Genomic DNA, 54037 nt, shown 5'->3' with positions numbered 1-54037 from the left:
TGGTTTTCAAAGAACTGTTTATCCCGTCGCGTTCAAGCAGCGACAAGAAATATCTTATCAAATTTCGCTTGCTAAGTCAACAACTTTTTTCACTCGTTTTTTCGAAGGAAATGATGTATCAAAAGCAGCAACGTTTATTACTATACCAACGATTCATAAAGTGGTCAACCTTTTTTTGAATAAAAAAGCCAACTTATTTAAAATGGCAGCGCACCTCCAGACCCATTACAGAATCAGTCACATGCCAGTCGACGCGGGCATGCGGGCCGGAATACGTAATCAGGCCTTAATACATCAGGCTCCAACTGCACTTTCATCCTAAAAAAGAACCGGCGGACATATGCTGCCGGCCGGGTTCATCACTCTATTTCTTTGCTGCTTGCTTCAGCAGTTCCATTTTCGTCTTCCACACTTTCTCGCTTAAATCAACAAAATAGGTTTGCGGATTCAGTTTTCGCATGTGCTCCGGCCAGAACATTTTTATCTGGTCTTTATAGAAGGATTTGATCTCCTCGACAGCTGGAAGCCCGTAGATCAGTTCTCCCTCTTTAAAGATGGGCTCCAGAAGTTCCTGAGCTTGAAAACGGTGGATGGTTTTATCTTTGTAGGTCTCCACAGGGTCAAACAGGTAGAGATCTTTTTCAGGAAGTGTCTCACCTTCCATTGCAATGTAGTCCGCTTCCGCTTTTCCTGTTTCTTCATTTATGATCCGGTAAACTTTCTTAAAACCTGGTGTTGTTACTTTTTCCACATTGCCGGATACTTTGATGGACGGCACGTACTCCCCATCCCTTTCACGGGCAACGAGTTTGTATACCCCGCCTAATGCCGGTTGATCAGCCGATGTAATGAGCTGAGTGCCGACACCCCACGATGTAATTTTAGCCCCCTGGCCTTTTAGTTCCGAGATGACGTCTTCATCAAGGTCATTGGAGGCCACGATCACCGTATCGTTTAAGCCGGCCTCGTCCAGCATTTCTCTCGCCTGTATGGAAAGGTAGGCAAGATCTCCGCTATCGAGCCTTATGCCTTTTAACGTTTTACCTTGGGCTTTTAATTCAAGACCGATTTCTATGGCGTTGGGAATCCCGCTTTTCAACGAATCATAGGTATCGACAAGAAGTATGCTCTGATCTGGAAGCACCTCGGCAAACTTTCGGAAGGCATCCTCTTCACTATCAAAGCTTTGGACCCAGGCGTGGGCATGCGTGCCTTTTGTTGGAATGCCAAAATATTTGCCGGCGAGAAGATTGGATGTTGCATCAAATCCCGCGATATACGCCGCTCTAGCTCCCCAGATCGCCGCGTCCGCTTCCTGCGCTCTGCGTGTTCCGAATTCCATGAAGTAATCTTCAGGCGCCACTTGCTTGATACGGGCAGCTTTTGTTGCGATTAACGTCTGGTAGTTCATGAAGTTCAGAAGTGCCGTTTCGATCAAGTGGGCTTCAAAAATTCTGGCTTCCACCCGAATTAACGGTTCTTTCGGAAAAACAATCGTACCTTCTTTTACCGATGCCAGATTTCCTGTGAATTTGAAGTTTCTTAGTTCCTCGAGGAAACTTTCTTCATATTGTTCTTCCTGATCTCTGAGATAATCGATGTCTGCTTCGGTAAACTTAAGATTTTGCAGATAATATGCGATTCGTTCAAGCCCGGCAAATACAGCATAGCCATTGCCAAACGGGTTTTTGCGATAAAATGCTTCACACACGCATTTTTTGTTCTGTGTTCCGTTTTTCCAATGAGCATACATCATATTGATCTGGTACTTGTCCGTATGTAATGTTAGATCTTCATGCCGCATCATCGTTCTTCACACCTTTCTCGCCTTATTTTCCCTAAACTCTCAATTCCTACTCTACTTCTTCTGCACAAATAAAGAAAGCCCGGAGAATCGCTCTCCAGACTTTTGTTCAATATTCAATTCCTGATTTCGTATGCGTCTTCTTAAATTCAGCAGGATCGGGATCAAAGTATTTCATCGTAAAGTTCTGGATGAAACGATTGGCCTGCAGATAGCCTGAACCCCACGTCGGGTCCATGGTCATCCAGCGTCCGTCCACTTTTGCCTCAATCCATGCATGATCCTGGCCGGCATAACCGGTGGCCATCCGAGCTTCCATTCCACCCGCCCGCAAAAGGGCGATTCCGAGATAAGAAAAATCCTGGCAGACACCTTTTTTGTCATGCAGCGTTTTAATCGCACTGTCATCAAAGGCAAAAGACCGCTGATTTAGTTTTTGTACATCATAACGTACATTCTTTGCCACAAATCTATACACGGCTAGCGCTTTCTCTTTGTCATTCGCCTTGCCCTGCATCAATTTTTGGGACAGGCGCCCGATCTCAGGATCATCCGACTGGATGCCTCTGGATGGCAGACGATAGCGCCCATCGTTCGGGTTCGTGTTCTCTAAGCTAAAATGTGCTATGCTCGTAAAATGCTGGACGTTCGTGTTGGCTGATGAAATTTCTGGCGCGAAGACATTCACTTCATAATGCCCTGGTCCAAAACGAAGATAATACTTTCCGTCAAATGTGTAATTTTTCACTGGGATGGCGTACATCGCTTCCAAGCTTCCCTTTTTTGTCTGGACAAAAACGGTATCGGTCTCTTTGGCAAACGGCGCGTTCGGATCAATCTTTCCCTTTACCTCAGCATCCAGGTCTGTTTCCCCCCCGCTTGCTGCGGGAGTTTCCAGTGTATACCCGCGTTCGCTGTATTCCTTGGAGAATTCGACCGGCTGAGAGGTTTGATCTGACGTGTTATCCACCTGCAGTTCGGCGGCCTGGTTATAATAATTGGCCATGTTCTCTGCAGGTGTCATGATCTTTATGGTATGAATTCCTTTTCCAAAATAGAGCGGAAGACTGCTTTGGAACCTGCCGTGATCCAGCGGAACCATCACCTTGGTCACCTGTGTACCTTTTGACATTTCAATCATGAGGTCTTCTGCGTTCTTATTGCCGATCGACCCGCTCAAATCCACCTTGCCGTCCCTTTTCATATAGCCTTCCACCGAGGAATCTAATTTTAGATCCTGCTGATAGGCGTTCTGTGTATAGAGTATGTCCCTCTTCACTTCAGGGTTTACATTCGTAACTTCCATCTCGGTTAGATCGTAATAATAATCCTTGCTCTCTTCACTGGGCAAGCTGATCTTCACCTTGTAGGTTCCTTTTCCGTCGAAAAGCTGGACTTTTTGCTTATATTTGCCTCCCTTGATCGGAGCGAGGTACTTAAAGTCAGGAATGCCCCCTTTTGCACTGTGTACCGTAATCAGGGCATAATTTGATTTTAAACGCTGCGTATTTTTTATGGCACCTGAGACTGTAAAGGCAGAGTTCACACTGAATTTACGATACTTCGGGCTGGTTAGAGTAGCGCCAACCTTTCTGCTGTAACCGCTAAGCTGTACTTGCTCCAAATTGGTTTTCTCATTATTCTTTTCCGCCGCTGCCGTATACCGGCTACCCGCTGGTCCTTCATCCATCTTAGGATCGGCTGTATCTAATAGGCTGCAGGCCGGCAAGGTCACCAGCAAAAACGGAAGAATGAAAATGAGGAGTATTTTCCTCATCGTGGTCACTCCTTAAATATACGCTCTTATTTTGCGATACTTTTATTTTACGCCATTCCACCAGCTATCCAAAGTATTTTTACTCATCAAACCGCACATTCCATTGAAAGGTAATCCTTCCTACTACTTTTATTTCCGTTGTCCATTCAATATGACACGATCAATTGTTTCCAAAATAAAAACGGCAGCAGGAATCAGTAAGATGTGAGTCCCCGCCGTTCGGAACTCTTCAATAGCTGATGAAACTAATCAAAGCCCTATGACGTATACATAAGAAAATATTATAATGGTTATATTCACCACTTATGAATTTGGGAGTGAGTACGATAGAGACACGGGATTATCTTAAAAAAGAACTTACGATGGTTGAGAAATGGGAAAAGGATCAAAAGGATCTCTGGTTTTGGGAAAAACTTGGGCGTATTCCGTTCATGCTCCTGGATAAGATCACACCGAAATTTTTGCAGGATAAGATGCTTCAGATTGTGGACGAGATCGGCAGCTACGTTCATAACGGCGGCAAATATTTGGTCAGTGAGAAATCAATACTGAATAAAATGAATGAATACGAGGAACTGCCAGAAGGCTTTACAGCCGCAGAGATCGCAAAGCTTCCTCTTGCGTCCATGGATAAGACCGCTTCTTATTTTAAAAGCTCCCGAACCAAGATGGCGACCGTACAAGGCGCGACAACTGGCATCGGCGGACTGTTCACTCTTGGGATCGACATTCCTCTGCTGCTGGGATTGTCGCTGAAAACTCTTCAGGAGATCGCAATCTCCTACGGTTATGATCCTAACGAAAAAGAAGAGCGTATCTTTATCATCAAATGCCTTCAGTTCGCCTCTTCAGACTATGTAGGAAAACGTGCGATCTTAGAAGAACTCTCTATGACCGATGCGGAGCGTGACCGCCAGGCAATCTCACAGCTGCAAGGATGGCGTGAGGTCATAGCCGCTTACCGGGATAATTTCGGCTGGAAAAAGCTCTTTCAGATGGTTCCTGTTGCCGGAATTATCTTTGGTGCCTTTATCAACAAGTCCACCATTGATGAGGTTGCGGAAACCGGAATGATGCTTTATAGGAAGCGGAGGATTCTAGAGCGCCTTCACCGGCTGGATGAGGGGCCATCAAATGAGTAAAGGGGATCTTTTATCAATCATCCCCTGCCATCGCAGGCCGGAACGCAGTTTGAAAATAAAAGGCCGGCCATTGGTGCTCTGCGCTAGGTGCACCGCTATCTACGGTTCCTATATTCTGCTGCCTTTCCTGTATTTTGTTCCGCTAGTACATAACCTGTTCCTCGCCCTGTTTCTTCAGCTTCCCATGCTGATCGACGGCTTTACCCAAAAATGGAAATGGCGCGAGAGCAACAACACACTAAGAGTCATCACAGGTTTATTGAGCGGCATCGGCCAGTGCATGATGATATGGTATGCCGCAGATTTGTTGAAGGAGCTACTAAGCTGAAATTGTCTAGGGAGTGTTTTTATGTTTATTGCATTAATCATGTCCATCTTCACTACCAGCATTGCAAGCTTCCAATTACTATTTTCCGGACATGGCATGGCTGGTGTCTCTCTTATCGGTTCCGGGACAGCAGTGAGTGCAGGAACGATGTACCTCTATCAAAAAAAGTCTGCACGAAGGAAAAAGAAAAAGGAAGAAACCACATTTTGTGACGAAGTTTGTAATCAGATTGACTGCTGTTAATCTAATATACATACAACAAAGCAGGCTATTACAGCCTGCTTTGTTGATTAAGTGGGCATATTTGGATTTTTATCGTTATGAACGTCAGATGAAGTTTTTTTCAGCCAAGCTTGTTTGCAGGATTCGCTGACTTTCGGAATTACATATTTATTGATAATGGCTTCTATTTCATCATCATCCAATAAGTTGTAAGTACACAAATAAGCCTTACTCTTTAAAATGGACTTCTGATCAGTATGCAGGATGACATCTTTAAAGACCATTCCTGTAGGACGAGAACTGTGCCAGCCAAAAGACATCCCCTGAATATCTGAAAACGGAATTTCCTTTCCTTTTCTCGTCACAAAACCAGTGGGCTTTATTTGAAAGAGTACCTTATTCCCCCAAGCAATCGTCAACATTCTTAACAGAATCCCGCCGAAAAACAATAAGCCTGCCGTTCCAATTAAAAAATTGAAAAAACCGCGGATTATACCCACGTCCATTACCGAAGACATTAAGTAAAGTGAACCGGCAGTCAGCAGCAACGAACCTCCGACCATCCATTTAAGATTAAAACTGCTGTACGTGACCTGCACCCCGTTTTCTGTTTCATTAACAAACTTCATATTTACCACCCGCTATTTTTTGATTCAACTAGACAGAAAAAGAATTTAGACCCACGATCCTGGATTCCACCAAATCAGAAAGAACGTTTCTTCCCCCGCTTAATACTTCATATGTCTGCTCATTCTTTTTAATTACCCATGAAGAAACAGGATCACAGATAACAAACAATACATCTTCAATATCCGGTTCTCTTTTATCATCGAATCCTAAGACCAGCATGCTGTTCATCTTTCCCTTATTATAAGAAACGGCATTTGCAAAAAGAGAAGCTTCACTATGATTGGATAAAGTACGTAAGTATGCCTCCAGGCTTGAAGGCTGTTGTTCTGCTAATGTTAGCATTTCCTCAAATTCCGCTTGTTTCAGTTCTAGAATTTTATTAGAGTCATTGCCCGAGTCCTTCAAAGAGAAATATTCTTTTAGCTTAAGTAAAATCTCCCCTTGGCTGAGTATATCAAAGACATGAACTTGGCCTTCATGTATAACGGAATGGCAAATTCCTTTTCCTCCTGGTAAGTGAATGGAAATGGAATCCTGGCCTCCATCCGCTTCAAACCTCGACAATTTCAAGGATAAAGGAGAATAATTCAGCGATTTGATCAGGGAGGAACTTTCCTCGGTTAGTTGAAATCGGTGATCGTGTTCATCATAGACCAGCAGATCCTTCGACAATAAAGAACGGCAAGAAGTCTGGAGCACGAGCTCAAACTGGTCATCATTCAACTCTTCAAAAAAGGTTTGCCTTAATCCTATGGCTTGTTCAAATAATCCTTCACTGTAAAAACCATAGATAAGTTCATCTATACTAAGTGTCACTCTATTCATTCATCACACCTCTTATTCATTTTTACTACCAGCCGAACGAAAGCTTACTGGACAAAAATTTCTTGCCTCCATCTATGAGAGAAGATGCCGTATCTTTCACTTTGTCTGCTCCCTTTTCCACTGCATCAATACCCTTGCCAACCGCTTCAACTCCGCCTTTAACGGTCTCTATCGCCGAGTGAATCGGTTCTTTTGCGACCAGTGCAGCATCTTCAAAAAAGCCAGCTGTTTTTGCCGCTACTTTTTCGCCGACCATACTGCCTATGGCTCCTCCGATACTCGCGCCGATTACTGTACCTACAGGACCGCCAATACTTCCTATAGCCCCTCCGATTACACCGCCGGCTGCCGTGAATCCGCCTTCCACAATCAATGTGTTAGCCGCTCTTCCCACAGCTTTTGCATTTTCTCTTTTTAAGACCGCTTCATTTCCGCCATACTTACGGTAGTTGTCGACAACATCCATTCCAAGGCCGACAGATGCCGACCCGGCTGAGATCACCAGGCCGATGGCGGCATTCGTCTTACCGAACTTGGATCCCGCTTTAAGCAGATCCCCTGTATGGTTTTTAAGCGTATTGAGCATTCCTGTGTTTTTGATGTTGGACCTGAAGTCCATCATGCCATTGGTGAATTTCGCTACATCATCCGGGAAGAATTTGGAGTATTTCTTATACAGCAGATTCTCTAAAGGTTCGTTTTTATATTTAAACATCCCTCGTTTATTCGTCCATGTCCTGGCAAACGCTCTAAACTTGGACTCATCGACAGACTTCAAGAGCTGCTGGTAGTAGCTGTTATGCCTTACTTCCCACTTCCCATTGACTTTCACATATTTTGATAAACCAGATAACTGAAAAAACAACCCATGTGTGGCAATGGTGCCGGCGGCCACAAATCCTTGGTAATCGTTATAAATATTAAACAGCTTACTGAACAGGCTGTCTTCCTCTTCAAATTTCTCTGCGGTATTCCTTGAATAGATCTCTGCCTCTGATATTTCGTCTTTTAATTGCCGTACAAGATAGCGAGACTGAGCATGATGCATCAATGCTCCCTGCATGGCACTAAAATACTCGGGTGAATAATGAGGTCCCTGAGACAAGGAATTTACCACATCAGACATCTTCTTATCGAGGTCACTCATGATTTTTTCAAGGTTCGTAATCTCTTTGACCATATCATCTGACATCTTATAGAGTTTGTCCGGATCAATGGATATTTTCGTCATCTTGGGCCTCCTTTCTGAGGTTCAAGCAGTTTAAGCTGCTCTTGGCGCTCTTTTTCCAAAAGATCATGCAGAATCTGTTCACAGCGCTGTGCCGCTTTGTTCAGCTCACTGCTTGTTTCCATAAATTCTGTGACTACCATGCTAAACGCCTTGGTCGCGTCCTGATACTTGCTGTTAAACTTTTCTTTTCGGTTTCCAGTCCAAGTTCCACCATTAAATTCAAGGGTTCCTTTTAGCCTTAATTCGCATTCTCTGACCAATCCCGCCGCTTCGCTATAGGCTTGTGCCATCGCACGAATTTTTCCAGAATCCATGTTACTTCACCGCCATCCTTTTTTTATTTCAAAATCAGCAGGCAACTGTGCTGCCTGCTGATTAGGTTTTACACTTGTTCAGATGTCTCTGCTGTCTCGTTTTGTTTTGTTTCAGTTTGAGGCGCTTCAGGCTGCGGCGTTTCCTCTTCCGTTGTTTCTTCCTTAACCTCATTTTCCTCAGATTGTGGTTTCGTTTCTTCTTTTTGAGGCTCAGTGCGCTTCATCTGTTTTTCTTGTGGAGCACCTTCTCTTATAGAAGATGAATTATTTTTCAGTTCGTTGATGGCATCTCTCGCTTCATCACGTGTGCCTTTGCTGACATGCTTAGTAACGAGCAAAATCTTATAGTATCTGGCAGCTGTTTTAAGATCACCCTCATTGCCGGCAGCTTTTAGGTCATTGGCACGGTTTAGCAGCAGTTGTGCCTGGTATTGAAGCTCGTCGTTGACTTTAGCAGACATCCAATCGCTGTCTGCGGCTTTGTCCAAATAGTACACGGTTTTCTCACGGTCGCCGTCTGCTTTTTCATCCATGCCTTTCTGGAAGTTATCAATGGCTTCCTGTCTTTCAACCGCCATCGCTGCTTCATTTTTCGGCATGCCAGTTGCACTGGCGATCATTCTGTAGACTTTTAGAAGATCGTTAAAGTCGCCAGAAGCGTTTTGGGCAAAAAGACGTCTCGCTGCGTTTCTGAGTGTGTCCTCGTTCTGGCCTTTGTTGTACATCTGATTGGATTCACTCGCATAGAAGATCGCGTCATTGTAGTTTTTGCCTGAAAGAAGGTCCGCTGCTTTTCGTGAATACGCAAAGGAATTCTTTCGGTTGAAGGCAGTCGCTTTATCCGCTTCATTTACTCTAGGCGTCGTGCTCAGCAATTCGTAGACGCTCTCTTCTTTCTTCATATCTGCTAGATTGTATTGTTCTGCAGAAGCGAGAAGCCTGCCTGAAATGCCGTTCACTTCGGTTTGGAAAGCTTCATTGTCCTCCCATGCATCAACAGACTCAGAAGCCAATATCACCGCTTCGCTTAAGTCTTTATCAGACGCTTTGATCGCCTGCAGCATCAGGAAGAACGCATCCAAATGGCTGGCTGCTTCCTGATCCACATCATCCGGAACCCCTGACTCTTCCGTTAAGATTTGATAGTTTCGGATAATGGTTTCTTTATTTGTTGTAAAAGCAGATGGTCCGCTGGCAAGACTGTTGGTTTCTTCAAGCAGCGCCGTGCTGGCTTGTCCGACAATCTTCTTGTATTGTCCAAAAGGAAAATCTGCATCTGAATTCGCTAGGTCACTGCCTTGCTCGATGACCTGGGCGTATTTTTTCTCTTCCAGCAGCTGTTTGAGAGTTTCCAGTTCTTTGCCTTCAGGAAGAGGCTCATACTGTCCCGGTTCTCTTGTACCGGCTTCCGCTCTCTCCTGCTCTACTTTATTTGCTAAAATACTGGCCTTCAAATCTTTAGCGCTTTGGCCAAAAGTAGGAGAATATTGTGCAAGCATCTGATATTTATTCAAAGCAGCCGCGATGTTGGTTGCTTGTTCCTGCTGTGCTGCTTCCATCACTAAACGGTCGGCTTCACTGTATTCATTTGGATTCAAATCCTTCGCAGGATGCTGATCATTGTATTTTCCTATGTAATAAAGCACTTGCTGCGCTTTCTCAGCATCAAGCGGCTGATTTCCGTTTCCGTCATCAGGATTTTCAGGATCCGCAGGCTTAGTCAGGTAAATGGCAATTTCCTGCTCTGCGAATTTCGAATAAAGATCTGCTCTGATTTCATCCTGAAGTTTTTTCAGCTCTTCATTTTCAAATCCAAGAGAAGTGATCCTCTGAAGGTTGGCCATGCTTTCAGGCGTCATCATTTGATCCTGATAGGCTTTGGTCTTTGCATCTGCCGCAGCATCCACAACCATTTTGATTAAGTCCTCATATTTTTCACTGTCAGGCTTGATTTCTTTTTGCCCGTAGTACATGACATTGTAAAAGTCATTGTTGCTGCTGTAGCTGTCTAATCGCTCGTATAAGGATTCCGGAACGACAAGCGCTACATCCGGGAACTGGCTGCCGGGGTCTTCTCCGCCCGGATCACCTGGGTTTCCTGGATCCGTACCTGGATCTGTTCCGGGGTCTGTGCCTGGATCAGTGCCTGGACCTGTGCCGGGGTCTGTGCCTGGACCTGTGCCTGGATCTGTGCTGGGGTCTGTGCCCGGATCTGTGCCTGGATCTGTGCCGGGGTCTGTGCCTGGATCTGTTCCTGGATCAATGACCGGCGGAAACCCATCATCACCTTCAGTCGGCGGCGGGGTAATTACAGGTGTGGTTGGAAATTCCGGTTCCGGAGTTGGGATCACCACTTTATCGGAGTCCACAACCAACTGTGCAATCGGGTTTTTCGGATCTGATGCATCAACCAAATATACGGGATTCTCGGCGTCATCACTGAGTGCAAAGCCATCGCTGTTATTGCTGTTAGGAGTTAGTTCTCCATTTTTACTATCCGGTTTGTTATCCCGGTCATCCTTGACTTGGTTATCATCGGTGTTTAGCCGGATGTCTTTGTTTGACTTGCCTGTTTCTTTTGGCTTACCGGCTACATCAGAACTGATAGCTGGCGAAGCATCCTTGTTTTGCCAATAATAAATTCCTGTACCGGCAAGTGCCACAAGCAAAGCCGCAGAGGATGTCAGCATCACCTTTTTGGCTTTCGGGCTGAAAAAACTGTCAGTTTCCTTTTCTGCCATTGTTGTCCCTCCCTAAATCAAAACCTTCTTCACTTTCATTTCTTTAATTCGTTCTTTTGCCAGATTCACATCGGTAGGGTCTTCATTGATCTGGATGACCTTTTTAAGAAGAGGCAAAGCCTTTTTGTAATTTTTTTCTTTGATCTGGAACATTCCATAGACAAAATAGGCATGTCCGTAGATTGGATTTAGCTTAATCACTTTTTTATACGTCGCTTCAGCTTTTGACTTATCTCCGACTTTTTCATATAAAATCCCGGTATTCAGCATCGTGTTTCTTTCTTGAATTCCTAATTCAGTAACCTGATTGTAGGCATTCAAAGCTTCTTTATATAAATTCTGGCTTTTTGCCTTTTGCTTTTTACCTTCAGCAAACAATCCATATTCATAGTAAAGCTGGCCGGTCAGATTTAAATAATCGATATTCGTATAATCTTCACGCAGCAGTCCGTTCGCTAACGAGATGGCGTTCTCATATGTTTTGGTCTTCATGGAGTCGTCCGTTTGATTGGTTTTATTGTTGTTGATATACGCCTCAACCAATTTCTTTATATATTTTTTATTGGCCGGATCAAGATCGACGGACTCCTCAAACGAATCAACAGCTTCCGTACCTTTCCCTTGTCTGCTGTATAGATCCCCTTTTAAATACGCGATAAAGGCTTTCGATTTGTTATCCTTGCCTTGCAGTTGCTCAACCAGAGTGTTGGCCTTTTTTAACTGGTTGATGGAGGCATAGCTGATGACGAGATCCCTAATGGCATCCTGGTAGTACTTATTCTTTTTGTCCTTATACGCGGCTGCATAATAAGGAATAGCTTCGCCATAGTTTTTATCTATAAAATAGGCCCGTCCCATGAGATAGTTCGCTTCCGCGTTTTTAGGAGATATCTCTTTTTTAAATTTCAAATCACTAAGGTATTGGATGGCCTGCTGATTTTGCCCCTGGCTGATGTAAATCGTCGCCATCTTCGTGTATAGGTCTTCCGTCGGCTTCTTATCAATCGCTTGTTGGATGTACTGTTGGGCCTCACTGTACCTCCGCTGTGAAAAGGCTTCTGTTCCTTGCTTTATGTAATCGTGCCACTTTTTCTCTTGAGAAGCCTGGTACATATAATAAAGGCCGATACCGAGGCAAACGGCGGCCGCCGTTCCGATCATCCATTTCCAATGCCGCAGAAAGAACTGCTGAATGTTGAATTTCGGATGCTCGGCCTTTCTTGCCTCGAGCGGCTCGGTAAGTGCGGCGGCTGTTGCTTTTCCCCGTTCTTCCGCGATCTGCTTGAGTTTTTCTGCTGTGGATTGCTGTTCCGCTTCTGCTCTTACTTGATTTTGGAGCTCCTCAATAATGATGGACAGCTCTTCTTTGGTTGTAAAATCAACCGAAGGAAGCTGTGTACAGCGGGTATAAAAGATAAGTGCGGTATTCCAATCCTGGAGCTTCTCAAAATGCTGGGCAGCTTCGAGATAATGGGCAGGATTCAGCTCGGGACGAGTATTCTCTTCGTCCTCATTCAGCAGCATCTGCAGCTCCTCCACAACGGCTTTCTGTTCCGGAAAATGATTCATGATGAATTGGTACTCACTGTGTGCGGCTTTTTTGTTGCCCAGCCCTTCAAAAGCAGCCGCAATGTGGAGCAGTGTATCAAGACTTACCGCGCCGAGCGGAACAGACGGTTTCTTGGACGCCATATACTTCTCATGGCTAGCGCTGACAAAATTTCTTACATGCTCAGGAAAAAGGGCAAACCATTCGGAAAAAGACGGGCAATCGTCAAGCCGCTTGCTTTTCCACACCTGTTTAAACAGCTGTACTGCTTGTTCACCAAGCGTTTCCTCAAGAGCAACAAGCAATGTCTTGTACCGTTCCGTTTCGTTTTGCATCTCATCAGTATCAAAATAGCTGAAGTCATCCGCCTTAAGCCTGCGGACGTCTTCCTGATGCCAGGAGGCCATCTCTGCCAGGAGCACAGCCCCTGCAAAACGGTCGGCATCTTTTGACCAGACACCGTCCTTGACATAGTTTGCTGCATAGCCAGGTGATCCGCCCGGCAGTGCTTTCGGTTCACTCAGTGCAGGTGCAAAAAGCTCTTCAATATCGATCAGTTCAAGGTCGGCGAAAACAGGCCTCGCCTTCTCTTGCAAAAACGGAAGGATCACATTGCTTGAAGAGAGGTCGCAGTGGGCGATGCCCGCTTCTTCCAGCTCCTTCAGAAGGAAAGCCAGCATGCAGGAGATGCGGAGGCAGGTTTCTTTTGAAAGTGCCTGTTCTTCCATCAGGATGTCGGCCCATGTAGGACCATCGATCCACGGCATGATCAGAGAATACTCCAGATCATCAAACTGCCCGATGAGCCTTGCATGCTCACCTTCCTCAATGACAGAGCGCAGGCAGGCAGAGAGACCATAGAACGAAGAATAGTTCTTCAGCTGTTCAGAAAGCTTGACCTGATTTTTGTTCTTGAACCTTTCCCTGAACACCTTCAGTGCGGCTTTGTTTCTCGTGTTGTCCTCTTTAATCTGGTAGACAGTCCCCTGCCGTCCCTCCTGCCCGTACGGGATATCAATCCCCTGTACAGCAGGGTGCTTAGGAAACGTATATCTCCTTTTAAACAGGCGTATGCTTTCTCCGACTTCTGGCTGAAAACTCATAATGCTAAAACCCCTATCCATGCAACCTTTCGGCTATACAATTGCCAATATCATACATCCTCTTTTTCCGACAATATTAAACCATAAACCTAGTACATTATGTAATATTTTTACAAGGTAGATTTGACAAAAAATGCAATCTATTCTTATCTTAACGTACTAGCACCATCCGCTCAATGCATCCTTTTAAAAAAAAGCGGCACAGCAGAAGCGAGTATAAGCACTAAAAAGGGAACTCCCAAAACAAAAGACCAGCCAAGGAATTTGACTAGTCTTTCTGGTTCGCTTGAATTTAATGGATTCCTTATTGTGCGTCGACAGTGCGGAAACGTGTTGCGATCTGTCTGAGTTCTTTGTCGATGTTCTCTAGCAATTGTACATAGGCTTCCATATGTCTTTTAGACTGCTCGAACTGATCAAAGAAGCGTTTCTTTGTAGCCCCGTCCCATTTTCCTTCAAGAGAACGAAGTGCTTGCTCAAGCTGCTGTGTTTGACTGCGGCTGTCATGCGCCCCCGTATTGAATTTGGATGCAATTCCTTCTAGTTCTTCTGGTGTAACGAGAATTCTTACTGACATTTTTCAATTCATCTCCCTTTTTTCCATTATGAGGCAAATATACAATACATTAACCCAGTTAGGAAGCTACTAAATCCATTTTCATCCTTTCTTCCTAGCGTGATTAGTAACAATGTACCTATTTATTGGCAGTTACGTTTCTAAAACATGGTGCTTTTCACGGACCAAAGTCTCCCATTCGTTACGCTCCTCCAGCGTAATGAAAGGAAGCGCAGCTTTAATCTTCGTATATTTGCCTTTAATGATATAACCATCTCCTGGCAGAAGCTCTTTATCCGTTTCTGAATGAGGCAGGCGCATATTAAAGAAATACAGATCATTGCTCAACGTCGAGCCAAGCAGGAATCCGGCAAACTTCTTCTTGATGTTCATGAACCAGTTATCATGCATGTAGCTGTTCATGCTGGTGATTGAACCTGCCAGCATAAAATGAATGTTCTTCTGGCGGGCTTCTCTTGTGAGCTTTTCGAGCTGGTCTTTGATCTCGAAATCCATATTCATCTGCTGCATAAAGTTTTCCGCATCATCGATCATGATAACAACAGGCGGATAGGAGTTCTCATCCTGCCCGCCTCCCCATCCAAAGGAAAGGCTATCGCTTTTTCTTTCGTCCATCTTGGCAGAAATCTCGTTAAACAGCTCTTTTGCCTGCATAAAGTCGGCTGCGTATCCCTTCACATGCGGAAAACCTGCCATGCTCATAATCCCTTTGGACTGAGGTTCCATCTCAACTATATACAGATCGAGCTGATCAGCCGGATACTGGTACATCAGGGATAAAGCAAAGGTTTGAAGGAGTGACGTTTTGCCGGATTCCACACGTCCGGTAACAAACACATGGTCGGCATCATCCAGATCGAGCGACTGGATGTCCAGGTCTTCCACGTCAATCCCGTATGGCAATAATCCCGTTTCAGCCGGAGGAAACTCGCCCAGCAGCTGATTCAAGGAAATTTCACGCGGAAGCATCTGGATTGGTTTTGCCCGTTCACATTGCGCCGCATCCGCCATTTTTCCAGAAATCTCACGGATAAAGGATACTTTTTCAAGCTCGCTTCCCCCGTTGTAGGGAAGCATGGCCTGAAAAATATGAGGCGGGTTATGCCCCTTCACAAATCCGCGGCCTTCCGGCAAGTTAGTCGCAGTAAAATTTGGCCGCCCGACAGCATAGTAGTAAGCGGTATGGTCAGCCAGTTCAAAAGAGACCATGGAAGCAAAGTTGCTTCTATAGCGCTCGTACATGTCGTTCGTCTGATTTGCCGTGGCGAACGTAAGAATCCCGTATGTCGCACCCTCCCGGAGGATGGTCTCCAGCTTCTCGTTTTCAAATTCAAACGTCGACCGGAACCGGTGATATCCATCAATGACGAGCAGAAGAACAGGCAGCGACTTCTTCGTGATGCTGCGGTAGGATTCGAGCGAGCTCACTCCCTCATTGGAGAAAAGCTCTTTCCTCTTCGCGAGTTCTTTCAGGAAATAACGGAACAAACGCTGCATTTTTTCGGTATCTTCTTCATACACGACACCGCCCACCTGCGGAAAACGGGAAAAGTCTTTCAGCTGGCGGCTAAAGTCCACAATATACGCATACAGGTCACGCGGACCGTGCTGATAGAACAGGGAAAGCAGCGTGGACTGCAGGAACGTGGTCTTACCGGTTCCAGGCATGCCGAACGCCAACAGGTGGCCTTCCTTCAGATCGATCTTCAATGGATATTGATTCTGATTGCCTACATCATCAATGATGCCGACCGTCGGCTCCATCCATGTATCGCCTGGTTCCCACGCAGTGGAATCCCACTGCTCGGTTTCGATCAATTCTGAGATTGGCAGGCTTTCAGGCAGCGGCTGAAGCCAAGGCCCCGGCAAAGGATGAACATCGTTCTTCTCCGCTTCCTCTTTCATATGGCGGATAAGAACTTGAATCTGCTTTTCTGCTGTCTTGCCCTCTGTCTTGATTTTTTTCTGCACCTCATCCGATCCATCGAGCTCCACTTCGGAAATGGTGGCCACATTGGCCTCTTCTTCGTTCTCAGGGTGGTACCCGGCCCCGCTCCAGGCGGACTGGAAATACTCCAGCACCTCGTTGTTGCCGACCTGGAAGTAGGCCCGTCCCGGAATATTGATGCTTGAGGCGTTTGGAATCTTGATCATTTCACGGCTGTCGTTATCGTCCTGAACACGAAGACAGATACGGAAGCGGGAGTTGCTCCAGATCTTTTCATCCACTACTCCTGCCGGCTTTTGAGTGGCGAGCAGAAGATGGACGCCAAGCGTACGCCCGATCGCGGCGATCGAAATCAGTTCATCCATGAATTCCGGCTGATCTTTTTTCAGCTGGGCAAACTCATCGATGATGATGAACAAGTGAGGCAGCGGTTCTTTCGTCTTCCATTCGGACCTGAAGTACTCATCGATATGCTGAATGTTGCCCGCCCGGTTAAACAGCTTCTGACGCCTTTCCAGCTCCGCGCGCAGCGACACCTTCGCCCGGCTGATCAGGTTGGGGTCTTCGAGGTTTGTAATGGTCGCCACGACATGCGGCAGCCCCTGGAACGTATTGGACATTCCGCCGCCCTTATAATCGATCAGCATAAATGCCATGTCATGCGGGTGGTACGTTGCGGCAAGAGAAAGAATCATCGATTGGATGACCTCACTTTTTCCTGAACCGGTCGTACCCGCCATCAGGCCATGCGGGCCATGGCCTTTCTTTTCAATCTTATCGTGGATGTTCAAATAGACTGGCTTGCCGCCTTCCCTGACTCCGATCGCTACAGGAAGCGTAGAAGGATAGCGGTTCTGTTTCCACTTGGCCGCTACATCCAATTCTTCTACCTTTTTCACACCGTACATATCCAGGAACGACAGCACTTTCGGGATGACGCCTGCAGAGGACTGCTTTACCCTTAGCGGTGCAATCATACGCGACACCGTTTTTGCCTCGGTCAGCGTAAAGTGGTCGATCGCAATTTTTTCCGAACCTGTAAAGTACACCACTTCATCCTCATCATTGGAGAACGTCTCATACAATTGAGCGACACCGTCTCTCACTTCAACGATCAGTTCACACTCCATCGGAAGCGCTTCTTTCGTCGGAGCAAGCAGGATGGCAGACGCGCCGATCGTATCCCCTTTTTTCAAAATGAGCGGCAGGAGGGAATCATCCTCCAGCAGAGAAAGGCTTGGCAGAAAGAACACATATTCAGGGATGTGAACAACATCACGGTTTTTCCCGTCATTTTCAATCTTTCTGATGTTAAGGCTGCTGTACAGCCTTTCAAACAGCTTCTGTGTCATCAGCTTCCCTTCAGCAACATACCGTCTTTCCCGGTCCTCATCCCACACGTGAGGTAGCCATTTCATCCAGCTCCATTGTTCGCTCTCGCTTTCAGGAAAGGCGCTGACCAGTTTCACCTCTTCAGGAGATTGGTGGGTGACCAGCTGAAGAGCGAGTACGCGGGCCATCTCCAGGATATCCGCGCGCTCCCCGACCAGTCCCACCACACGCTTTTCCTGCAGCGGAATTGAAACCGGGACATTCTGCAGCTCGCGGTATTCCGTCTGCAGCTTTTGTGCTTCCGCAATAAGCGGATTCACATCATAGCCATCCTGCGCCGGCACCTCGATCTCCATCTGAAACGGACGGGTACCGAGGCCGAGCCTCAAGTCCATAAAGTCCTCAGAATTATAGGCGCGCTCCCATAACGAACTCTTTCTGTCCGCAATTCTCCGTACACAGTCCTGAGGATTCGGATCTTTTTCCCGGAGAAAACGAGCCTGTCTGTTCTTCAGATCCTCGATTTCACCATGATGCTTCTTGATCAGTGCGTAATACTCGTTGTGCAACTGCTCCACTTCAAGCTTGTAGGTTTTCTTCTTTTTGAAAAAAATAATGATCGTTGCAATATAGGAGCCGAGCATCGGTATGCTCATCGCCATCATAAACATGGCATAGCTCGCACTGTTGTACATCGTTTTCGAGATATAGTACATGATCCCGACCGTTGCGAGCGTCAGAAAGATCGGAATGATCATCGATTCGAATGAAAATTTCGGCTCGGCCGGTTCCGCTTTTGGACGGTGAACGACCATCCTTCCTGAAGGCATCGCGAGCTTTAACCGCGGAGCCCGTTTAAAATACGGAGACTTCCTCATCTCCTCCCCTCCTTAATCGATAATTTTCCATGCATAATCCATGCCCGATGGTTCCTCGGGATGGTCGTCTTCCACGTAATCATCACTGGCCATGAAATCATCTTCTTTTGGCAGAGATGACTGCGGCTCTTTGCTGAACCGCAAGAAAGTCCCATCCCATATGCCGGCATCCGCCAGCGATTTCTTTTTCTCCAATCGGAACCAGTTTTTCTGATTGAAAGAGTATTCCAGGTCATAGGGCTCTTCTCCCCATCCCATGGCGTGTCCCGCCCACTCGTGAAGGGCCTCTGCAATCTTCTTGCTCTCCAGATGGTTGGGCAGTCTTAAGTCTTTTTCACTGTCATTATGTATAAAGGAAACAATAATTTCTTCCATTGATTCTCTTCCTTTCTACCAGGCGATATCCAGAAAGGATAAATCATCGCTCAGCGGAGATTGGAGTGATTTTTTCACAAGGATCTGGAGCTGATCCGTCGTCGGCAGCTGCTTTAAACCGTCAATCACGGATAACCCGTCGGAATATACCGCAATCCTGTGGACTCCACCCAGTGATTGCCCGGTAACGGTATGAATGTCTCCGCCAATGAGCCCGTCCTTTGTGGACCATCGCTTTTTCGTTTCAGGCATCATTTCGCCCTTAGCCGTTACCTCCTCGGATGAATCCCAGATTCTTAAGCGGATGTCCCCTGATGATGCCAGAAACACTCGGGCCTGATTCGTCATCTCATCGGCCATGCCGATCCTTCCGCAGATGAACATCGTTTCGCTGCCCTTTGTCCGCTTTTCTTCAAGCACTTCCCTTAAAATCGGCGGCATGGAAGCCGGAAGGCGGTGTTTTCGAATCGTCTCTGTTCCTTCTTCCGTCAGCTTTGCCAAATAAAAAGCAAGCTTCTCTTTAACAGCGGCTTCATCGTTGAACTCATCTGCTGGCAGCTCTCCGAGCCAGCGAATGAGCTTTTCCGATAAAAAGCGGGCGGCAAGATCCCCGCAGAAGGAAAGACTGACCCCATCGCATACGGCGAAAACGAGGGTTCGATCCTTTACTTCAAACGCTAAAAAATCCTGTCCTGAATCATCAGCTTCCTGCGTTTCACTGGACCTTGCATAACCGTAACGGATAGAAAAGGGATCCCGGTAAACCGACGATACCGGCGTTTCTTTCTTTTGATCACTATAATACGTATACATGGATTCACCTCAAGGTTAATGGAATGGTAAGAAGGCAGATTAACGGACAGGTGTGGCGGCTGACATCTGAAATCCGAGTGAAACCAGGTCCGCATTCGTGCCCGGCAGCATCATGAGCGCTCCGGGTTCGATCTTATATCCTGTTTCGATCATCATTTCCCGGTAGCTTTCCGGCAGCGGGCTGGAAAGGCGTTTCAGCTTGTTGCCATAGTCTTCATCGAGCACCGTTTCATACATGATGCCCGGCCACATTTTGGAGTTCTCAATCGGCTTGGATAAAATTTCGTCCGAGATAAAAATATTTTCGACGAGCACTTTTCCGTCGGGTACGGATAGATTCATGATTCTTTGCACGATCGGCTCCGGATCTTCCCCGGTATAGGCCCCGTCAGTCATGTGGCATATTAATGGCGCAGGACAGTCCTGCATCTTGTCCAGCTCCTGCAGCAGGATTTTTTCTGCAGCAGAAAACGCCTTGGCAGTGTTCGTCAGCCGCTGGGTCTGGACATTATCAAGCGGCTTCATTCTTGCAAGCTCATCAATGCCTTTTATTCCGCCCAAAACATCAAAGACATTGTCACTGTAGGCTAAGATGGAAACTTTGTAGCGCGGGCTAAGCCGGCTACCCTTGGTTGAACGGAACACCATCTGGCGGATCGCGGAATTCAGTGCGCTCGTCACCACATCAATCCTTCTTTTTTCTTGTCCGTTTCCGGCATCCATCATCTGGTTCATGGATGCGCTGATATCGAGCAGGTACATGATGTACGCTGGTGTTTGCTGTGTAGCTTGAAGACGATAATCCATGGTTTCTCTCGACCCCTATAATTTAATAATTTCTGTAAGTTACCCTTATTGTAAGGAAAATTAGTGGAAAAGTGTAGCTAAGTTCGTGATTCTGTTTTACTACGGGACTATTTCCCTATCATTTACGTTTTTATACGATAAATCCCAGATGTATTTTTACTGTGAGTTGGCAGCTTGGCAGATTTACTTACGGAGATGGGAGGGTTACTCCCCGTTTTATGTGGTTTACTCTCAGAAACGGACCGGTTACTCACGGAAACACAACGTTTACTCACCAATCACATCATTTTCATAAAAAAAGCACCCGGGCAGTTCACTGCCTGGGCGCTTCCCATCTATGTGTCCTACTCCACCAAAAAGGCAAAGTAACAGATAAAGATCACGAATAATACATACATGATCGGATGAATTTCTTTTCCTCTTCCTTTTACGAGCATTGTTACCGGGTACATCACGAATCCTAGCGCGATCCCTGTTGCAATGCTGTACGTAAGCGGCATCGCGATGATGGTTAAGAACGCCGGAACCGCGATTTCAAGCTTGCTCCATTCGATCTTGCCAAGCACCCCAACCATGAGGACACCGACGACGATCAATGCCGGAGCCGTTACCGCAGGCGTTACGACGACCAAAAGCGGTGAGAAGAATAAAGCTAACAATAAGAACAACCCTGTAACAACCGACGTGAAGCCTGTACGTCCGCCGGCAGCAACACCGGAAGCTGATTCGATGTAAGCTGTTGTAGAAGATGTACCAAGAGTCGCACCGACTACGATCGCTGAAGAATCGGCCAATAACGCGCGTCCTGCACGAGGAAGCTTATTGTCTTTCATGATTCCTGCCTGGCTGGCAACCGCCATGATCGTACCGGCTGTATCAAAGAAATCAACAAAGAAAAATGTGAGTACAACAACAATCAAATGTGGTGTAAATACTTTATCAAAATGGTTGAATGCTTCACCAAATGTCGGCGCAAGGCTTGGAACTGAACCCACAATTTTATGAGGTGCATCAATTAAGCCAAAGACCATTCCGGCGATGGCCGTGATCACCATACCATAGAAGATTCCACCTCTCACCCCGCGTACAACCATAAGGATAGTAACGATAAATCCAAAGATGGCAAGCAATGTATCGGGCTTCGTCAAATGGCCCAGCCCTACGAAAGTGGCTTCATTGGAAACAACAATCCCTGCACTCTTTAAACCGATAAAAGCGATGAACAAGCCGATTCCGCAAGCCGTTGCGTATTTAAGCTCGACCGGAATCGCGTTGATGATCGTTTCACGAATTTTAAAAACAGTGATCGCAATAAAAATAAGTCCAGATAATAAAACACCAGATAGCGCCGTCTGCCAAGGAATGCCCATGCCGAGCACAACGGAGAACGTAAAGAACGCGTTCAATCCCATTCCAGGTGCAAGTGCGATCGGGTATTTGGCAACAAGGCCCATAAACAGTGTCCCGTAAGCAGCAGCGAGCGCCGTTGCGGTAAACACGGCTCCTTTATCCATTCCCGTCTGTCCAAGGATCGAAGGATTAACAAAAAGGATGTATGCCATGGACAAGAAAGTCGTCAGTCCAGCGATAAATTCTTTTCGGTAGGTCGTGCCGTGTTCATCAAAGCTAAAATAGTTCTTCATCATAATCCCCCTGATTATAAATATTGAAAAACAAAAAAGCTCAAGGTCTCTCTACCTTGAGCTCACATACAAAGGGAAATAGAAATCAAATGACAAAATCAGTGTGATCCACTGAATTCATATGATGTTCCATGTACCTTCGTAGTCAGGCCATTTACGGCAGCCTGGTAGAAACTTTCGGGCCATATCCCCGAATTTATACGAAATGACTAACGCCTCAGCGCTAAAAGCCATAAAGCCATAAAGCTTTTACAACCGTGACTTTTTTACTGTTTACATGGAAATTATACAAATTGCTACAGATTCCGTCAATCTATTTACGAATAATTTTATTGGAAATTTATGAAACGTTCGTTTTTTACTCCCACTCAATCGTTGCAGGCGGCTTGGACGTGATGTCATACACTACACGGTTGATGTGATTCACTTCATTTACGATGCGCGTAGAGATCTTCTCCAGCACTTCGTATGGGATACGTGCCCAGTCGGAAGTCATACCGTCGATGGACGTTACCGCACGGATGCCGATGGTGTAATCATACGTTCTCATGTCTCCCATTACCCCTACGCTGCGGATATCAGGAAGGACCGTGAAGTACTGCCATACATCGCGCTCAAGGCCTGCTTTACTGATCTCGTCACGCAGGATGAAGTCAGATTCGCGGACAATCTCAAGCTTCTCGTCTGTAATCTCGCCAAGGACACGGATGCCAAGCCCTGGACCCGGGAACGGCTGGCGCCAAACGATAGCATCAGGAATACCAAGCTCTGTTCCAACCTTACGAACTTCATCTTTAAAGAGTGTGTTCAACGGCTCGATCAATGTAAACTTCATGTCCTCAGGAAGTCCGCCCACATTATGGTGAGACTTGATCGTTTGTGCTGTAGCTGTTCCGCTTTCTACGATGTCCGTGTAAAGCGTACCTTGCGCAAGGTAGTCTACACCCTCCAGCTTGCTTGCTTCTTCATCAAAAACGTAAATGAATTCGTTGCCGATGATTTTACGTTTTAATTCTGGGTCGGACACTCCTTTAAGCTTGCCCAGGAAACGGTCTTTTGCATCCACTTTGATGACGTTCATGTGGAAGCCTTCACTGAAGGTTTTCATAACGCTGTCAGCTTCACCTTTGCGGAGGAGTCCGTGGTCGACGAAAATACAAGTGAGCTGGTCGCCGATCGCTTTATGGATCAATACGGCAACAACGGAGGAATCGACGCCGCCGGAAAGTGCGCACAATACGCGTTTGTCGCCAACGGTCTGACGGATTTTTTCCAATTCGTCTTCGATCCAGTTTTCCATCGTCCAGTTGCCTTCACATTCACAGATGGCAAAGATAAAGTTCTTTAGCATCTCATTTCCATATTCACTGTGGCGCACTTCCGGGTGGAACTGTACACCGTACAAGTGGCGGGAGATATCGCTCATTCCCGCGACCGGACAGGAAATGCTCGTCACGTCCGTTACAAATCCTTGTGGAGGAGCAACAACAAGGTCACTATGGCTCATCCATGTTACCTGCTGTTTTGGCAGTTCTTGATACAGCTTGCTTTCATTTACAACCTTAATTTCTGCTTTCCCGTACTCACGGTGGTTGGCGCGCTCTACTTTTCCGCCGAAGTGGTGAGTCATGAGCTGCATGCCGTAGCAGATTCCCAATACCGGAATGCCAAGGTCAAAAATAGCTTCATCCGCTGAAGGTGAACCTTCTGCATATACGCTGTTCGGCCCTCCGGAGAAGATGATTCCCTTTGGATTCAACTTCTTGATTTCTTCTGCAGTCGTTGTGTGCGGAAGCAATTCACTGTATACCCCAAGATCACGAATACGCCTTGCGATCAGCTGGTTGTATTGGCCCCCAAAATCAAGAACGACGATCATTTCACTGGCTAAATTCATTCTGTCACCCCATCTATTGATCTTTCCGTAGTATTTGCCAAATTTACCCTCACATATCCTTTTCTTTGACAAAAAAACCGGAATCCCAGCTCTGTTTTTTCAGCAAAAAAAAACAAAGGCAGAATTCCGGTTGTACATAAAGAACCCTGCCTTCATAGTCAGGCCATTTACGGCAGCCCGGTAGAGACTCTCGATCCTTATTATCGAGGATATACGAAGGTGAATAATATTGATGGCATTGTATCTTAAGCACATTCTAACAATGGCTTGTCAGGCGGTCAACCCCGCAGCTTTTTAATTAAATTTTCCCACAATTCCTTGTTGGTTTCTGTCCATGGATCCGCCATCTGCTTATTGCTGTATTGAAGGGATTCATATGCCGAAGTGAGCCTCCTCATATCCCGAGTGTCCAGCGAACGGTCAACATATACCGCATATTCCCTCAGGGTATAGGAAGGATCCTTTTTCAGCCCGTAAAGCTGGGTCAGCCAGAGGAGGCGATCGTACGCATCTGCAAATGTTCCTGACCCATTCCTCCTGCGGAATTTCCAGATGTAATACTGACGGAGCCATTTTTTTCGGAAAAGAAGAGCAAGAAGTGCTGCAGCCACGGTAAGCGGAATCACGTAAAGCAAGGCTGTGCCGATGATGGCTAACGTTCCGTCTCCATTTTGTCCCTTGCTGGCCGATTGTTCCTTCTTATCAGGCTGTACTTGCTTTTTATCATTCTTCTTGACCGGAGGGGCGACTGGCGCAGACGCGCTTTTCATTTCCTCTTCGATCGGAGTTGGATTGGAAAACCCTCTTGTCGGTTCAAAAGGCACCCATCCGACGCCTGCAAAATAAACCTCCGGCCAGGAATGGGCATTGGCATTCGTAATTTTATACGTCTTGTACACGTTTTTCGTATCCTGATACTCACCGTACGTGAAGCCTTTCACCCAGCGTGCAGGAATGCCGACTGAACGAAGCAGTACGATCATGGAAGTAGAAAAGTTATCACAGTACCCTTTTTGTGCATCAAATAAAAACTTGTCCACGTAATCTTCGTTTTTCTTCGGGACCCTCACATCGACGGTATCATAGCCAAAATTATTGAGCGAGAAATAATTTTCAACCGCCTTGGCTTTGTCATACGGGTTATCTTCATTCTTTACGATCCGGGCCGCCAATTTTTTCACCCGCTGAGGGAGTTCTGCAGGAAGCTGCAGATAATATTGCGTCACATACTGCGGATAGGACTGGCTGCTTTCCCTTAACTTTTTCTTATCGTACAGCGGAAGTTCATACTCCAATTTATATTGCTTAAGCCGGGTTGGATTGCCCCCGTTCGTCGTATTGATCTGACCGGTCAGCGGATCAAGCATAAAGTCCACGTTCTTTTTCGCTTGAATGGAAGTAATGACGCCTGGTGAAACGATGAACGGATAGGTCTTCGCCATATTGATCGAGGCTTCCTCTTTCACCATCTGAGCTCCTCCCTGTTCAATAAGACTGGAGCCGGGAGCGGCATACTCCACAGATCGTCTGTCTAACAGAAGCTGTTCGTTGGAGAAGGAGTTCTCCCATCCTTTCCCGGTATAGGCATCCTTCGTTTCAACGCGCCAGTAGTGCCTTTCTTTAACGGTTGCTGTAAAAACCTCTTTGTAATCAAATTTGAACGGTCCACCGAGACGGCTGTCGTTCGTTCCGTATCCGATCCGGGCAAACCGGGTGTTGATACCGGCTCCCTCTTCCCCTTTATCCGACATGGACGTGATAAAAGGCACCGGGTCTGGCCATTGCGGAGAGGCTTTGGGCGCCAGCAGGCCCAGAGTGGAAGACAGCGCGATGACAACGGTGAGCGGAACCATCCACATGACGGGGAATCTTCCCTTCATGAGGGAAAAGCCCTCCGCCTCCACAATTTTCATGATCCGCAGGATACCGACAAGAATCAGTCCGATAAACACTGTTCGCACGATCGCCATCTTTGCATCATACGGTGTAAACGTATCCAGGACCGTGATATAGAGAACGGTGATGAACAGGAAGAGAAAGATCCGCTTCGCCTGAATGAGCCAGTAATGCATGAGGTAGCTCACGAGCCAAAGCAATATGAAGAACAGCAGTGACCGGCTCAGCGATGACATTTCGGTCCATTGCTGATCCCAGATGAGCGCGAGGCTGCTCTGTAAATCACCGATCAAGTGAGGAACCCATTGAAACGAAAGAAAAACATCCGGGTAATACAGGGCATGCACCGCATAAAGCAGTGCGATTAACTTGATCGCAAAAGAAATCCAAAACGGCAGCCGGAAATACGCAACAATGAACAAAAACGCGGTGAACACGACAAAGATCTGTGTGTCCTCGGTTGACGTGATCTGAGTAAGGGGCCTGAGCCATTCCCACAGGAGCATAAAGCCCAAAGCATAAAGAACAAGAGAATATACAGACGGCGGCCGGTTTTCATTAAATGGTTGCACGGCTTGCACCTGCCTTTATTGCGTCACTGAACCTCGGCCCGTTAATGGAAACCGCAGGAATTAAACTATTGTTTAAACGGTGGATGTACGTCAGTTCTTGAGGGTGGAGCCTTTCATTGGACGACATATAGAAATACACCACGTTGACCTGGCGGGCCGAAATCATCTCCAGCGTCTTGGTCATCACATCATCGAGCAGCGGAGAGATGATCACCATGGTTCTTCCCTCAAGCCTGCCATCGGCGAATTCCTTTTTAAGCCATTCATAAAAAGGTTGCTTTACATCCGGCTGAACGCCTGCCAGCTCATGAAAGATCCTCCATTCGTGGTCCGTGCCGCTGTTCATCGCCAGCTGTCCTTTCCTCCGGGAACTGTGCAGCCCTAGGGACGCTCCCTTTTGGACCGAATAATGCGTGATGGAAGCTGCAAAGGAAACCGCCTTTTCAAACAGCCAGTTCTGATTGCCATAGCTTTGTTCAGATTGATCCAGCACAATGACATAATCGTCGTTGCGCTGATGTTCAAAGACTTTGGTGAGGAGTTTGTTGGATCGCGCACTCGCCTTCCAATGCAGCCAGGACAGCCGGTCTCCCGGTGCATAGTCCCTGACGCTCACCGTTGATGTATAGTCCGTCAGCGATTTTCTGCCGGCTCGCTGAATCCCGCTCTGAAGATGCTTGTCCATCTCCCAGCGCCCGATCTCTTGATACCTTGGATAGATGAAGACCTTGTCCGAAAGGTTTACTTTGATTTCTTTTTGTACAAAACCGAACACATCCCCGGTTTTGAGCGCGATGCTGTTCAGCTCGTAAACGCCGCGAGGGACCGGTTTGATCCGGTACGTATAGACGAGCTTCTTTTTAAACAAAGGAAAGAACAGCACCCGGGAATGGATCTGACCCTCTTCTCCTCCATGAACCGCTTCTTTATATAAAGGAGCGGGAATCTCGTCATGGATGACGAGGTAGAACAGCGGAAAAGGAGTTTTTCGTTTCAAACGGATGGTCACAGTCAGTTCCTCACCGGCCATCAGCAAATCCTTGCTCAGTTCCCTCGTCAGCTGAATATGATGAAGGGGATAGAAGACCATCGTTGCCGTATAGATGGTAAAAGGAAAAACACTGTAAAACAAAAACCAGCTCACAAACCCACCCTGAAACATCGCGTACGAAAAGGTCAGGCCCAAGAGGATGATAATACCCGCAAGGCCAAGCGGGGTTTTATATTTGCTGTTCAGCTTCCACTTTAGCCGCTTCATCTCGCATGCTGCCCCTTCTGGATGGGAACAGGCACACGGTTCAGAAGGTCTCGGACGACCGTATCAGCGGTCTCTCCTTCAAACCTGGCTTCCGGCTTTAAAAGAATTCGGTGTGTCAGGACGAATGGAGCGAGGTATTTCACATCGTCAGGCACAACAAAATCCCTGTCCATCATAAAAGCATGCGCTTGGGCGGCTTTCATCAGAGCCAGTGATCCCCTTGGGCTGGCACCCAAATAAATGGATCGGTGGTTGCGCGTGCGGTTCACGAGATCTATGATGTATTTCTTTACGGTTTCATCCACGTAAACGGCCTTCACCTGTTCCTTCATACCGTTCAGTTCCTCGGCCGTGACGACCGGCTTCAAGTGATCGATCGGATGATCCTGCGTGATGAGGCTTAAGATCGACATCTCTTCATCAGGTGTTGGGTAGCCCATGTTCAGTTTTAAAAGAAATCGATCCAGCTGGGCTTCAGGGAGCGGATATGTTCCTTCATATTCAATCGGGTTCTGGGTAGCCATGACGAAGAAAGGGCTCGGCAGGATGTGGGTCCGGCCGTCTACGGTGATGCTCTTCTCTTCCATGGATTCTAAGAGGGCGGATTGTGTCTTGGGGGAGGTGCGGTTGATTTCATCTGCGAGTATGACATTTCCCATGAGCGGCCCGGCTCGAAATTCAAAGTTCATTTCCTTTTGATTGAAGATGGAAACACCCGTAATATCAGAAGGCAATAGATCAGGAGTAAACTGGATCCTGCTAAACTGAAGTCCCAGTGACTTTGCGATCGCACGGACCATCATGGTCTTCCCTACGCCCGGCACGTCTTCAAGCAGCACATGTCCCCCTGCAAGCAAAGCCACTATGCTTAACTCTGAAACTTGCTTCTTTCCTACCATGACATTTTCTATATTTTTAATAACAGCCTCCAGTTCAGAACGGTAGCTGTCAAACTTCACTTTGTTTGCACTCATGCGGTGAGCCCCCTTTATAATAGGCGGTACGGCGGCAATTTCTAAAAAAGTTATACCCCCGTTTGATGCCTGATAACCCTAGTCCCCAAAATGCAGTCTAGGTTCTATTTCCTATTTTAATAACATTCGCAACGGGCGGGCATAACTCCTTGTTTTCGACAAACTTTTCTAGGATTTCCATCGGATGTAAAAAGGCCGCCTGGAAACGGCGGCCCTGTTTTATTGTTATCGTGTTTATTTCTTGGCGGATGACCCTTCTGCGAAATATTTTACGCCTGCTACGGTTCCGATCCCGAGAAGCGCATATTTCAGACCCACTAATGTGGAATGCGGGGTAGCGCCGCCTGCTTCCCAGAACGAATACAGCACCCCTAATACAATGGCCACAATGGGTATATACCGGTTCGACACCTTCGACGTATGGCGGATTGCATACAGAACGACGGCAAGCCCTACATATGGCGCAAAGTTATTGATCAAGTCCATCCTTCGCCCTCCTTTGATTGAGAAGCTTTATTAGTAAAATGTATTGTGGTCTTCTCCAAGAAAGAACTAAAAATGCGGCCGTTGTTACCTTTGTGATGCAGGGTATTATAAACCCGGATTCCTTAGCAGGACTCCGGGTTTTTCTTTCCTCTTCTAGCTATGCAGCATCCCCTTCAACCAAGGGCGGGGATGATAATGCCCCACCGGTACTTGAATGAGGCTCGTTTTCCCTTGCGGTTTCATCTTGTATAGCTCGTCGCACATGCCGGGTTCAAATCCAAGGAGAGGATGCCCGCCCATCCCGAGGGCTGACGCCGTAAGCAGCAATCGCTGCACCAGCATACCGGCTTCCATTTGCTGAATGCGATAACCTCGATAGCCTAATGACGTTTTGAGGAAATTCATTTCCCCCGCCACATGCAGGCAAAGCGGCACTTGGAACAGATTAACATTATGGCCTGCGCTCCCTTGCTGCATCGCAGACCGATAGTCTCCGGCATTGATTTGCCGTAACCGGTGATTTTCGGCGTCATAGCAGAAGGCACCATTCTGTATACCTTCAACGCCATACATGCATCCATAGAGCGAGACACGGTATTGGGATCCCTCATGTGCTTCATCCAAATCATTTCGATACGCGAAGGAATCCGTCGCTTCCTTAAGCAGGGTGGCCAGTTTCTGCTGGCTTACCTTCCTTAAAATGAAATCCGTGTCCAGTGAATATCGCTTTCGGCAGACCGAAGCAAGATCGTAAGATAACCGTTCCACGTGAGGCAGGGCCACCCATTGACCCTCACCATTGACCCTCTTCTTCTTCTCTATTCGCTGAAACGAACCTGTTGATTCCATCATGGATGCTTCGTTCATTTTTATGATCATTGGATACTCCGCCACTCTGCCAGAACGATCGTAGTTTTCATGCGGAACAGCTGTTAACTCCTGGCATAAATTTTCGGAAGTGGCCATCACGCCCTGGACCTCCCTGTCAGCAAACCAGGTGGATGAAGGTTCTGCCGACAAAGGAATAACCGCGTACACGCTCTCCTCCTGTCCGGCGAGCCCAAGCAAGTGGTTCAACGCCCGGTCAAGAAATTGGAAGCAGACTCCAGACTCGAAGCGGAACCGTTTCGCCACTTCCAACAATTGTCCGATTAATGCACCAGCATCCAGCCCTTGCAGACGGTACGCAAAGTTATGGTATTTAAAGAAATTTTTCCAAAACACCGTCGACACAAAGATAGTGCCAACACAAGCAGACACGTCACATCGGTTCCCTAGCGCCTGAGCCAAATACGAATCGTAATTACCTTCCCGCAATAGTATTAAGCGGTGGTGTGCAGCATCATAATGGTATACACCGTGAGGCAAATCTTCTGCCTTCAAATACACGTATAACTCGTTTGGATACAATGCCCCACCGGATGGAACAAACCGCCGGAAAGACTGCATGAGGCCATCCGGTGCGGCAGCACCGCTGCTCGAGGCTGACTGGCTTAATTGAGTGATCCCGTATACGTACCAGAGTAAATCGCCGATTCCGCGAAGGTCCGGCTTCACTGGTGTTTCCTGTCCTTCAAGCGTCAGCGGCACTTCCAGGGACAACGGAAATACAGGCAAGCCGCGGTAAAGTTTATATGGAAGCGGTGCATCTTCCCAATCCACTTCCCAGTGCGGTGGTCTTATCTTGTCAGTATTAAAATGCAGATTGTGCAGGAATTCATCTAGACTCATCCCTTTCCCTCCTAAACACGACTTATGGAAACGGATGGGGATATGGATTGAGCTGTTCAGCAGTCAGCATCTGGTTTGCATACCCAAGCTCCACCGGCACCCTCAGCACCCTTTCCAGCCCTGTCACACGGGTAAAAAGATGTCCGAATGTCATCGGAATCATTCCCGGAATAAGGACTTTCACGCAAGACAGCCCGTTTCGTTTGATTTCCGGTGTCGTCTGGTCCACCACAATCACTTCCAGGTTCAAATCACGAAACACTTGAAGAATATCCAGCAAATCATCGGTTAAATCATCATGCGTTGTCTTCGGCTTGAATTGATCTTCATAGGTTCGCAATGGCCGAGCTTCATCCAATAAAAATTGCAGCCGATCCTCCGCTTGCGGCAAACTGTACAGCATGGAATGGTCCTCCATCTGCCGTACCAAAGACGAATCATCCAACATTCTCAAATACTTTTCACGGTTCGCCTCAAATTTTTCATCCAACGACATCAGCATGCCGGCCAACTCGTGAATCGCTCCTTTTGTCGCCCGGACCGGATCCGGATGAGCTCCGGCTGCACAGATTATATTCACGCCTTTTTGTTTTCTGTTTTTCGCGATCGCCCACACACTTGGAATCCCGTTTTCCGTTGTTGAATTAAACAAATGCAGATCAAACCCTGCCACAGCTTGCATACGGTCGACCATCAACCCCAATTCTTGATCATTGGCGGAATAAGGATCAAGCCGCGGAATCTGGAGCTGTGCGTACCAGGTCATCAGGAAAGAATCGCGTTCCACCACTTCCAGGATTCCATAGAAAATGGCCTCCTCCAACGTCCCGCCAAGCGCGCATCCATTCGAATTTTCATAGACAAAGCCCTTCCCATAGTCCAAACCATAATACGCGAGAAACTCTGGAACTAAAATCGGACGCTCCTGCAAAAATGAATAACCCCATACCCAATTCATCGATTGATCAGGATTAAACGGTTTAAACGGAAAACCACGCTTCCCATACTGTTCCTTCGAATATACACCTACCTTAACAGGATTGAGTGCTTGCCCCTGCAGATTACGGAAGCTGTCATGAATCACCGTCTTTTTTCCGCGTGGTGACATTCCACAATGGCGTTCAACCCCCTCCAAAATCGCGGTTAATTCGCTTACCGCATATGAATGGGTACGCCCGGCAGTTCCCTCGTCCCCCGTGAACAGCGGCAGATTTACACTGGCATCTGCAAACGGCGATACGAGATCGACCATTTTACGGTTCAGAAAACCGGTCCGGGAATCGAGGTAATCCTTGGCAAGAACTTTTTTCAGGTCATCCATTGGCCGGCAGCGATAACTGTCGGGGCTGACCTTTGGACTTGGCTGCAGCGATATTCGCGACGCCTCCGGTGAATCATCAGGTAATTGTCCGCAAACGGGACAAAACGGGTCGGGCAGAAAAAAGTGAATTGAGCTCTTCAACGTTTTCAGACTGATTAAAAACAGGTGTCCTTCCGAAAGCGGTCTGCCCCCTTCCAATATCCTCTGTGCTTCAGACACGATGAAATAAGCTACCTGCAAAAGTCCCGTGCGTGATGCCCACGTGTCCGTTGGTATTCCCCCTTGTGATGCCATCCTCTTTTGCAGCTCCCGCATCTCCTTGCGGTCGCGTCCAGCCATCAAGCGCCTCATATCCGCACATCGTGAGCAGCCAGGCGCATGGGGCCGAACGAACGGCCCGATTACTCCCTCACCGAATGAAACAAAGCCCCGAAGCCAAGGAATGCCGAGTGACTGGAACATCTCTTCAGCCTTCTCATGGATAGGCTGAAGCCAGGCGTCGCTTAAGACCAGTGCTAAATTCGCCGCTTTTGTTACCCCAGCCTCGACATCGGCCTGACGAACGACCTCGTATTGGCTGGACAGTTCTTCACTTACTCGCTTTGCCAAAAACCCTTCTCCGACAATCACCACGACAGCGCTCATCTGGATGACTCCTCCCTCAACGCCACACCAAACACCCCTGCCAGGTGGTCTTTTGAAAACTGCTCCAGCTCCAGTTCACAGACGAGGAGCTTCTTGCGGTTCTGTTTTAACACCTGCATGGCTGACTGTAAAACCTCTATGTTTACAGTCTCTTCACATGCGGGAAAAGCAAGATTAAGAATCTCGTTTTCTTTTAATAACAGGGATGAAAGCTCCAGCACTCCTTCCGCAGATGGGATGGATGCTTGGTTCTGGGCTTTTATCAGTGCATGCTGTAATACTTTCCGCAATGCCAGTGTCAGATTCAAGCCTGCACTGCCATACCAAATGCCGCCAGTACGAACCCATACTACAGGAAAACCCGACACATCTTTTCCTAAGCCGATTACCGATGCTCCCTGCATCGCAGACAATGACTGCAAATAGAATTGGCACCGTTCATCTTCTATCACTTCTAACTGCACTTGAAAGACCGGTATCTTCTTGTTCCTTTGTTGCTTGACCAGCTCTTCCATTAAACATTTTTGCAAGCCTCTGCAGACGCCTTCCTCGACCGTTTCCCCAATTCCGACACCCACAAAATCATGTAATCCAACCATTCTGTCCTGCGGTGAAAGCAGATCTGGAAGAAGCAGATCGGCCATTCGTGCCACATACGTTTCAATCCCGGCAAGACCCGCTTCCCGCCTTGCTTCCTCATGTGTCATACCTGTACAGATCATTTCCGGCAGCAGCTCAGCGGGCCCTTCCGACAATGGATCAACAGCCTGAACGCGGCACTGGGCCAGCGGCAGCTGCTTCAAGTCACCCTCCTCCCAAATATGCAAAATCCCTGCTTCCATCGATGTTAATTGATTTAAATAAAGAAGCATTTCACTGGATTTATCTTCACTGGAGCCCCTCTCAAGCCGACGATCAAGATCTTGAATCCATTCAGCTGATGCACGCCCTGTCACCAGTGGATGTGGCATGAACCAATGCCAGTTGCCTTCGAGTGTTTCCAGATCCAAAAAGAAGAGCTGATTCGTCTGTGAAGGTTCGGTCACTCCTGTCACATGTTTGAACCATTCAAACACAATCACATTCGCCAGCATAGCGCCTGCAGTGAAGGAGATGTCGTTCAGCCCTTGATCTTTGCTAATTGCCGCTTTATGTACACGGCGCCACGCAGACTCCCAGCATCCATCAGAGTCCGGATGTACCAAAGGACCTGCCATGCCCGCGTGCTCCACACATATAGCTGGCAGTAAAACCTTCTTCTCCTCCCTGCAAACGGTATGAAGGAAGCGCAGTTCCTCTACATCGCCAGACTGCGACACATACAAAATCGAATCAAAAGGCTTTACAGCTTTCCGCCAGGAACGGACCCCCTCCATCTTCAATGGGACTTCGTCTAGTTCGACCTCAGGGTCCGTTTTTCGGGCATGTATCACAAGCTCCTCCAAACGCCGGCGATTGGTGGGCATTGAGTCCGTAATCAATACATGAAGCTTGGGCAGACCGGATTCAATCAATGCTGAAACAAGCGATACCAAAAAAGGACCGGAGCCCACAGCCAACACTTTCGCCTGGCGGTACGTTTGAAATCGGTAAGCACCCGAATCTACGGAACTTGCCAAAAATTCAATTTGCGATGCATATTTTTTTAGCACCTCATCCGTCAATTGATGCGGGCGATCTTGGCTTATGTCCTGAATAAAGCCATTTTCATGAAGTGTTTCGGCGATTTCAAATATCCGGTTCCGATATTGCTCAGGCAAGCCGCCTGTCAAATCCTCCAGGGTGTGCTCTCCATTGAACATCGGTATCAGTTTCTCCACCCACTGATCGATTCCACTGCCTTTCATACGGAACGAGATTAAATTGTTTCGAAAATACACACCACCCTTTGGATCAGGAAGAAAATACGTATCCCTTTTCACCTTCAAACGCATAGATGGGTCCAAGTTTGTCATTCCGGTCCTCCTAACCAAATGAATTGTCTCGAATTTGGACATTACTTTCATTACCATCCTATGCACCGCAATTTGTATCTTATGTCTAAGCTTATAGAGAAAAAGCAAAGGGATCTTCACCTCAAATGGTGAGATCCCTTTATGAATCTGCCCGAAGCTTTTCTTTAGGCAGTCACAAACCATCTGTTATTCACCATGGCCACCAGAACAACGTCCTCCGCAATTATGGCAGTTCGAGCAGTTATGGCAGTTGGAGCAGTTATGACAGTTGGAACATCTAAAGCAGTTTGAGCATCTAAAACAGTTAAAACAGCTCACACAGTTAAAGCAGCTCACACAGTTGAAACAGCTTATGCAGTTAAAGCAGTTAAAGCATCTGAAGCAACTCGAGCATCTAAAGCCAGCGATCTGCCGAGGGTCAATTTCGTAATGATTTTGTGCGTCCCAAGGAACAGCCTCTTCCGCCTTGTAATCACCAACATTCAAATTTTGAATGTCTTTCTGGAAATCATCATTCATTTGCACAGCCTCCTCCTGTTAATTTAAACAACTGTTCAGTAGGTTTTTTGCGGGTAGTTAACGATAAATAAGAGAAATCAATTACTCCAATCCTAAAATCTTCGCATCTTTTCTCAACAGCCTATGAAATAAAATGGGTTATGGTTCCATACATAATACTTATTTAAGAGAGGGGTTATCCTAAAACCGTGAATATAAAATGATTTTTAAAAAACTAGTTCTGCATAACATGTCCGCTGGGTTGACGATCCCAAACAATTGGCCTATATCAAGGAAAAATCATGACAGAGCCATTTTATTAGCTTAAAATTTTTTAACAAACGAAATATATGTTTGCACGATGATGACGTTTATACATAAGAGCCATTATCCATTGGTCCTTTAGCCCGAGAAAGGGGGGTCTTTTATGAAAAGCATTCGAAACCGTCTATTGCTGATGCTTCTTCTTTTTATCATCGTGCCTTATTTTTTAACGGTCTTCTTCATATATGGCTTTCCAAAAAAAGTGTGGAGCGGCATGAACTTGAAAACAGCCGGGAGCAAATGCAAAGGAATGCGGATGAACTGGATCAATATTTTGATGATATGGTCAATCTCCCCTATGTCCTGTACCGAAATCCGGATTTATTCAGGATCTTCGAGCACGGGTTTGAAGATTCCATTTATCTTGATCAGTCCTCCATGGAAAAAAGCATGGAGACCTTCTACCTCATGAGAAAGGAAATCCGCCAGCTGCGGTTTTATATCGCCAAGGATCAAGAATCGTTTACGGTTTATAATGCCACTGTCAGTACACGTAAACATCAGCCGCACTTATTAAAGCAGAACCCTATGAAACAACTTTATAACTCCGAGCAAAAGTACATGATTGAGCCGCCGCATCGGCTTGAAAACTACAATAACGTGGCGATCGTTCCCCAATCCGACCAAACGATTGACGCTTCATCATAAGATTGTCGATGTCCTATCCAGCAAGTTTCTCGGGATGATGACGATGGATATCGACTTAGGCCCCTATTCACGCATTGTAGAAAAATTGGAAAAGAAAGATGGCGCCTCTGTCCTGCTGATTGATTCCGATAACCATATTATGTACGCAAATGATTCTGCTCTTATTGGCAAATCGGTTCCTTCCCATTTAAAAAAGCAAATAAGCTCGGCAAGCGGGAAAACCAACGAAAACATTCTCTTCTCCAAACCTTATCAGGTCCACTCGACCAATGGAAACTGGTGAAGATTACGCCAAGTGATGTCCTGTTCGCCAATGTGAGGAATACGGCTTATACCAATATTCTGATTGGATTGGGTCCGATCCATAGAAGGCGGAAATATGAACGTTTTTTTTGATACCGGCAGGAATGATGAAATTGGCCATTTGGAAACGCATATTAAAGAAATGATGAACCGGATCAACCTCCACATTGACCGTGAATATAAACTTGACAATGCATACATTCGTTGAAAGCAAGGCGCCATTTAATCCTAGCAAGCGGACAGTGCATTTAAAAATCCTTGTTGATAAGACGAGTATTGAAGTGTTTGTTGATGATGGGAAAGTGGTTCATTCGAACTTGATTTCTCCTGACTATGAGGATGAAAGTATTACGCTTTACTCTGATGGAGGCACAGCTGCTTTCTCCAATCTTAAAATAAAGCATATAAAATCCAGCCGTTGAATACGATTAAAAGATAAAAACGCCAAACCTTGATCAGCCAAGGTTTGGCGTTTTATTATCCTACACATACAACGAGAGAGCATTTAACTTGTTATCTTTTTCTAAAGGCGTATGATTGTTAAAGTACTTATGTCAAGGAGGCACGACTATGAAACAGCTTTCGCGGCCGCAAACCATCCTGCTGCTCACATTTCTTGTGATGGTATGGGGTATCAATTGGCCATTATCCAAGATCGCACTTAACTATACACCGCCATTATTGTTTGCCGGAATTCGAACGATTCTGGGCGGCCTTATTTTACTTATTTTTGCACTTCCAAGATATAAAAGCCTTCGTTTTAAAGAAACATGGCATTTTTACTTCATTTCTGCTTTTTTTAACATCATCCTTTTTTACGGTCTTCAAACGGTAGGTCTCGGGTTTGCACCAGCAGGTTTGTTTTCGGCCATTGTCTTCATTGAGCCCGTGCTGCTTGGGATTTTCTGTTGGATTTGGCTTGGCGAATCGATGTATGGATTAAAAATGATTGGGTTGATCCTTGGCTTCGCAGGTGTTGCGATTATAAGTGCAAGCGGATTTACAGGTGATATTTCGGCTCTTGGCATTATTCTAGCTCTTGGCTCTGCATTAGGCTGGGGATTAGGCACGGTTTATGTCAAAAAGACAGGTGATCGTGTTGATTCCATTTGGATGGTTACCGTACAGCTTATTATTGGGGGGCTTTTCTTATTAAGTGCAGGCTCCGGATTTGAGAGTTGGTCAAATATCCGGTGGGAAATGCCATTTATAGCTAACCTGTTATTCATCTCTACCTTTGTCATTGCCTTTGGCTGGCTGGCTTTCTTTACACTCGTCGGTTCAGGTGAGGCGAGCAAAGTCGGATCATTCACTTTCCTGATCCCGCTAATCGCAATTCTTTGCAGTTCTTTCTTATTAAATGAAAATATTACACTTAATCTTGTAGTCGGTCTGTTATTTATCGTCATTAGTATTTTGTTTGTAAATATGAAGCTAAAATCAAAAATGGTAAATAAAAGTGTTTAACTGCGTGGTATTTTCCAACAGAATCATAAAACAAATAGAAACAAGGGAACACATCAGGTGCTCCCTTGTTTCTATTATGGCAAAAAGCCATTAGAATCTATGCAGATTTAGCTTCCAGCTGTCTGCGTGGAGAGTTCCACATCTCTGCCCATTTTTTCACAGCGGCCACCATAATGATGACTCCGAGGATCAGCATAATTACGGACAGAACGGCATTAAGCATGTTGTAGCCTGGGTTATCCGGGTTTAGATAAACATTTTTGACCATCCAGTAACCGGCATAATTGACGGTGACAAAGAGATAGGCCAGGGGAACAAGGCAAGTGAGCATATATCTTCTCTTATCGGCCATTTTTAAAATGACCGTGGCACCAATAATTAATCCAATCGATGCCATCATCTGATTCGATACCCCGAACAGCGCCCAGATCGAGCCAATATCCCCTGAATAGAGAAGATATCCCCACATGAAGCAGGCAAGCGCACTGGCGATAATCGATCCAGGAACCCAATCCGTTTTCTTCAGCGGCTTATAAAATTCGCCAAAGAAATCCTGGATCAGGTAACGGGCCACGCGAGTCCCTGCATCGATCGCTGTTAAAATAAACACTGCTTCAAACATGACCACAAACTGAAAGAAGTAGGCTGAGAGCTTGGCGAACCAAGGAATTCCCGTAAAGATGTACGTCATCCCGACTGCAAGCGTTACCGCACCGCCTGTTCTGCCTTCCAGATTCAGACCGATTTCACGGCTGAGTTCAGGCAAATTAACGACATCCATCCCCAATGTTTTAAATACCTCAGGAGTGGAGTTGATCGCAAAATAGTCAGCCGGGTGAAGCGCTGTCGCTGCAATTAAAGCCATAATGGCAACCAGACATTCAACGAGCATTCCGCCAAATCCGACGACCTTAATATCCGACCATTTATCAAGCATTTTAGGTGTCGTACCTGAGCCCACAAAGGCGTGGAATCCGGATATCGCTCCACAGGCAATCGTAATCGAGATAAATGGCCAGACCGGGCCGGCTAAAATCGGACCGCCGCCATCAATGAATTTTGTAAAAGCCGGGAATTCAATCGATGGGTTAATAATGAAGACACCGATAATCAAGGCAATGAATACACCGATTTTCATAAAACTGCTTAAGTAATCCCTTGGTGCGAGCAGCAGCCAAACCGGCAGCGCTGCGGCAAAGAAGGCATATATAGGTAAAATGACCGCTAGCGCTTTTGTATCAAGCGTCAGCCAGTCCCCAAGAACGGTCCCTTGAATCTGGGGTCCCATAAAGACACCGACCATGAGTAGAATAAACCCGACCGTAGAAGTGAATTTCAAATTGCCGGTTTTTTTATAAACGATACCGACTCCCATCGCGATGGGAATGGTAATGCCGACAGCAAATGTACCCCATGGATTGTTTTCAAGCGCATGCAGAACAACCATGGACAGCCCCGCCATCGTAATCGTAATGATAAATAGCATTGCTAGGCCTGTACAAAACCCAGCTACAGGACCCAGTTCATCTTTCGCTACTTCCGAAAGTGATTTCCCTTTTTTGCGCATGGAGGCAAACAATACAACCACATCATGGACAGCTCCGCCCAGTACTGCACCGATCAAGAGCCAGAGCAGCCCTGGCAGATATCCGAATTGAGCTGCTAATATTGGACCTACGAGCGGTCCTGCAGCGGCAATCGCGGCAAAGTGATGTCCGAATGACACCCATTTATTCGTTGGAACATAATCCTTGCCATCGTTTAATTCATGTGCCGGGGTTGGCTTAGAATCATTTAATTTCATGACTTTTGCAACCATAAATGTTCCATATAACCGATAAGCAATCATTAATATGCAAATGGATCCAATAACAATTGTAACCGCATTCAATTCATTCTCCCCCTCTGCCTTCATTGAGTTTCTGTAAACTTTATCTTACTAAATGAAAACGCTCACACAGGGTTTTCATTTTAAAATGCAGAAATAAGGAGATGAATGACAGAATCCCACAGCTGGCTTACAGCGTTTAAAAGCCAAAATGCTCTTTAAGATCCTTTGTAAAGGTACGGCTTACGGGTATTTTCTCCCCATCCTTCATGATCAGGTTATAGGTGGAGTGAAACCAGGGCTGGATTTCCACAATTTTATCCAAATTGACTAAATACCCACGATGCACTCGAATGATGGATTTCTGATGAAGCTTCCTCTCAAATGTGATCAACGGGTCATTTACCTGATATCTTTGTTGATCCGTCACAATCACCGTTCTTCCTTCAATTGCCCCTATATATACAATTTCATGGACAGGAATCAAAACGATCCGCTCATCAACTGTCACCGCCAACTTATCATTCCGTTTACCAATCGACAGCCCTTGATCCAGTGATGAACTGGTTCCATTATCTTTGCCCTTGATCACTTTCTCCAATTTTTCTACCGTTTGCAGGACTCTGGTTTCATCAAATGGCTTCATAATATAATCTATGGCTTGTAGATCAAATGCCTTAAGTGCGTATTCATCATATGCCGTTGCAAACACAATTTCCGGACGCGGCTCGAGATCCATTACTTTTTCTGCTAAATCCAAGCCGCTTTCATCAGCCAGTTGAATATCCAAAAAAATCACATCGATCTGTAATCCGTGAATTTGGCTCAAAGAATTTTCTATGGAGTCACCTTCTCCCACAATTTCCACTTGCTTGCTTCTTTTTAGCAGATACGCCAGTTCATCTCTGGCTAACGGCTCATCATCAACGATAAATGCCTTAAACATTTCTCTCACTCCACTTGTTTTGGGTTAAAGGCAGGATCATGGTAACCTTTGTACCTGAATCTTGTTCACTTTCGATTTGGAAGGAACCTTCCAGACCGTATATCTCTTTCATGCGCTTTCGAATGTTCCATACAGCTGTCCCGGTCCCTTCTTCGGATTGAACCGTTTCAGTACCAAGCGATTTCATCAGGGGCTCAGGAATTCCCTTACCATTATCCTCCGTTGTCAAAATCATTTTGTTGCTGTCTGTATAGGCTGTCACCGTTACTCTTCCTTGTTTCCTATTCGAAAACGCATGGCGAATCGCATTTTCCACTAAAGGCTGAAGCGTAAACGGAGGAATCAGGACCTTGTTCAGTGCTGGATGGATATCAAAATCCACCTGGTACTTGTCTGGAAAACGAGCTTGCTCGAGCGACAGATAAGCCTCAACGTGTTCAATTTCTTTTTCCAGCGGAATCAGCAAATGCCTCGCACCCTGCAGATTACTGCGAAAGAATACCCCTAATTTGATAAGGAGCTTCCTCGCTTTTTGTGCGTCCGTCCGAACCAGGCTTGAAATGGTATTAATGGCATTAAACAAAAAATGCGGGTGAACCTGTGCCTGCAATGCTTTGATTTCTGCATCCTTCAATAATTTCCGCTGTTGTTCTGCCTCTGCCAGCTCCAGCTGTGTAGAAAAAAGCCTGCTCAAGCCTTCCGCGAGCTCGTACTCCACCTGATCCAGCTTATTTTGATTTACAAAGTAAAGCTTCAGCGTTCCAACCGTTTCTCGATGAACCTGTAAAGGAACAACGATCGCCGCTTGCAAAGGGCAATTTTCACGATAACATCGGATTTCATCTGTTGACCTGGCAATCAAAATTTTTCCATGATCAAGCACTTCTTTCGTTAATTGGGTTGCCATATGCTGTCCGGGTTTATGATGGTCTGAGCCTGCACCGGCATGAGCGAGCACCTGATCCTTATTCGTTATCGAAATAGCATCCGCTTTTGTACCTTCTAAAATAATGTTCGCGGCCTCACCGCAAGAATGAAGGGTTAAACCCTGGCGGAAGAAGGGAAGTGTTTGCTGGGCAATCTCAAGCGCATTGTGGGTTTGAAGCGCGCGCGTACGCTCTTCTTCCATTAAAATGCTCTGGATGATCAATATAAAGATCAGCGTGCCGAGTCCATTGATGGAAATCATGGGAAACGCGATCACCTCGACCAGATGATAAGCCGCTTCATACGGCCTCGCAATGAGCAATATAACCCCCATTTGGATGCATTCCATCAGGATTCCTATGGCTACTGCTCCCCAGGGTGAATGGTTCCTTCCTATTATTCCATAACGCCGCCCAAGAAGGCCCGTAATAAATCCAGCCAAAATGGTTGAGACCGCACATGCTTCAGCCGTAAATCCGCCGAGCGTCAAACGATGTATACCTGCAATTAATCCTACACCCAAACCCACAATAGGTCCTCCCAGCAAACCGCCGATCGCCACCCCCATAATGCGGGTGTTCGCGATCGCCGCATCATAATCCACATCCGCCTGCCAGGTCTGAGAGATTATGGTCCCATTGTGTATTTCTATACCGGTATAGTTGCTAATGATTCCGAAAGCCCCAAATATGCCGATCAGAATCATTTTCTCTTTTTTATCATGCTCTTGGTGAACAATTTGACGGAATGACCTCATTCTGGAAAGCAAAAAAGCCACCATAACGAGAACGCCCGCCCGCTCAAGCATTAAGGGCAACAGCTCAAACAGTTTAATCCCCTCCTCCTGGAAAAACAATTGAAAAGTTTGTAAGCTATATTTAGTATTTGTCCATTTTAGCAGACTTACCGCTTTCATCCTAAAAAGAGTTTATTTCCTTATGATAACTAGTTCTCACTTTACGTAAAATATCATTTCCCTATTTTCTAAAGCGTGAGAGGCGGCTATAATAGATTAGTGGGAATTCCAATCCAAAACGAATAGAAAAGAAGCTGACTGAAATATACTTCTGCTGTATGGCAAGTAAATGATTCGTTAAAAACGAAAGAGGTTATTTTGTGAATACAACATTCTCATCGATAGAAACGTCGAAAACAAAAGCATTAGTCATCAGTGCACTTTTCATCGCATTGACCCTTGTAGCTACCATGTTCATTAACATAAAACTCCCGATAATGGGTAACGGAGGATTAATCCATCTGGGTAACGTTCCTCTATTTATTGCAGCTTTTGTTTTCGGCAAAAAAACAGGAGCCATTGCAGGCGCCTTCGGAATGGCCTTATTTGATTTGATCTCCGGATGGACAGTGTGGGCACCGTTTACATTCTTTATAGTAGGAGCAATGGGTTTTTTAGCCGGACTCATATCCGAAAAGGTACCCGGCAAAAGAGTGGCTGTAAACTCAATGGCAGTCGCCGCAGCCCTTATCATTAAAATCATAGGCTACTATTTTGCAGAAGTTATCCTTTACAGTAACTGGATCCAGCCTTTCGGATCAATCCCCGGAAATTTTATGCAGGTGGTAATAGCCGGTATAATTGTCGTACCACTTGTAACACGCATAAAGCAAAGAGCTATATAGATAGGAGTTGCTCATTTCGCAGCGAAGGAACCCTATAGAGCAGTTACTTTGAAAAAAGACTGCTTTATGGGGTGTTTTTTGTAAAACGATTTCCATCCAGTTCAGTAAACGATACAGAAGGTTCAAAAACAGGAGCTGTTCGTCACACTTAACTTCGCCTAGCAATAAAACAACTTATGTTAGAATAAATGCTGCTTCAAACTCAAGGCGGCGAGACTTTCTGCCTTCAACTTTACAAATCAGGGCAACTTAGGAGTGTATGTAAGCATGAACAAAAAAGATATAGCACAGATTCGAAAACAATTTAAAAAAGATAATGATTTACTCAAAATCTCTCAAATTTTTAATGTCTATATTATGAAGGAATCAAGTGAGGTTTATCATCACCAGAATCAACCTTTTGAAATGCTCGACCCAGACCAGCAGGAGTTATTTATGAATAACTTTAAAAAATTACTTGGCGGAAATTTAGATGAGAAGCTCTTTGAACTAAAATTTCAAAGGGATGCTGACAATAACAGTCAGCTCATTTTGCATCAGGGATTACTCAGCACTGATGTGGAAGACTGGAAAGAGCGAATGCTCCAGATGGTAGGTAAAATGCTTTTAAACCGGCAATATGAGATGGATATTGTCATTACATTCATTCGTGGAGAATATTTTAAGCCAACGAGACGCCGAAATGGAGATTCTGAAGAAAGTGAACGCGATACCGTATACTCTCATCCCTTTATTCTGTGCAGTATCAATAATACTCAAGAACCAAAAAAAGAACTGCTTTTTGACTATGTTGAAAAACAGTTCAAATACAATTTTGTTGTTGACCCCATTATCAACCTCAATACGCCAATCGCTGGCTTTCTGTTTCCTTGTTTTACCGATAATGCAGCAGATGTCAACCACATTCTCTATTCGGCGGGAAAAGTCCATGAGCCTGATCATGAATTCATAGACCAAGTTTTAAACGGCGAAGAGACGATGACTGCAAAAGATGATAAAACCGTTTTTGAAGAAATTATTAAAGACGTAACAAGAGATCAATTAAATACTTCCACACTCTCAAATGTATATGAAGAAATTAACCGTATTCTCGAAGAGAATGAAGAGGAAGAACACCCGAAATTAGACTCCAAGGACGTCGAACGGGTATTAAAGATGAGCGGCATTGAAGACATAAGTGCGGAAAAGGTAGAATCCGCCTTCAAAAATGTGATTGATGATGACAAATATGAGATAAAAGCAAGCAGCGTCGTACCGAAGTATACTTCAAAATCGATTAAAATCAACACGAAAATAGCTAACATTTCGATTAGTCCACAGGATTTGAAGTACGTCAAACAAGTTCATCTCAGCGGCAAGCGCTACCTCATGATCGAAGTGGAAGAAGATACGGTCATCGAAGGCTTTACGATGATTCCGGAGGCTTTTGATGAAAACTAGGGAAGTAATATACAAAACACCAGTTATCCAAAAATAGTAAATGATACTTCCCTTTTGGATAAGGGGGAAAGCTGAAGCGCACCTTACAACACATTACATAAGCCGCCCAAAAACTAGAACTACGCTACAAACTCAGCACAACACGTAAAACCTGAACTGCCACACACATAATGCCTAAGCGAAAGGCATGGCCAAAAACAGTGACCCGTTTCACTTACGGCTTGAAATAATAGAGACACCCTAATAGGGTGTCTTTATCTATGCTTTTGATTTGTCATTATCTTAGCCAATAGCAGTTTATCCAATTTTCCCCAATACGGATTAATCCTCTATATGTAAGCCTGCTTTTACCGCTCTCTAAGAGTTCCTCCTACCCGATAGGTTTGGTTCAGTAATATACTGTTTTTGTATTTATAAAAAGAAAGGGAGAGCAGCAATGGGAAAACAAGTATATATTATGCATGGATACGGAGCTTCACCGGCCAATCATTGGTTCCCTTGGCTAAAAGAAAAATTAATAGCAGATGGTCATCAAGTCGTGGTGCTTCACATGCCAAATTCGTCTGATCCCAAGATCGAAGAATGGATGGAAACATTAGCTGATTCAATAAAGGATTTAGATAACAACACTTATTTTGTAACACATAGCTTAGGTTCTATCACACTATTGAATTATCTAGAACAATTAGATCCGCTTCCAAACTTCGGAGGTTTTATCCTTGTTTCCGGCTTTTCTGAACCATTATCAACATTACCTTCACTAAACCCTTTTACAGTAAAAAAGGTGGATTTTAAAAAAATAATTTCTGCCACTGATTCACGTGCTGTTATTGCTGCAAAAGATGACTATATTGTTCCTTTGCAGTTAAGTCAAAATTTATCTAAACAATTGGATACATCGTTTTATCCTGTTGAAAAGGGTGGTCATTTTCTGGAGGATGATGGTTTCATTACTTTCCCATTAGTTTATGATGTTTTAAATAAAATGATGAAAACTCCATAAATAATGGGGGTGTCATCTTTTCGTGACACCCTATTTTCACCTTGCAAAAACAACAAAAAAGAGGCTTTCCACCAGTTTGCTCCACTCATGGAAAACCTCTAATTTTTTTAGCCAAGTGTTACCTTTAGCTATTTAATCAGGCTCAAATCCTTTATATATCAAGGATTTAAGGGCTTCCTTACATCATGCCGCCCATATTTTAATTATACTTCACAAAGATTCCTTTTGTTTTGTTCATGTAGATACAGTTAACATATCCCATCACACTAAACAAATTAAGTTCATATGAATTTGAATTCAAACAAAATTTTAGTGATTTTTTTGTTATTTTTCAAAAAATAACAGGTTACACTTAAATGATAAATGATTAGTTTTTTGGATTAATATGAAAAACCTTAAGAACTTCATCACCAAAGTAATTAATTACCTTTATAGCAATTTTACCTGTTGTTGGTCTTTTAAATTCTCTACTTTTTGTTGAATGTATTGAATCTAATACATGTGAATCTATATCTGCTTTTAACGCCCTTTTTAACTTCTCTAGTTGTTTATCATTTCCTAAAAAGTAGGCATGACGAACAAAAAAACTTTCTCCATTATATGAGGTATCAATAAACCAACAGGCTATATCCTCTGTGGAGCTACTTCTTATGTGTCCCGTAGTGGGATCGAAAATATCTAATCCCTTAATTTCCAAAGCTATCATTTCATTATTTTCTATAATTTCAATGTCAGGTTCCCCAAACACTGTAAATAAATTAGCTGCTCCCGTTTTTTTAAGATAATCATTTCCAATCATTAAATCTGGATTCATTCTTGTAATTAATATGTTCAATCTACCATAACTTTTTACTTCTTCACCTATATTCGGATCAAATGCAAAACCACAAACTACTAACAAATCAAAGCCAATACCTTTAATTGCTTCTTTTGCCGCTTCTCTAATTAATTCGGGGCCAACTGTTCCGTTTTCAGGACCTATACATATACCAACACGCTTAGTAACGCCGTTTTCTAAATACTCCCCCTCAGAATGGATAAATACTCCTGGAAAAGGTTCTAAAAATGAAAAAGACAATCTTTCGTTTTTTTTAGTATTTTGAACTCCTGCTATTTTAAGGTTTTGAATAATGGTTTGTTCAAATTGTCCGTTACTTGAAACATTTTTCCCTTGAATTTCTGTTAAAGACTGTTCCTCTTCTTCTGATATAACTCTATGAGGAGAGATGCTTTCAACAGTGAAAGGACCCGATACCCTAATTTTCTTTTTATTTTCATAAGGATTATTAAAAAGAATTTTCACATCAGATTTTTCAATTATTAGTGAATTAAGCTCTTTATTTTTTTCTTTCGTTTTATCCCAGAATAAATTTAAAATACTTTTCGACTCTTCACTCCAGCTTTCTTCTGCATTTTCTGGAACATTCCAAAAATCAAATTGCTTCCCAAGGTTTTGTCCCAATAATTTCACTAGATTATTTAACTCTTCATTATATTTATCAGATATTTCATCTATTTTTTCATTATTAGTCATCGATGAAAGTGTTATATGCGGGGCTCTTTTATAAACGAATCCCTCGGATACATCTTTGTTAGTTTGTTTATTAATAGCTTTTTTACCGCTAATTCTTACTTCTTTTTCAACACCTTCTTTTGAATCAACTAACAAATAGTAGGGGTATTTAGCAGTCATCATTCTTGTTCTAGCTAAAGTTAAAGCGACTCTGCTTGTATCTATTCCAATCCACCTACGTCCCCATTGTTCAGCCACAAAAGGAGTTGTACCGCTGCCACAGGTAGGGTCTAACACTAAATCTCCTGGGTCAGAAGACATTAATATACATCGTTTAATTACCTCTGTATTAGTTTGTACTACATATACTTTATTATCAGCTCCCACTGTGTCGAACCAAGGAGCAGTCAAAGTCTTTGCAGGGTTTTCATCTGCATACATTATATATGTTAGACGGTTTCCTTCCACCTGCAATCTGCGCATTTCCTTTAATCTGTTCATACCTTTAAGTGTTGTTGCATAGCCGTTCTTAGGGTGAGTAAATGTTCTCCCACCAAATTCATAATTAAACATTCCCGAATCCATTTTCCCAGACGGTTCTAATGATTTTAATCTATAAACTCTTGCACCATCTGGTAATAGCGAATGATTATCGATTTGTTTTTTAGTCATTCTATGTCTAGTTCCATCAGGCAATTCATACCAACAATGATGAAATTCACCTTCAACATTCTGATTTAAATATAGTTGTCTATACTTAGCATAAGGTTTACCATCACTGTCAAATTTATTTTTAGCATACCATATGATGTAATCTGCCATCTGTTCTAAAAAATTCGCACCAAAAGGCATAGTCTTTTTCCTAAAAGGTATTATAGCTATAAAATTTTCCCGTCCATATACTTCATCTAAAATACTCCTGACTAAATGTACATTCTCATCACTAATTTGAACAAATATGCTCCCCGATTCAGTGAGGAGTGTTCTAGAAACCATTAACCGGTCTCTTAGATAACTAAGATAAGAATGAACCCCTAATTCCCAAGTATCTCGATAAGCTCTAATTTGTTCAGGCTGTCTGGTCAGATGCTCAATTTTACCATCTTTTACTACCTTACTCCTGGTATCTATCTGCCAATTTGAATCAAATTTAATACCATAAGGTGGATCAAAAAATATAGTTTGTACTTGGCCATTTAATCCTTCTTTTTCAGCTAAACTATTCATTACTATAAGAGAGTCTCCAAGAATGAATCGATTACTCCAATTTTGTTCGTGTTCATAAAATTCAACTAAATCCTCAAACTCTAATCCTTCAAAATCAGAGAAAAGTTCAAACTGTTTTTCTGAATCATTTTCATATGTTTGATTTCTCAATCCTTCAATAATCGCTTGGGGATGGATCTTTTCATGAATATATATCGGAAATTCAGGTACAATAAGTGGTTCTTTATCTTGCTCATCCTTGCCTCTCCAAACCAATTGAGGATCTTTTACACTGTTTCTAGGATACAATGTGCTAGTTTGTGAATTATTGTTCTGCTGCATAAAATTTCTTAATTCACCTGTTGGTATATTTGACCTTTTTTTATTATGTTTAATTGAATCAATCCGACTCATTTTCCTTAACCCCCATAATGAATACTACCGGCTAACTGAGAAATTAAATTTCTAATTTCATTTTTCGGTTGTCCCCATGGATCTTCTATTTCTATAAAGCCCCATTGCCCAAATTGTTTATAATTATTAACTGAAGGAACCCATAATTCTTTAGCAGTGGCCACTTTTATTTTTTTATCATCTTTTTTATACCCAGTAACTTCTATTATTAAGTTTAATACCTTATCATTTATCAAAAATTTCGCTATAAAATCAGGAATATAATTTTTTGACAATCCATTGATAGTATATGGAATAGTAAAACCTAAATTTTGATTTTTTACATAAGATATTACTTCAGGCATTTCTTCCAAAGTTTGAGCCATTTTTTGTTCCCAAGAGTTTGTATCTGCAACTACATGTGTAATATGACACTTATTTGGATCGGTAATATATACTGGTTTAGATGTAAAAAAATCTACTCCCTTTGTAGATCCCCAAGACTCGTAAGGTTTAAGAATAGGCAGTAAGAGTTTATCCCCTTTTTCTGAAGAAACAATAGACAAGTATATTCTATCAACTGCACGGTGTGCTAATTCTGTTAATAATAAAAGTTGTGGAAATGTGTTATCCTTACAGACCAAACATTCATTTAACCATTTTTTTGTTATTTGCAAAAGCTGTGGAAATAGCCAATGTTTTCTGTCTTCAATATCTTCCTCGAAATATTTTTCTAAAATCAATTTTGCCAGTTTAAAAATAATTTCTTGTAGTCTTCTATCAGCTAGATCCTTTAAATTATGAATACTAGATTCTCCAACTATAGGAGCATTTTCAGTAGTAGTTGGAAGGTCTAGCGTTGTTAAAACCATTATTGAGTGTTCATTAAAATTTATAGATAGTCGTTTATCAGGTAGATTATATCTGTATCCTGCTAACTTAGGAAATTCAATGATACAGCTATCTCTTTCTTCTACAGTATATACGTGTGTTTGTTTCCTAACAATTGTCGGCTTGTTTATAACCCCGTTTGTTGGAATAAAGGAAAAAGGAACCCCATAAACCTCAGCATATTCCGGATCAAACATATCTTTTTCATTAGGTATATAATTTGTCCTTCTTAAGGCTCGCCCTACAACTTGCTCACATAATAATTGAGAACGAAATGCTCTTACACCAAGAATATGTGTCACATTGTTTGCATCCCATCCTTCTGTTAACATTGATACAGAAACAATACACTTAACAGATTCTCCGAGTTTACCCCTTTTACCAACAGTGTTCATTACTTCCCGTAATAGTTCCTCATCAGTAACTTTGTTAACATCTCTTCCAGGAAAGCGTAATTTATATTCCTTTTTAAATTCCTCAATTTGATGCTTTGCCACTTCTTTAAATTCTAGTGATAAGGATTCTCCTGTTTCTAGTTGTTCACTATCTACTAGTATGGTGTTTAGTGTACTACTCCATTGGCCTGCCTCTTCATTACTAAAAATGGGTAATTGTCCAGGAACAACTATACTTCCCCCGTTTTTCAGTCTTTTTTCCCAACCTGAAATATAATCGTAAACCAATTTTGATACTGTAGTATTATTACACACTACAATAAAAGCAGGTGGTGAAAAAGTAGAAGAGTCATTTTCTAAACTCTTTTGCCATTCATCATAGTATTGTTTATAGTTTCCGTATAAACTTAGTAATGCCGCCTCCAATTTGACTGGTAGTTTAGGTTCTCCTGAAATAATATTTTGCTTCCTTCCCTTTCGTGGTAGATCATCTTTTATGTTGATCCATAAATTTCTATAAGTTAAATGCTCACCAACAAGTGAATTGTCTGATACAGGTACTCTGGGTACTTTTACAATTCCACTTTCAATGGCATCAATTAAGGAAAAATCAGAAACAACCCAGGGAAATAACTTGCCTTCTGAATAACCTGATCCTTTCAAAAAAAATGGCGTTGCTGATAAATCAACAACCGATTTTATACCTATTGTTTTATTAATATGTTCCAAACCATTGAACCAAATTTTAGCTTCTTGATTTCTTCTATTAACTTCATCTTTTTCTTCAACATCTTCAATATCTTCATCAGTATTTGGTTTCGAATGGTAACAATGATGTGCTTCATCGTTAATAACCATAATATTTTTTGCGTTTCCAAAATCTCGACAAACTCTATGCACCATCTCTTCAGGCATTTCTTTTATATATCCATTTTCGCTTTGTCCAGACATAATCTTAGCTAATTTACTCGCATCACTTTTGTCTTTTAGCATGAAATTATGATAGTTCGTTATAACAATTTTTGCTTTATTCAGATTTTCCCATAATTCTAGTGGAAGTATATCTCGCTCTAAATAATAATTTTCTTTATCGTTCGGTAGAATAACTCTTAATCTATCCCGTATTGTTATACCTGGAGTAACAACTAAAAATGAGCTGGTAAAACGACTATCAAAAGGGTTATTTAATTTATTTAATGTTTGCCAAGCAATAATCATTGCAATAACAACTGTTTTACCTGTTCCAGTTGCCATTTTAAATGCTATTCTATAAAGAGAGGAATTAACAATTTCTTGTTCCTTTCTAAGCTTTTCATCAATAAATTTATCATTGTATCTCTTTGCAACTTCCACAATATAAATTAATGTTTCAACTGCCTCTTTTTGACAAAAAAAGAGCTTCTTTTCCCTATGAGCATTATTCCAGTACTCTAATAAACGCAGGGTGGTTCTAGTTACTCCAACATATCCACCTTGTCTCCATTTATTTACTTTTTCTCTAATTGTATTTATAAATGTGTGCTCTGTCTGTACAAAGGTGTCAAGCAACCCATCTTGAAACATTGTAATTTGTTCTTCATCTAATTTAGCAGCAACTTTTTTGGGCGAAGGTATTGGGACAAAATATGAACTATTTCTTCTACTTTTTATGATAGTATTTGTAATTCCCTCATTATCGAAATAAAAATGTTTTTTTGGTTCACTAAATGGTGAATTAAGTACAGGATTATTAATCACTACCTGTTTCAATTTCTTTCCCCCTAAATAGGTATTATTAATTACAGTATAACATGATAGAGTGATTACCTAAATTAACGGAGAGGATTGAAGTTTTTCAATTTTAGACAGAATATAGTTTAGGATGCTCTTTCAGCCCTTTAAACGGCATTTAAATATCCTTATAAAAACAGGAACATACATTCCTTTTTCGTGGTATATACTTTAGAAAGGAGTGATGAAGATGAGGATTCTTGATCGAGGTGCAATTAAATGGCGGCTATGATGCTACCTGAAGATGTTAAAGAGTTAAGGAAATTTGATTGGGATCAAGGTAAAAAAAGTAAAAACTGAACTTGATGAGCAACAATTGGAACTACTGTGGAAACAATTTATGAAGCAATGGAAGAGAATTTATTTTTATGTTTTACATACTTTAAACTGATGACTCTCATTTACTTATTGGAACAATTTACTATTTTTACATTGTTATTTATTTAAGCATGTTTGTGATTTTAATTAATAACTTTTTTATCATTAGACAGCATAAACACAAAAAAAGAGTAGACAACATTAGGTCTACTCTTTTAACTTTGTTTCTTTTCCCTTAACTTCTTCATAATCTGGCGTTTTCTTATCAAGTCCCAAACGATCACCTTCTCCACTTCCCGGCATATCACTCATTTCCTCATACGAATCCCCAAGCTTTTCATAATAATAATAAAGTTTGCGATCTGTATCTATATAATAAGCTACTTGAATATACTTCCCGCCATCATAAACACCTATAATAGCATTGTCTCTGGTGATTTCTTTTGCATCCAGCCCATCTTTTTCACGATCTTTTTTTTCTTGATTAATTACATTATCAATCGCTTCATCATACTTATTCCCACCACAAGCACTTAGAACAACTATCATGATAAGACTAAGGAAAATAAAAATTCGTTTCAATGTCATGATTGCCTCCCTTTTTAATATTCAGTATATATAATCTATTCTTAATTTTCCATGCTTCATCCATTTCCTTTCACCTGTACATCATCAACCAGCCATTTATTATTTTGTTTTATCAAGGACGTTTGTATAATCAACGTTTGATTGGTTGTCACTGAATTTGCTGTGATGGCTACCACAACAACATTAAGAAACAACTCATGCGAATGATCAATCTTCTTCGAATAACTCTCCAATGACAACAATTCGCTTTTTACGCTCACTGTTTGCTTTTGATAACTTCTTGAAGGAAAAGCAAAAGCAAAACCTTTTTCAGTTGTAACTTTCCGAACTTTTTCATAGCGCTTATCTATATCAGTGTAATTAAAAAATGCTTCAAAAAATGCTCTATTTTCCGAAGCGCTTCTTTCATTCATCGTTTGACTCAATTCTTCTATTTTTTTCTTTTGTATTACATTTTGTTTATTCATTGATTCTATTTTTTCATTATAAGAATGTCCAGTAATCCCCTTAATAAAAAAAGTGTATACAATCAATAAAACGCCACAAGTCAGAACAACAATTAACTTATTCAACTGTTATCACTCCTTAATTATTAATTCTCCCGAATGAAACCAAATGTTCTCGCCAGTAACCAGATTTAAGATTAGAGTATTGAATTCCACTACCATTAGAGTTAAACATCCTGCCCTCACCTACATATATACCAACATGGGTAATATATTTACCTGCATATGTCCCCGTAAAAAAAACAAGATCGCCTGCTTTGGCATCTTGTTCATCAATCCGTTTCGACCTGTAATATTGTTCTTGCGCCGTTCTTGGCAAAAGAATTCCTGATTGTTTATAACTCCATTGAGTTAATCCACTACAGTCAAAACCGACACTTGGATTAGAGCCCCCCCAAACATATGGCTGCCCTTCATATTTCGAAGCTTCTTTCATGACTATTTCATACTCCTTTATCGAACCATTCACAAGTTTAAAATCATGATTTGAACTTTTCAGATAGTGCATTACATGATCAACATAATCAGGATCACCATATCGAGACCAACCCATTTTAACAGCCATCATATTACTAAAGGATTGAGCCACTTTTTTTGAATAGCCCCCTCGTTCCTTTGCATATCCGATAAAGCGATTCCCGAATAGTGATAGGTAGGG

42 protein-coding genes, 1 pseudogene and 2 riboswitches are annotated in these 54037 nt (G+C 43.8%); of the genes and pseudogenes, 12 read left to right on the top strand and 31 right to left on the bottom strand.

Annotated elements, in window-relative coordinates; genetic code table 11:
• The coding region (locus ABHN01_RS16340; RefSeq protein WP_429876407.1) for a hypothetical protein at positions 1-322 on the top strand (322 nt) is incomplete at its 5' end.
• A 42-nt stretch (positions 323-364) separates the two neighbouring features.
• On the opposite strand, the gene ABHN01_RS16335 is transcribed toward ABHN01_RS16340, so the two are convergent.
• Together ABHN01_RS16335 and ABHN01_RS16330 are read right to left on the bottom strand one after the other, a co-directional pair.
• Positions 365-1804: a nicotinate phosphoribosyltransferase gene (locus ABHN01_RS16335; protein WP_429876410.1), complete on the bottom strand. Its 1440-nt coding sequence runs from the start codon at positions 1802-1804 to the stop codon at positions 365-367.
• A gap of 109 nt (positions 1805-1913) precedes the next feature.
• Positions 1914-3581 (bottom strand): transglutaminase-like domain-containing protein, encoded by a 1668-nt coding sequence (locus tag ABHN01_RS16330; RefSeq protein WP_429876406.1) that lies wholly within the window; start codon positions 3579-3581, stop codon positions 1914-1916.
• Between the two features lie 317 nt (positions 3582-3898).
• Between ABHN01_RS16330 and ABHN01_RS16325 the strand changes: the two genes are divergently transcribed.
• From ABHN01_RS16325 to ABHN01_RS16315, 3 genes are read left to right on the top strand one after another with little or no spacing between them, the layout of a single operon-like run.
• The gene (locus tag ABHN01_RS16325) at positions 3899-4723 is read left to right on the top strand and encodes an EcsC family protein (protein WP_429876405.1); all 825 of its coding nucleotides are present in this window, start codon (positions 3899-3901) and stop codon (positions 4721-4723) included.
• On the top strand, positions 4716-5051 hold the full coding sequence (locus ABHN01_RS16320; RefSeq protein ID WP_290402003.1) for a DUF2085 domain-containing protein: 336 nt from the start codon (positions 4716-4718) through the stop codon (positions 5049-5051). Before ABHN01_RS16325 ends, ABHN01_RS16320 begins: the two co-directional genes overlap by 8 nt.
• 21 nt (positions 5052-5072) lie before the next feature.
• A complete protein-coding gene (locus ABHN01_RS16315; RefSeq protein ID WP_429876404.1) occupies positions 5073-5294 on the top strand; it encodes a hypothetical protein in 222 nt (73 codons plus the stop codon).
• Positions 5295-5341: 47 nt separating this feature from the next.
• On the opposite strand, the gene ABHN01_RS16310 is transcribed toward ABHN01_RS16315, so the two are convergent.
• From ABHN01_RS16310 to ABHN01_RS16210, 21 genes are all read right to left on the bottom strand, one after another.
• Positions 5342-5902, bottom strand: coding sequence for a DUF5381 family protein (locus ABHN01_RS16310; RefSeq protein WP_429876403.1), 561 nt, complete (start codon positions 5900-5902; stop codon positions 5342-5344).
• A 28-nt stretch (positions 5903-5930) separates the two neighbouring features.
• Positions 5931-6728: a hypothetical protein gene (locus ABHN01_RS16305; RefSeq protein ID WP_429876402.1), complete on the bottom strand. Its 798-nt coding sequence runs from the start codon at positions 6726-6728 to the stop codon at positions 5931-5933.
• Positions 6729-6753: 25 nt separating this feature from the next.
• Entirely contained in the window at positions 6754-7959 is a 1206-nt protein-coding gene (locus tag ABHN01_RS16300; RefSeq protein WP_429876401.1) for a hypothetical protein, read from the bottom strand.
• On the bottom strand, positions 7956-8273 hold the full coding sequence (locus ABHN01_RS16295; protein ID WP_429876400.1) for a WXG100 family type VII secretion target: 318 nt from the start codon (positions 8271-8273) through the stop codon (positions 7956-7958). The genes ABHN01_RS16300 and ABHN01_RS16295 overlap by 4 nt, the downstream gene beginning before the upstream one ends.
• Positions 8274-8341: 68 nt before the next feature.
• Positions 8342-11014 carry a hypothetical protein gene (locus ABHN01_RS16290; RefSeq protein WP_429876399.1) on the bottom strand — a complete coding sequence of 891 codons (2673 nt, stop codon included), beginning with the start codon at positions 11012-11014 and terminating at the stop codon, positions 8342-8344.
• Positions 11015-11026: 12 nt separating this feature from the next.
• Complete coding sequence (locus ABHN01_RS16285) at positions 11027-13666, bottom strand: tetratricopeptide repeat protein (protein WP_429876398.1); 2640 nt, start codon at positions 13664-13666, stop codon at positions 11027-11029.
• A 304-nt stretch (positions 13667-13970) separates the two neighbouring features.
• A complete protein-coding gene (locus tag ABHN01_RS16280) occupies positions 13971-14243 on the bottom strand; it encodes a WXG100 family type VII secretion target (RefSeq protein ID WP_290401995.1) in 273 nt (90 codons plus the stop codon).
• A gap of 132 nt (positions 14244-14375) precedes the next feature.
• Positions 14376-18401, bottom strand: a complete 4026-nt coding sequence (gene essC, locus ABHN01_RS16275) for a type VII secretion protein EssC (protein ID WP_429876397.1) — start codon at positions 18399-18401, stop codon at positions 14376-14378.
• A gap of 12 nt (positions 18402-18413) precedes the next feature.
• Entirely contained in the window at positions 18414-18776 is a 363-nt protein-coding gene (locus ABHN01_RS16270; RefSeq protein ID WP_429876396.1) for an EsaB/YukD family protein, read from the bottom strand.
• A gap of 15 nt (positions 18777-18791) precedes the next feature.
• A complete protein-coding gene (locus tag ABHN01_RS16265) occupies positions 18792-19589 on the bottom strand; it encodes a PP2C family serine/threonine-protein phosphatase (RefSeq protein ID WP_429876395.1) in 798 nt (265 codons plus the stop codon).
• A 39-nt stretch (positions 19590-19628) separates the two neighbouring features.
• Entirely contained in the window at positions 19629-20396 is a 768-nt protein-coding gene (locus ABHN01_RS16260) for a vWA domain-containing protein (protein ID WP_429876394.1), read from the bottom strand.
• 344 nt (positions 20397-20740) lie between these two features.
• A complete protein-coding gene (locus tag ABHN01_RS16255; RefSeq protein WP_429876393.1) occupies positions 20741-22039 on the bottom strand; it encodes an NCS2 family permease in 1299 nt (432 codons plus the stop codon).
• Positions 22040-22161: 122 nt separating this feature from the next.
• A riboswitch (purine riboswitch) is annotated at positions 22162-22263 on the bottom strand.
• A gap of 134 nt (positions 22264-22397) precedes the next feature.
• A complete protein-coding gene (gene guaA / locus ABHN01_RS16250) occupies positions 22398-23936 on the bottom strand; it encodes a glutamine-hydrolyzing GMP synthase (protein ID WP_429876392.1) in 1539 nt (512 codons plus the stop codon).
• Between the two features lie 135 nt (positions 23937-24071).
• A riboswitch (purine riboswitch) is annotated at positions 24072-24173 on the bottom strand.
• 41 nt (positions 24174-24214) lie between these two features.
• Positions 24215-26404 (bottom strand): transglutaminase TgpA family protein, encoded by a 2190-nt coding sequence (locus ABHN01_RS16245; protein WP_429876391.1) that lies wholly within the window; start codon positions 26402-26404, stop codon positions 24215-24217.
• A complete protein-coding gene (locus ABHN01_RS16240; RefSeq protein WP_429876390.1) occupies positions 26391-27662 on the bottom strand; it encodes a DUF58 domain-containing protein in 1272 nt (423 codons plus the stop codon). Before ABHN01_RS16240 ends, ABHN01_RS16245 begins: the two co-directional genes overlap by 14 nt.
• On the bottom strand, positions 27659-28636 hold the full coding sequence (locus tag ABHN01_RS16235) for an AAA family ATPase (protein WP_429876389.1): 978 nt from the start codon (positions 28634-28636) through the stop codon (positions 27659-27661). The genes ABHN01_RS16240 and ABHN01_RS16235 overlap by 4 nt, the downstream gene beginning before the upstream one ends.
• A 234-nt stretch (positions 28637-28870) precedes the next feature.
• Complete coding sequence (locus tag ABHN01_RS16230; protein WP_290401986.1) at positions 28871-29122, bottom strand: phage holin family protein; 252 nt, start codon at positions 29120-29122, stop codon at positions 28871-28873.
• A gap of 153 nt (positions 29123-29275) precedes the next feature.
• Entirely contained in the window at positions 29276-30853 is a 1578-nt protein-coding gene (locus ABHN01_RS16225; RefSeq protein ID WP_429876388.1) for a SagB family peptide dehydrogenase, read from the bottom strand.
• Positions 30854-30875: 22 nt separating this feature from the next.
• The gene (locus ABHN01_RS16220) at positions 30876-32819 is read right to left on the bottom strand and encodes a TOMM precursor leader peptide-binding protein (protein ID WP_429876387.1); all 1944 of its coding nucleotides are present in this window, start codon (positions 32817-32819) and stop codon (positions 30876-30878) included.
• On the bottom strand, positions 32816-34774 hold the full coding sequence (locus ABHN01_RS16215; protein ID WP_429876386.1) for a putative thiazole-containing bacteriocin maturation protein: 1959 nt from the start codon (positions 34772-34774) through the stop codon (positions 32816-32818). The genes ABHN01_RS16220 and ABHN01_RS16215 overlap by 4 nt, the downstream gene beginning before the upstream one ends.
• A 186-nt stretch (positions 34775-34960) precedes the next feature.
• Positions 34961-35293, bottom strand: coding sequence for a heterocycloanthracin/sonorensin family bacteriocin (locus tag ABHN01_RS16210; protein ID WP_429876385.1), 333 nt, complete (start codon positions 35291-35293; stop codon positions 34961-34963).
• 543 nt (positions 35294-35836) lie between these two features.
• On the opposite strand from ABHN01_RS16210, the gene ABHN01_RS16205 reads away from it, so the two are divergent.
• The 5 genes and pseudogenes from ABHN01_RS16205 to ABHN01_RS16185 all read left to right on the top strand — a co-directional run bounded on the left by ABHN01_RS16205 (position 35837) and on the right by ABHN01_RS16185 (position 38014).
• On the top strand, positions 35837-36244 hold the full coding sequence (locus ABHN01_RS16205) for a hypothetical protein (protein WP_429876384.1): 408 nt from the start codon (positions 35837-35839) through the stop codon (positions 36242-36244).
• 43 nt (positions 36245-36287) lie between these two features.
• Positions 36288-36527: a hypothetical protein gene (locus tag ABHN01_RS16200; protein WP_429876383.1), complete on the top strand. Its 240-nt coding sequence runs from the start codon at positions 36288-36290 to the stop codon at positions 36525-36527.
• Positions 36528-36623: 96 nt separating this feature from the next.
• Positions 36624-36755, top strand: a complete 132-nt coding sequence (locus tag ABHN01_RS16195; protein WP_429876382.1) for a hypothetical protein — start codon at positions 36624-36626, stop codon at positions 36753-36755.
• Positions 36742-36969 (top strand): annotated as a pseudogene (locus ABHN01_RS16190) (GH32 C-terminal domain-containing protein); the annotation flags it as partial. The gene ABHN01_RS16195 and the pseudogene ABHN01_RS16190, both read left to right, overlap by 14 nt.
• Before the next feature lie 148 nt (positions 36970-37117).
• Entirely contained in the window at positions 37118-38014 is an 897-nt protein-coding gene (locus ABHN01_RS16185) for a DMT family transporter (RefSeq protein ID WP_290401981.1), read from the top strand.
• Between the two features lie 97 nt (positions 38015-38111).
• Here the strand turns inward: ABHN01_RS16185 and cstA are convergent, their stop codons facing one another.
• The 3 genes from cstA to ABHN01_RS16170 form a co-directional block, all read right to left on the bottom strand.
• Entirely contained in the window at positions 38112-39905 is a 1794-nt protein-coding gene (gene cstA / locus ABHN01_RS16180; protein ID WP_429876381.1) for a carbon starvation protein CstA, read from the bottom strand.
• Positions 39906-40041: 136 nt separating this feature from the next.
• A complete protein-coding gene (locus tag ABHN01_RS16175; RefSeq protein ID WP_429876380.1) occupies positions 40042-40788 on the bottom strand; it encodes a LytR/AlgR family response regulator transcription factor in 747 nt (248 codons plus the stop codon).
• On the bottom strand, positions 40781-42544 hold the full coding sequence (locus ABHN01_RS16170) for a LytS/YhcK type 5TM receptor domain-containing protein (protein ID WP_429876409.1): 1764 nt from the start codon (positions 42542-42544) through the stop codon (positions 40781-40783). The genes ABHN01_RS16175 and ABHN01_RS16170 overlap by 8 nt, the downstream gene beginning before the upstream one ends.
• Before the next feature lie 287 nt (positions 42545-42831).
• Between ABHN01_RS16170 and ABHN01_RS16165 the strand changes: the two genes are divergently transcribed.
• From ABHN01_RS16165 to ABHN01_RS16155, 3 genes are all read left to right on the top strand, one after another.
• Entirely contained in the window at positions 42832-43356 is a 525-nt protein-coding gene (locus ABHN01_RS16165; protein WP_429876379.1) for an ECF transporter S component, read from the top strand.
• Between the two features lie 267 nt (positions 43357-43623).
• On the top strand, positions 43624-44796 hold the full coding sequence (locus ABHN01_RS16160) for a DUF4317 domain-containing protein (protein WP_429876378.1): 1173 nt from the start codon (positions 43624-43626) through the stop codon (positions 44794-44796).
• Between the two features lie 436 nt (positions 44797-45232).
• Complete coding sequence (locus tag ABHN01_RS16155) at positions 45233-45799, top strand: RBBP9/YdeN family alpha/beta hydrolase (protein WP_429876377.1); 567 nt, start codon at positions 45233-45235, stop codon at positions 45797-45799.
• 367 nt (positions 45800-46166) lie between these two features.
• Here the strand turns inward: ABHN01_RS16155 and ABHN01_RS16150 are convergent, their stop codons facing one another.
• From ABHN01_RS16150 to ABHN01_RS16130, 5 genes are all read right to left on the bottom strand, one after another.
• Positions 46167-48932, bottom strand: coding sequence for a site-specific DNA-methyltransferase (locus tag ABHN01_RS16150; RefSeq protein ID WP_429876376.1), 2766 nt, complete (start codon positions 48930-48932; stop codon positions 46167-46169).
• Between the two features lie 5 nt (positions 48933-48937).
• Complete coding sequence (locus ABHN01_RS16145) at positions 48938-51946, bottom strand: BPTD_3080 family restriction endonuclease (protein WP_429876375.1); 3009 nt, start codon at positions 51944-51946, stop codon at positions 48938-48940.
• A gap of 546 nt (positions 51947-52492) precedes the next feature.
• Positions 52493-52867: a cystatin-like fold lipoprotein gene (locus ABHN01_RS16140; protein WP_429876408.1), complete on the bottom strand. Its 375-nt coding sequence runs from the start codon at positions 52865-52867 to the stop codon at positions 52493-52495.
• Positions 52868-52929: 62 nt separating this feature from the next.
• On the bottom strand, positions 52930-53445 hold the full coding sequence (locus tag ABHN01_RS16135) for a hypothetical protein (RefSeq protein ID WP_429876374.1): 516 nt from the start codon (positions 53443-53445) through the stop codon (positions 52930-52932).
• Positions 53446-53458: 13 nt separating this feature from the next.
• The coding region (locus tag ABHN01_RS16130) for an NlpC/P60 family protein (protein WP_429876373.1) at positions 53459-54037 on the bottom strand (579 nt) is incomplete at its 5' end.

Origin of the sequence: Fictibacillus sp. NRS-1165, from assembly GCF_050468105.1 — a bacterium.
GTDB lineage: Bacteria > Bacillota > Bacilli > Bacillales > Fictibacillaceae > Fictibacillus_C > Fictibacillus_C terrinigri.
This window is presented reverse-complemented; position numbering and strand designations above follow the sequence as displayed.

What these genes read in the sequence shown, in the direction of transcription:
- guaA (WP_429876392.1), bottom strand. Translation starts at nt 23,936, where the DNA reads ATGAATTTAGCCAGTGAAATGATCGTCGTTCTTGATTTTGGGGGCCAA.
- ABHN01_RS16300 (WP_429876401.1), bottom strand. Translation starts at nt 7,959, where the DNA reads ATGACGAAAATATCCATTGATCCGGACAAACTCTATAAGATGTCAGAT.
- ABHN01_RS16240 (WP_429876390.1), bottom strand. Translation starts at nt 27,662, where the DNA reads ATGAAGCGGCTAAAGTGGAAGCTGAACAGCAAATATAAAACCCCGCTT.
- ABHN01_RS16220 (WP_429876387.1), bottom strand. Translation starts at nt 32,819, where the DNA reads ATGAGCGCTGTCGTGGTGATTGTCGGAGAAGGGTTTTTGGCAAAGCGA.
- ABHN01_RS16260 (WP_429876394.1), bottom strand. Translation starts at nt 20,396, where the DNA reads ATGGATTATCGTCTTCAAGCTACACAGCAAACACCAGCGTACATCATG.
- ABHN01_RS16305 (WP_429876402.1), bottom strand. Translation starts at nt 6,728, where the DNA reads ATGAATAGAGTGACACTTAGTATAGATGAACTTATCTATGGTTTTTAC.
- ABHN01_RS16230 (WP_290401986.1), bottom strand. Translation starts at nt 29,122, where the DNA reads ATGGACTTGATCAATAACTTTGCGCCATATGTAGGGCTTGCCGTCGTT.
- ABHN01_RS16235 (WP_429876389.1), bottom strand. Translation starts at nt 28,636, where the DNA reads ATGAGTGCAAACAAAGTGAAGTTTGACAGCTACCGTTCTGAACTGGAG.
- ABHN01_RS16160 (WP_429876378.1), top strand. Translation starts at nt 43,624, where the DNA reads ATGAACAAAAAAGATATAGCACAGATTCGAAAACAATTTAAAAAAGAT.
- ABHN01_RS16330 (WP_429876406.1), bottom strand. Translation starts at nt 3,581, where the DNA reads ATGAGGAAAATACTCCTCATTTTCATTCTTCCGTTTTTGCTGGTGACC.
- essC (WP_429876397.1), bottom strand. Translation starts at nt 18,401, where the DNA reads ATGAGGAAGTCTCCGTATTTTAAACGGGCTCCGCGGTTAAAGCTCGCG.
- ABHN01_RS16315 (WP_429876404.1), top strand. Translation starts at nt 5,073, where the DNA reads ATGTTTATTGCATTAATCATGTCCATCTTCACTACCAGCATTGCAAGC.
- ABHN01_RS16175 (WP_429876380.1), bottom strand. Translation starts at nt 40,788, where the DNA reads ATGTTTAAGGCATTTATCGTTGATGATGAGCCGTTAGCCAGAGATGAA.
- ABHN01_RS16150 (WP_429876376.1), bottom strand. Translation starts at nt 48,932, where the DNA reads ATGAGTCGGATTGATTCAATTAAACATAATAAAAAAAGGTCAAATATA.
- ABHN01_RS16280 (WP_290401995.1), bottom strand. Translation starts at nt 14,243, where the DNA reads ATGTCAGTAAGAATTCTCGTTACACCAGAAGAACTAGAAGGAATTGCA.
- ABHN01_RS16195 (WP_429876382.1), top strand. Translation starts at nt 36,624, where the DNA reads ATGAACGTTTTTTTTGATACCGGCAGGAATGATGAAATTGGCCATTTG.
- ABHN01_RS16210 (WP_429876385.1), bottom strand. Translation starts at nt 35,293, where the DNA reads ATGAATGATGATTTCCAGAAAGACATTCAAAATTTGAATGTTGGTGAT.
- ABHN01_RS16295 (WP_429876400.1), bottom strand. Translation starts at nt 8,273, where the DNA reads ATGGATTCTGGAAAAATTCGTGCGATGGCACAAGCCTATAGCGAAGCG.
- ABHN01_RS16185 (WP_290401981.1), top strand. Translation starts at nt 37,118, where the DNA reads ATGAAACAGCTTTCGCGGCCGCAAACCATCCTGCTGCTCACATTTCTT.
- ABHN01_RS16265 (WP_429876395.1), bottom strand. Translation starts at nt 19,589, where the DNA reads ATGTATACGTATTATAGTGATCAAAAGAAAGAAACGCCGGTATCGTCG.
- ABHN01_RS16200 (WP_429876383.1), top strand. Translation starts at nt 36,288, where the DNA reads ATGGATATCGACTTAGGCCCCTATTCACGCATTGTAGAAAAATTGGAA.
- ABHN01_RS16225 (WP_429876388.1), bottom strand. Translation starts at nt 30,853, where the DNA reads ATGAGTCTAGATGAATTCCTGCACAATCTGCATTTTAATACTGACAAG.
- ABHN01_RS16155 (WP_429876377.1), top strand. Translation starts at nt 45,233, where the DNA reads ATGGGAAAACAAGTATATATTATGCATGGATACGGAGCTTCACCGGCC.
- ABHN01_RS16215 (WP_429876386.1), bottom strand. Translation starts at nt 34,774, where the DNA reads ATGACAAACTTGGACCCATCTATGCGTTTGAAGGTGAAAAGGGATACG.
- ABHN01_RS16310 (WP_429876403.1), bottom strand. Translation starts at nt 5,902, where the DNA reads ATGAAGTTTGTTAATGAAACAGAAAACGGGGTGCAGGTCACGTACAGC.
- ABHN01_RS16285 (WP_429876398.1), bottom strand. Translation starts at nt 13,666, where the DNA reads ATGAGTTTTCAGCCAGAAGTCGGAGAAAGCATACGCCTGTTTAAAAGG.
- ABHN01_RS16290 (WP_429876399.1), bottom strand. Translation starts at nt 11,014, where the DNA reads ATGGCAGAAAAGGAAACTGACAGTTTTTTCAGCCCGAAAGCCAAAAAG.
- ABHN01_RS16320 (WP_290402003.1), top strand. Translation starts at nt 4,716, where the DNA reads ATGAGTAAAGGGGATCTTTTATCAATCATCCCCTGCCATCGCAGGCCG.
- ABHN01_RS16335 (WP_429876410.1), bottom strand. Translation starts at nt 1,804, where the DNA reads ATGCGGCATGAAGATCTAACATTACATACGGACAAGTACCAGATCAAT.
- ABHN01_RS16255 (WP_429876393.1), bottom strand. Translation starts at nt 22,039, where the DNA reads ATGAAGAACTATTTTAGCTTTGATGAACACGGCACGACCTACCGAAAA.
- ABHN01_RS16270 (WP_429876396.1), bottom strand. Translation starts at nt 18,776, where the DNA reads ATGGAAGAAATTATTGTTTCCTTTATACATAATGACAGTGAAAAAGAC.
- ABHN01_RS16205 (WP_429876384.1), top strand. Translation starts at nt 35,837, where the DNA reads ATGCAAAGGAATGCGGATGAACTGGATCAATATTTTGATGATATGGTC.